Annotated in this window: 38 protein-coding genes and 1 pseudogene (1 of these 39 running past the window's edge); 19 read left to right on the top strand and 20 right to left on the bottom strand. The window is 68.9% G+C overall.

The genetic code is table 11. From position 1 onward, the window contains the following. Positions 1-366: 366 nt before the first annotated feature. Positions 367-921, top strand: coding sequence for an ImmA/IrrE family metallo-endopeptidase (locus I6A60_RS08930; protein WP_203012679.1), 555 nt, complete (start codon positions 367-369; stop codon positions 919-921). A gap of 686 nt (positions 922-1,607) precedes the next feature. After that, on the top strand, positions 1,608-2,471 hold the full coding sequence (locus tag I6A60_RS08925) for a hypothetical protein (RefSeq protein ID WP_203012672.1): 864 nt from the start codon (positions 1,608-1,610) through the stop codon (positions 2,469-2,471). On the opposite strand, the gene I6A60_RS08920 is transcribed toward I6A60_RS08925, so the two are convergent. The 3 genes from I6A60_RS08920 to I6A60_RS08910 all read right to left on the bottom strand — a co-directional run bounded on the left by I6A60_RS08920 (position 2,438) and on the right by I6A60_RS08910 (position 5,136). Beyond that, positions 2,438-2,869 (bottom strand): nuclear transport factor 2 family protein, encoded by a 432-nt coding sequence (locus tag I6A60_RS08920; protein ID WP_238435055.1) that lies wholly within the window; start codon positions 2,867-2,869, stop codon positions 2,438-2,440. The two genes, I6A60_RS08925 and I6A60_RS08920, sit on opposite strands and share 34 nt — an antisense overlap. Continuing rightward, complete coding sequence (locus I6A60_RS08915) at positions 2,866-3,723, bottom strand: SDR family NAD(P)-dependent oxidoreductase (protein ID WP_203012670.1); 858 nt, start codon at positions 3,721-3,723, stop codon at positions 2,866-2,868. The genes I6A60_RS08920 and I6A60_RS08915 overlap by 4 nt, the downstream gene beginning before the upstream one ends. A gap of 810 nt (positions 3,724-4,533) precedes the next feature. Then, the gene (locus tag I6A60_RS08910) at positions 4,534-5,136 is read right to left on the bottom strand and encodes a TetR/AcrR family transcriptional regulator (RefSeq protein WP_307873594.1); all 603 of its coding nucleotides are present in this window, start codon (positions 5,134-5,136) and stop codon (positions 4,534-4,536) included. 611 nt (positions 5,137-5,747) lie between these two features. On the opposite strand from I6A60_RS08910, the gene I6A60_RS08905 reads away from it, so the two are divergent. The 4 genes from I6A60_RS08905 to I6A60_RS08890 all read left to right on the top strand — a co-directional run bounded on the left by I6A60_RS08905 (position 5,748) and on the right by I6A60_RS08890 (position 10,250). Then, positions 5,748-6,314: a carboxymuconolactone decarboxylase family protein gene (locus I6A60_RS08905; protein ID WP_203012660.1), complete on the top strand. Its 567-nt coding sequence runs from the start codon at positions 5,748-5,750 to the stop codon at positions 6,312-6,314. A gap of 366 nt (positions 6,315-6,680) precedes the next feature. Beyond that, complete coding sequence (locus I6A60_RS08900) at positions 6,681-7,925, top strand: ABC transporter substrate-binding protein (RefSeq protein ID WP_307873593.1); 1,245 nt, start codon at positions 6,681-6,683, stop codon at positions 7,923-7,925. Between the two features lie 253 nt (positions 7,926-8,178). Next, the gene (locus tag I6A60_RS08895) at positions 8,179-9,114 is read left to right on the top strand and encodes an LLM class flavin-dependent oxidoreductase (protein WP_374113501.1); all 936 of its coding nucleotides are present in this window, start codon (positions 8,179-8,181) and stop codon (positions 9,112-9,114) included. Positions 9,115-9,272: 158 nt separating this feature from the next. After that, positions 9,273-10,250, top strand: coding sequence for an alpha/beta hydrolase (locus I6A60_RS08890; RefSeq protein WP_203012659.1), 978 nt, complete (start codon positions 9,273-9,275; stop codon positions 10,248-10,250). Between the two features lie 134 nt (positions 10,251-10,384). Here I6A60_RS08890 and I6A60_RS08885 read toward each other — a convergent pair whose 3' ends face one another. Next, positions 10,385-11,455 (bottom strand): ABC transporter substrate-binding protein, encoded by a 1,071-nt coding sequence (locus tag I6A60_RS08885; protein ID WP_307873592.1) that lies wholly within the window; start codon positions 11,453-11,455, stop codon positions 10,385-10,387. 1 nt (position 11,456) lies between these two features. Between I6A60_RS08885 and I6A60_RS43405 the strand changes: the two genes are divergently transcribed. Then, complete coding sequence (locus I6A60_RS43405; RefSeq protein WP_307873591.1) at positions 11,457-11,627, top strand: hypothetical protein; 171 nt, start codon at positions 11,457-11,459, stop codon at positions 11,625-11,627. Positions 11,628-11,882: 255 nt separating this feature from the next. Here I6A60_RS43405 and I6A60_RS08880 read toward each other — a convergent pair whose 3' ends face one another. From I6A60_RS08880 to I6A60_RS08870, 3 genes are all read right to left on the bottom strand, one after another. Then, the gene (locus tag I6A60_RS08880; protein WP_203012657.1) at positions 11,883-12,311 is read right to left on the bottom strand and encodes a cupin domain-containing protein; all 429 of its coding nucleotides are present in this window, start codon (positions 12,309-12,311) and stop codon (positions 11,883-11,885) included. A 13-nt stretch (positions 12,312-12,324) separates the two neighbouring features. Next, a complete protein-coding gene (locus tag I6A60_RS08875; RefSeq protein ID WP_203012655.1) occupies positions 12,325-13,500 on the bottom strand; it encodes an amidohydrolase family protein in 1,176 nt (391 codons plus the stop codon). Positions 13,501-13,597: 97 nt separating this feature from the next. Beyond that, complete coding sequence (locus tag I6A60_RS08870) at positions 13,598-14,194, bottom strand: TetR/AcrR family transcriptional regulator (RefSeq protein WP_203012654.1); 597 nt, start codon at positions 14,192-14,194, stop codon at positions 13,598-13,600. A gap of 286 nt (positions 14,195-14,480) precedes the next feature. Here I6A60_RS08870 and I6A60_RS08865 point away from each other — a divergent pair, with 286 nt between their 5' ends. The 4 genes from I6A60_RS08865 to I6A60_RS08850 all read left to right on the top strand — a co-directional run bounded on the left by I6A60_RS08865 (position 14,481) and on the right by I6A60_RS08850 (position 18,611). Further along, complete coding sequence (locus I6A60_RS08865; protein ID WP_203012652.1) at positions 14,481-15,560, top strand: dihydrodipicolinate reductase; 1,080 nt, start codon at positions 14,481-14,483, stop codon at positions 15,558-15,560. Between the two features lie 50 nt (positions 15,561-15,610). Next, complete coding sequence (locus tag I6A60_RS08860) at positions 15,611-16,903, top strand: cytochrome P450 (RefSeq protein WP_238435054.1); 1,293 nt, start codon at positions 15,611-15,613, stop codon at positions 16,901-16,903. After that, positions 16,900-17,652, top strand: a complete 753-nt coding sequence (locus tag I6A60_RS08855) for an SDR family NAD(P)-dependent oxidoreductase (protein ID WP_203012648.1) — start codon at positions 16,900-16,902, stop codon at positions 17,650-17,652. The genes I6A60_RS08860 and I6A60_RS08855 overlap by 4 nt, the downstream gene beginning before the upstream one ends. A 173-nt stretch (positions 17,653-17,825) precedes the next feature. Continuing rightward, a complete protein-coding gene (locus tag I6A60_RS08850) occupies positions 17,826-18,611 on the top strand; it encodes an SDR family oxidoreductase (protein WP_203012646.1) in 786 nt (261 codons plus the stop codon). Between the two features lie 12 nt (positions 18,612-18,623). Here I6A60_RS08850 and I6A60_RS08845 read toward each other — a convergent pair whose 3' ends face one another. From I6A60_RS08845 to I6A60_RS08830, 4 genes are all read right to left on the bottom strand, one after another. Beyond that, a complete protein-coding gene (locus I6A60_RS08845) occupies positions 18,624-19,487 on the bottom strand; it encodes a sugar phosphate isomerase/epimerase (protein WP_203012642.1) in 864 nt (287 codons plus the stop codon). After that, positions 19,488-20,297: an NAD(P)-dependent oxidoreductase gene (locus I6A60_RS08840; RefSeq protein ID WP_203012640.1), complete on the bottom strand. Its 810-nt coding sequence runs from the start codon at positions 20,295-20,297 to the stop codon at positions 19,488-19,490. 72 nt (positions 20,298-20,369) lie between these two features. Next, entirely contained in the window at positions 20,370-21,425 is a 1,056-nt protein-coding gene (locus tag I6A60_RS08835) for a zinc-binding dehydrogenase (RefSeq protein WP_203012639.1), read from the bottom strand. Between the two features lie 404 nt (positions 21,426-21,829). Then, positions 21,830-22,012: a hypothetical protein gene (locus I6A60_RS08830; protein WP_203012638.1), complete on the bottom strand. Its 183-nt coding sequence runs from the start codon at positions 22,010-22,012 to the stop codon at positions 21,830-21,832. 373 nt (positions 22,013-22,385) lie between these two features. Between I6A60_RS08830 and I6A60_RS08825 the strand changes: the two genes are divergently transcribed. The 3 genes from I6A60_RS08825 (at position 22,386) to I6A60_RS08815 (ending at position 26,330) form a co-directional block, all read left to right on the top strand. Next, positions 22,386-23,465 carry a DUF1152 domain-containing protein gene (locus tag I6A60_RS08825; RefSeq protein ID WP_203012637.1) on the top strand — a complete coding sequence of 360 codons (1,080 nt, stop codon included), beginning with the start codon at positions 22,386-22,388 and terminating at the stop codon, positions 23,463-23,465. A 442-nt stretch (positions 23,466-23,907) separates the two neighbouring features. Continuing rightward, complete coding sequence (locus tag I6A60_RS08820; RefSeq protein ID WP_238435053.1) at positions 23,908-25,209, top strand: cytochrome P450; 1,302 nt, start codon at positions 23,908-23,910, stop codon at positions 25,207-25,209. A gap of 377 nt (positions 25,210-25,586) precedes the next feature. Further along, positions 25,587-26,330: a hypothetical protein gene (locus I6A60_RS08815; RefSeq protein ID WP_203012636.1), complete on the top strand. Its 744-nt coding sequence runs from the start codon at positions 25,587-25,589 to the stop codon at positions 26,328-26,330. A gap of 149 nt (positions 26,331-26,479) precedes the next feature. Here the strand turns inward: I6A60_RS08815 and I6A60_RS08810 are convergent, their stop codons facing one another. Then, positions 26,480-27,196 (bottom strand): hypothetical protein, encoded by a 717-nt coding sequence (locus I6A60_RS08810; protein ID WP_238435052.1) that lies wholly within the window; start codon positions 27,194-27,196, stop codon positions 26,480-26,482. Positions 27,197-27,589: 393 nt separating this feature from the next. On the opposite strand from I6A60_RS08810, the gene I6A60_RS08805 reads away from it, so the two are divergent. Continuing rightward, on the top strand, positions 27,590-28,036 hold the full coding sequence (locus tag I6A60_RS08805) for a thioesterase family protein (protein ID WP_203012635.1): 447 nt from the start codon (positions 27,590-27,592) through the stop codon (positions 28,034-28,036). Between the two features lie 39 nt (positions 28,037-28,075). On the opposite strand, the gene I6A60_RS08800 is transcribed toward I6A60_RS08805, so the two are convergent. The 3 genes from I6A60_RS08800 to I6A60_RS08790 form a co-directional block, all read right to left on the bottom strand. Continuing rightward, entirely contained in the window at positions 28,076-32,863 is a 4,788-nt protein-coding gene (locus I6A60_RS08800; protein ID WP_203012629.1) for a TIR domain-containing protein, read from the bottom strand. A gap of 121 nt (positions 32,864-32,984) precedes the next feature. Next, positions 32,985-33,674: a histidine phosphatase family protein gene (locus I6A60_RS08795; RefSeq protein WP_203012622.1), complete on the bottom strand. Its 690-nt coding sequence runs from the start codon at positions 33,672-33,674 to the stop codon at positions 32,985-32,987. Between the two features lie 53 nt (positions 33,675-33,727). Further along, a complete protein-coding gene (locus tag I6A60_RS08790) occupies positions 33,728-34,774 on the bottom strand; it encodes a dihydrodipicolinate reductase (RefSeq protein WP_203012620.1) in 1,047 nt (348 codons plus the stop codon). 288 nt (positions 34,775-35,062) lie between these two features. Here I6A60_RS08790 and I6A60_RS08785 point away from each other — a divergent pair, with 288 nt between their 5' ends. Further along, a complete protein-coding gene (locus I6A60_RS08785) occupies positions 35,063-35,392 on the top strand; it encodes a GNAT family N-acetyltransferase (RefSeq protein ID WP_203012618.1) in 330 nt (109 codons plus the stop codon). A 55-nt stretch (positions 35,393-35,447) separates the two neighbouring features. Here the strand turns inward: I6A60_RS08785 and I6A60_RS08780 are convergent, their stop codons facing one another. The 5 genes from I6A60_RS08780 to I6A60_RS08760 form a co-directional block, all read right to left on the bottom strand. Continuing rightward, complete coding sequence (locus I6A60_RS08780; RefSeq protein ID WP_203012617.1) at positions 35,448-36,869, bottom strand: sulfotransferase; 1,422 nt, start codon at positions 36,867-36,869, stop codon at positions 35,448-35,450. A 5-nt stretch (positions 36,870-36,874) separates the two neighbouring features. After that, positions 36,875-37,909: a zinc-binding dehydrogenase gene (locus I6A60_RS08775; protein WP_203012616.1), complete on the bottom strand. Its 1,035-nt coding sequence runs from the start codon at positions 37,907-37,909 to the stop codon at positions 36,875-36,877. Positions 37,910-37,944: 35 nt separating this feature from the next. After that, entirely contained in the window at positions 37,945-38,556 is a 612-nt protein-coding gene (locus I6A60_RS08770) for a TetR/AcrR family transcriptional regulator (RefSeq protein ID WP_203012614.1), read from the bottom strand. A 75-nt stretch (positions 38,557-38,631) separates the two neighbouring features. Continuing rightward, positions 38,632-39,546: a hypothetical protein gene (locus I6A60_RS08765; RefSeq protein WP_238435050.1), complete on the bottom strand. Its 915-nt coding sequence runs from the start codon at positions 39,544-39,546 to the stop codon at positions 38,632-38,634. 303 nt (positions 39,547-39,849) lie between these two features. Next, complete coding sequence (locus I6A60_RS08760) at positions 39,850-40,665, bottom strand: siderophore-interacting protein (RefSeq protein WP_203012611.1); 816 nt, start codon at positions 40,663-40,665, stop codon at positions 39,850-39,852. 249 nt (positions 40,666-40,914) lie between these two features. Here I6A60_RS08760 and I6A60_RS08755 point away from each other — a divergent pair, with 249 nt between their 5' ends. The 3 genes and pseudogenes from I6A60_RS08755 to I6A60_RS08750 all read left to right on the top strand — a co-directional run. Then, a complete protein-coding gene (locus I6A60_RS08755) occupies positions 40,915-43,053 on the top strand; it encodes an NAD-binding protein (RefSeq protein ID WP_203012610.1) in 2,139 nt (712 codons plus the stop codon). 16 nt (positions 43,054-43,069) lie between these two features. Next, positions 43,070-43,204, top strand: a pseudogene (locus I6A60_RS43950) (DUF4389 domain-containing protein); the annotation flags it as partial. Positions 43,205-43,512: 308 nt separating this feature from the next. Further along, positions 43,513-47,728, top strand: partial view of an FtsK/SpoIIIE domain-containing protein gene (locus I6A60_RS08750; protein ID WP_307873589.1) — the 5' portion only. The gene runs 308 nt beyond the window's last position; only the first 4,216 of its 4,524 coding nucleotides appear in the window; its start codon is at positions 43,513-43,515; the stop codon falls past the right edge of the window.

Here is a 47,728-nt window from a genome sequence, read left to right as displayed (position 1 = left end):
TAGATCACGCCACCACGCCGGCAAGATCAGGAACGGACCACAACCGGTACACACCACCAAGATTCAGGACAGGCACTGAGATCACGGAAGCGCGCCGACGACGTGTTCGAGAATCTTCTGGATCTTCCTCGCTGGTGTACACCGTTCCCTGCCTCTCTAGCCAAGATACCCGCGCCTTTCCGGCCAGGCAGCGGACCAGATCGCCGAGATTGTCGAGGAAATGTACCACCGACTTGTCGAAGAAAGGCCATTAATCTCGATCCATCTCCGTTCAGCCAAGACCTTCACGCCGGCCGCAGGCGCACTTCTCGCCGAGATTCTCGGTGACATGCAGTCAGCGATACTCGACGCCCCGGAAGACGACTGATGCGCCGCGGATTCAAAACAGAAGCCGAAAAGATATCGCAAGAAATCCGCACCGCAATGGGGAAACGACCGACGGATCCACTCGACGCCCTGGACCTCGCAAAGCACCTCGGCGCATGGGTGCGCCGAGCCGACGAACTCACCACCCTGTCGAAACTCAGAGCTCTCGAAGAGCTACAACCCGGAGCCTTCTCCGCCTGTACGTTCACCCTCGAAGATCGCCACGTCATCGTCTACAGCCCACTGGCTCTACCAGGGAGAACACAGAGCGACGTCGCCCATGAAACATCGCACATCATTCTTAGACGCGCACCAAAAGAAGTGCGATCGGTCGGCAAGATAGCCTTCTTCACCTGCGACCCAGACGAAGAACAAGAGGCAAACTGGCTCGCCGGATGCCTCCTACTCCCACGGCCACTACTACTCAGCGCGCTCCGACGCGGAATAGACGCCGCAGGTATCGCTGCCGCATACGGCGTCAGCGAACAGATGGCGCACTTCCGGATTCGTACGACGGGTGTCGAGCGACAGCTGTCCGCAATAAGGCGAGCTTGAAACAAGTGAGAACCGGGTCCGCCAGATATGTCGGACCGCGGCGGTCGTACTAGCGGTTGCTCCTGCGCATCAGTAATGGCAGTGCCGGGACGGTGGCGAGCGCGGCGAAGCCCAGAGCGTACGGACCGGGTCGGCGAACGCCGTGGCCCCGTCGACGAAGTGCGCGGGCACTGGGCTGCGGCGAACCGGGCGAGCCGGCCTGCTCGGTGCTGGCAGTCGGCCCGGCCGCTAGGTGGCCGGAGACCCGGTTGTCGGGAACAGCCAATCGCCTCACCGACGCCCTCGGGCCGAGTCGCGACCCGGTCCAGCGGCCAGGACTGCTCCGCTCGCCTCCGCGCCCCGACCACGACCCGCGGCACGATCGAGAAGCACGCGCCCTCGACGCGCCGCATTCCTGGACGCCGACCGACGGATCCAGCTGGTGTCCGGCGAGATCCTGGATCTCTCCCGCGCCAACCTCGGACGACCGGACGGTCTGGCGCTATGGGAGCGCCTGAGCGTCGGCGACGGCGAGACCGACCGGCGGGTGTCGTCTCGTGACAGTCCGTCGGCCCGCTGCCTGGTCCCGCTCTGCGAGGACACGGGAACCGGGCTCGTCCTGGTCAACCCGAAGTCCGGGCGTCGCTACGCCCGCCACTTCAAGGGCGAAGGGGTTCCGGGGCGCGGACGGCGCCTGCAAGCACCAGGTGGTCGACGGCGACCAGACGCCGATCATCGAGTGGCTCTGTAAGCGATACGCCCACGCCGGCTATGCCGTCGACACCGAGCACCCGTTCACCATCAGAGGCGAGGGCTGGCAGCAGAAGCGCAAGTCGAACGACTTCGTCGTACCAGGCAAAGCCGTCCAACCGATCGCGGGCGAGGTCCAGCGGGCCCGGACGTACCACCTGCAGCGCGCGAAGGACGCCCGCCGGGCCGGCTATGCGAGCCTGTGGACCCCCGTCCACGGGGAGAGTCTCAACGGCGTCGCCCAGCTGCGCTTCACGAGTACCTTCGCGGAGGCCGCCTCCAGGCGGGATCCAGGTAGCGTGGCCATGGCCGGGTTTGCCGATCTCGAATGGATCGACCGCAAGGTCACCCCGAACCTACGCCAGATCCCGATGGGCGAGATCGCCGAGAAGCTCCTCGCCGGCGAGTTCGTCGAGTTCCGGGTGTCCGCCAAACAGGTACTGCTAGTGCCGCCTGACCATGCGGCGCGGTTCATCGAGCATGAGGAGCGCGGCCCTGACCCCCAGGGCAACCCCGGTCTGGTCGGTCGCCGCGCGATTCCTTGCGGCAGCACCGCGACCATCGGGCTCGGACTCTTCTATGGGACTGCCCAGGCTCCGCCGATCGGATGGACTTTCGCCGTCGCCGTCGCCGTCGCCGTCGCCGTCGCCGTCGCGTCGCCCGCCGGCCCACGCGTCAGCGGTTGCGGAACGGACTGTGTCACTCGATCGATCTCGCGTTCGATGGTCCTGGAGGGCGGAGTGTTCGGTGAGGAGGCGGACGCGGTCCTTGTCTGTCGATCATTCTGTTATTCCCGGGCGTCTCCGATTACTTTGAGGTGAACCATGGTGAAGACGCGTCTGGAGATCTTCCACCCGTCGGTGGTGTTCACTAGTTCGTCGTCGTAGTACCCGACGACCTGGGTTCCGGTCTGGTTGTCCGCGGCCAGGACGATGGCGTCGACGTAGCTGCGAGCGGCGGCGCCGTCGCTGTGCGGGGAGACGACCGTGTTGGTGATGCGGTGCATCGTGTAACCACATCCGGCGTGTGCCTGATCCATCCATTCAGTGATGGCACCCGCGCCGTGCATGACGCCGACAGTGCCATAGTCGGCCTCGCAGTCGAGGGTGAAGCAGGTGCGAAACAGCGCCCAGTCCCGCCGATCGATGCCGGTTGCGTATCGCAACAGCACCTCGGCGATGCCCTGACGGGCGTCGTGGTCGATCATCGGCGGCCTCATGCCGACACCTGTGCATCGGGTCGAGCGGCCATCGCGCCGCCGCTTTGCTGGATCATCGCCATGACCGCTTCGTTGCGGGTCAGGGCCCGTAGCAGCTTTGAGCTTTCGCGCAGATGGTCTCCCACAAGCCAGGTGGGGCCGTTCGACAGATTCGCGATCGCTTCGCGGACGACTTCGGCCCCCGTTGAGACACCCTCGATCGGGATCGGGTCCCTGGGGTCCGCCAGGGCGCCTCGACGGGTCAGGAGCCGGCGCAGTGCCGGGGTGTCGGTGACCCCCAGCACCAGGCTCAGGACGTCGACTCCGCTGTCGTGGAGCTCCGCCCACAGTGCTTCGGCCATCACCATGTCGAAGGCTTTCGAGGCACCGTAGGCGACCATGTTCGGGGCTCCGGCGAGTCCGGCGGCCGATGAGACCAGCACGATCGCGCCCCTTCCCCGGATTGCCATCGGGCCCGCGAACTGGTGGCACATCTGCATCGGCACGAGACAGTTGCGATGCACCAGCGCCAGCGGGATCTCGACCGGGTTGGCGAGGAACGACGCGTAGTTCGGGTCCGCACCGGCGCAGTACATCATCATGCCGATCTCGACGCCGGCGGTCGCATCGAGGATCTTCGTCATCGCGTCCGTTCCGGCGAGATCCACGGTGACGGCCCGGGTCTCCACGCCGGTTTCGGCGCGCACCGCGGCGGCGAGCGTGTCAAGCTCGTCCTGCCGGCGAGCGAGGAGCACGACGTTGAGTCCGCGCTGGGCCATGGCCCGTGCGTACTCGGCACCCACTCCTTCCGACGCCCCCGCCACGAGCGCCCACGGCCCGTAGCGCTCGACAAAGGTGAGGTCGTCAAGGCTCACGATGGAACGCTCCGATCATTGAGTCCCTCCGGAGAGGGACGGCTCCTGTCTCACGGAGCGGGCACGCCCAGGATCTGCCCCGTGGTTTGGCCAGCCTGGTCCGAGTTGAGGAAAGCGCACGCCGCGGTGATGTCCTCCGGTCGGTCGACCCGGCGGCCGGGGTCAGGGCCGGGCGATGCGGTCCCTCGATCGCGCCGCCCAGCAACCCACGGGCCTCGGCCTTGCGCAGCGCCGAGGTGTTGGCGAAGCCCGGGAAACGCGCTGGCCGTAGTGCCGGCGGGGCCAAGTTCCAAGACCAGCGTCACGCCTGAATGCGGCCTCAGCACCTTCGTCTCGACCAGGAGAATTCCTTCCGCGTCGCGTGGCCTACGGACGCGTCCACGGCGAGGGCGGTGGAGACCGCGGCGACGAGTTCCGTCCTCGACACCCGCCCGCACCCTCCTACCAACCGACGGTAGGTAACTTAGGGTCGGACTCGAACCGGTGTCAACGAAACGCCACGGGCTACCTCGCTCGCCGGCGATGCGGCGATGCGGCGATGCGGCGATCGATCGTCTCCGAGCAGACTGCCGTCGCCTCGCCGGCGGGGACCCGTGGTGCGGGGGAGGACGTTCCTCACGCGCCATGGGTGTCGCCGGCCGCTCGGGGCACCGTGTCACGATGCCTCGCGGTGATCACCGACATCGATGTCACACATCATGGGGTCGCAGAGAATCCGGGTCGCCCGAGACTGGGCCGCAGGTTGTTCCTGAGATTAGCGACGCTGAGCGACCCTCAGTACGGTGCCGGTCGAACGACGCCCGACAGGCCTCAGCCGGTGTTGAGGCCGTTCATGACGAGGTCGTAGAAGTGCTGGGCGATCTCGGCGGTGGTGCGTTCTCCCGCAGGTCGGAACCACTGGTAGGTCCAACTGCACATGCCCAGGATCGCGAGGGCTGTCAGGTTCACGTCGTTGGTCGCGAACACGCCGTCGGCGATCCCCTGGTTGAGAACGTCGATGATCATTTCGCGATAGTTGTCGCGCTGATCGATGATCTTAGTTCGGACGGGTTCGGGCAGCTCCTGGAAGTGGTCGAACACCTGCCGCATGTGGATGCCGTGGGACTCCGCGAGCGACACCAGATCGGCCATCATCGCCAACAGGAGATCTCGTGAGCCGAGGATGTGGGCGTCCAGGCGCTGCCGATGGGCTTCGAAGATCGGCTCGATCGTTTCCAAATGCATTTGCGCGAGGAGATCGTCCTTGCTGGCGAAGTAGTAATAGAGCGACGCCTTGCGGATTCCGACCCGCTGGGCGACGGCCTCCATAGAGGTGCCTTGATAGGCATTGGCCTCGAACAGGTCGGCCGCAACCTGCATGATCTGCGCCCTGCGATCTGCTCCCGGCCGCCGGTTACGCGCCTGATGGTCCACCGCGAGTGATCTCCGTTCAGTCCTGCCGGGAGCGCTCATTCTATGGCAGGTGGTCGAGCCATCCCGGGTCCAGAGGCGCCGACGGTCCGGATCTCGCGGTGAACGCCGGCAACGGGGCGTCGAGCGGGGACGTGTCCATCGTCCGTCGAGCGGGGCACTGCGCGGGCAGTCGGCCTCCACGACGCGTCCGGCGCCGTCTGCGACGGGCGTCCGAGCCCTGGCAGTGGCGGGATTGACACCGTCGTGGCGACTATCCTAGGTTACCTGCCGACGGAAGGTAGATAGGCGATCGACTGATCGCGGGAGGTGGCCCGGCCCTCCGATCCACGTCAGCGACGACAGGCCGAGCAGGCGAGAGGATCGTCCGGTGGCCTGTGTCCGCTGTCAGGACCGCCGTAACGGGTGATCAAGCCGAGTACGCCGCCCTCACGTGGTCGCCGTGGCGCCTCGACCGCCCGAGGGCGAGGAGCGATGACCGTCGCGGTGAGCTGGCCCCCGCTCGGCACGGGACGCGTCCCGGATGGCATCTACCGCAAGGCCCGCCTTCCCCCACGAGCACGAGGAGACCAGATGGCATTACGCCCGCGCACTCCTGCACACGACGATCCGAGATGAGCCGCGTCGACCCCATTCCACCGCGTGCGTGGCCGAAAGAGATGCGCGGCGCGCTCGCCGCCCTGATGCCGCCGGCACCGCGTCACCCGCCGCCGAGCCCGGAGGGCAGACCGATACCGCTGAACATGCTGGGCACGTTCGCGCATCATCCAGGGTTGGCGCGGGCGTTCTTCACGTTCAACGGCCACATGCTGCTGGCGACGACCCTGTCGCAGCGACAGCGCGAGATCCTCATTCTCCGGGTCGCGAAGCTGCGCCAGTCCGCCTACGCATGGGCCGAGCATCTCGGCATGGGTCGGGAGGCCGGCCTGAGCGACGAAGAGATCGGGCAAATCGCCTGGGGGCCTAACGCGCCGCACTGGGATCCCCTCGAAGCGGCGCTGTTGCGCGCCACCGACGAGCTCGTGGCCGACGGCGAGATCAGCCACGACACGTGGACGATCCTGAGCGCCACCCTCGACACGCAGCAGCTCATGGACGTCATCTTCACCGTGGGCGCCTACGAGATCCTCTCCTGGATGTTCCGCTCACTAGATCTGGATCTTGACGGCGACCTTCAGTGAACCTGACGGCGGACGGGGCCGAGCAGGCTCACCCATCGCCGGAGCTCAGAGCAGGAACGGGTCTCGCCCGCGGCGTGCCCGACCCGGAGGAGCGGAGATCGGCGTAGCGATCGAGTATCGCTGTCTCGGTCGCAGGGAAATTTCGGAGGGTGGAAGGCTGTCCAAACGGCGCGGATTCGTAGACGGCGCGTCGGCGCTAGGTCATCCACATGCCGTACTGCCGGACCAGTAATCCTTCTGCGTACGTCGAAGCGTCGCCCCTGCGGGGCCGATATCCGATGGCCCGAACCCGGATCCAAATCCAGTCGGCCCTGAAACGGCCAACTATCGGTGATCAATAACCAACTATGCAAGGTGAGGTCAAGCGTGATCTATTCTCGGAAGAGAATGCTTGCCCTGGTGGCAGCAGTTCTCATCATCGCGACCGGTTGCCGGTCGACGGCGTCGACCGGCAAGGCGAACGGGGGCGCCACCAGCGGCACCAGAACCTACACGATCGGAGTTTTAACCGACAGCACCGGCCCCGCCGCATCGGGGAACAAGACCAGCGTTGACGGCGTCAAGGCTGGGACCGTACTCGCGTCCCGCGACGGCTACACGATCAAATACGTTGTGGGTGACACGATGACCTCACCCGCGACGGCCCTCTCCGCGGCCCAGAAGCTTGTCACACAGGACCATGTGTTCGCCGTGATCGCTTACTCCGCGCTCACGTTCGCCGCGTCGAGTTACCTCACTGCCCATGGCGTCCCGGTGGTGGGTGGCGCCATCGACGGACCCGAGTGGATCACGTCGAAGAACATGTTCTCGGTCTTCGGTGCGCTCCATACGACGAACGTCGCCACCACGATGGGGAAGTTCTTCAAAATGCAGGGAGTGACCAGCCTCGCCTCCCTCGGATATTCGATCTCCCCTTCTTCGTCGGAGTCGGCCAAGGCGTCAGCCGAGTCGGCGCGGGCGGCCGGTGTCACCCCCGGCTACCTCAACGCCAGCTTCCCCTTCGGGAGCACCAACGTCGAGCCAGAGACGTTGGCGATGAAAAGCGCCGGGATCGACGGGTTCGTCGGATCGACAGATCCGAACACGGCTTTCGCATTGATCACTAGTCTTCGCCAGAACGGTGTCAACCTGAAAGTGGCGCTGCTACCTACCGGCTACGGCGGTGACCTTCTTCAGGCAGGACCGGGGGCGCTGAACGCCGCGCAGAACGTCTATTTCTCCCTCGGATACGAGCCGGTGGAGATGAACACAGCCGCCACCAAGCAGTTCGCGAGTGACCTCAAGGCCGCGGGCGTGGCGGGAGAACCGACAGTCGCCCAGTACAACGGATATGTATCCGTCGGCCTGCTCCTGCGGGGCCTCAAGAACGCTGGTCCCCAGCCCACCCAGGCCTCCCTGATCACCGCGTTCTCCAACATTCACGACTTCACTGCGCTGGGCCTATTCGGGAGCCACAAGCTCGACATCAACGACCGCGACAACATTGTGCTCGGGGCAGACAACTGCGTGTGGGTCACGAAGCTGGAGGGTTCCTCGTTCAAGCTCGTGCCCGGAGCCGACCCGGTCTGCGGCACCGTGATCCCAGGCAAGACGGTCTCACCCTCGTCCTGAGAGGCCCGTCCTCACCGCACTGGACCGGCGGATCAACCGCGTGAGCGCGGTCGGCCCGCCGGTCATGCGCACGGCGCGTCGAGGCGAGAACGCGGTCGCCTCGCCCCGCTCCCCGTGTCCGAATGGGCATTTGTCCTGAGGGCTAATACCCCCAGCTCTGTGGGCGAAAGGAATCTGAAGACTGATGAGCCCCTCGGGCCTGTTTTTTGGACTTCGCTTCGACTTCCGAAATCCTCGCATCGCCGGTACCACGATGGCCGATCGATACACGGCCGCCCTCGACATGGCCGCGTGGGCCGACCGGCTCGGATGCGTCAACATCGCGGTCTCCGAGCACCACGGTTCGCCGGACGGCTACCTACCCAGCCCGGTACCGATGCTCGCGGCGATGGCGGCCCGCACGACGAACGTCCGCTTCCTCATCGCCGCGCTCATCGCCCCGTTCCACGACCCGCTGCGCCTGGCCGAAGACCTGGTCGTCCTGGACAACCTGAGCCGGGGACGTGTCGATCTCATCGTCGCCGGCGGCTACGTCCACGAAGAGTTCGCCATGTTTGGCATCCCGATGAACGAGCGGGCGAAGCGCGTCACCGAGACGGTCACCACCCTGAAAGCGGCGTTCGCCGGCAAGCCGTTCGACTACCGCGGCCGCACCGTGCACGTCACACCGGCGCCAGCTCGTCCGGGAGGCCCGTCGATCTCACTCGGCGGCAGCAGCGAACCCGCCGCACGGCGCGCCGCCCGCATCGCCGACGGGTTCATCCCCTCGGTGCCCGAGGTTTGGGAGTTCTACCGCGACGAGGTCCGCACCCTCGGCCGGCCCGATCCCGGCCCGAGCCCGGTCAGCGAGACCCGGGTCGTGGCACTCGCCGAGGACCCGGAGAAGGGCTGGGAGCAGATGGCGCCGTACTTCCTGCACGAGACGAACGCCTACGGCGCCTGGCAAGCCCAGGACCATGTCGCCTCGCCCTACCGCCCCGTCGACGACATCGACCACCTACGGGCAGCCGGACAGTACCGGGTCCTCACCCCCGACCAGCTCGTGGCCGAACAACAAGCGGCGCCGTTTCCCTTCGCTCAGCTCCATCCGCTGTGCGGTGGAATGCCCGTCGCGCTCGCGTGGTCAAGCCTGCGCCTCTTCGAGCACGAGGTACTCCCCGCGTTCGACATGAACGAATCCGCTGGGTGACCGTACGTACGGGGACGTCAGCTCCGGTCCGCCCCGACCTTCTTTATAGGACGGGCCCTTCTATAACTCCTGAGCTGCCGCTACAGTCCCGTGGCGGGGACGTGTCCGATGTCCACGACATGAGCTATCCGCCGAGTCACGACGAGGAGGTTCCCCGCATGACCGGCACGGACATCCGGCTGTCGCTCCATGTGCCAGCGCGTGACATCCCGGTTCCCGGGTCAGTGAGCGCCCAGGCCCAGGCCGTACTGGCGATGGGCCCCATGGACCTACCCGGGTACCCGCCGCTGGAGGACATCGCGGCGTGGCGAGCCATGATCGCGGCGAGGGACGCGGCGATCCGGCCGCACCTGGCCGCCCGGGCATCCCGCATCGTCGCCGAAGTGGAGGACATCAACGTCGACGGCGTGGGTGTCTTCGTCATCACGCCGCGCGGCGCTCCGGACGACGGCCGCGTCTTTCTCGACCTCCACGGCGGCGGTCTGATCATGGGTGGCGGCGACTGCTGCCGGGCCATGGGCATCTCCACGGCGGACCGCGTCCACGCGCGGACCTGGGCTGTCGACTACCGGATGCCGCCGGACTATCCCTACCCGACGCCCCTCGATGACTGCGTCGTCGCCTACCGCGGCCTGCTGCGGGATCATCGCCCCGAGGACATCGTCGTAGGCGGCGGTTCCGCCGGAGCCAACCTTGCGGCCGCGCTTGTCCTGCGAGCCCGCGACGAAGGCCTCCCTCTGCCCGCTGGCGTCGTCCTGCTCACACCAGAACTCGACCTCACCGAGTCAGGTGATTCCTTCCAGACCAATCTTGGCGTCGACACCGTCCTGACGGAGAGTCTGATGCCGGCCAATCTGCTCTACGCCGCCGGTCACGATCTTTCGGACCCGTACCTGTCCCCGTTGTTCGGTGACTTCTCAACGGGCTTCCCTCCCACGCTGCTCGCGACCGGCACGCGGGACCTGTTCCTGTCCAACACCGTTCGCATGCACCGGGCGCTGCGAGCGGCGGGGGTCTCCGCTGAGTTGCACGTCCTGGAAGCGGCGCCGCACGGAGGGTTCTTCGCAAGCGCCCCCGAGGACCGTGAACTCGAACGCGAGGTCCGCCGGTTCATCGACGCCCAGTGGACGTACTGAGCAGGTACGCCTTACCGGACACCCGGCTCCTATCAACGAATCAAGACTCACGATGCGGGGATAGCCCTCGCCCTCCGGCCTGCCTGTCCGGCGGACTGCGGCCGGGACTGGCAAAACCCTGTCTGGACTGGGTGTCAGCTGGTGCTGCCGTCGGCGCAGACGCGGTTGCGGACGACTATGAAGTCGCCTCCGCCGGGTGCTACTTGGACGAAGGCGTTACAGGCGAGTGGTTTGCCGGTGTAGTCGCGCAGGTCGACGGGTGCGATGAGTCCGCCGGCGTCGTAGGACGACTCGCTGCGCAGCGCTTTGATGAAGGCTTCGCGGGTGGGGCAGGGGCCGGCCAGATCAAGGCCGCGTAGGAACAGGTCGGTGCTGATGTAGGTGAACATGGCGAACTGCTGGTCGGTGGCTCCCGCCTCGGGGGCGTAGCTGGCCATCGCGTTCTGGTAGCGGGCGATGGCTGGTCCGCCTGCTTCGAACGGGCGGAAGAGGACGGGTATGGACACTCCGGCGAGCGCGGGGCCGTCGGATGCCAGCAGGCTGCGGTCGTAGCCAGTGAGTGCGACGCTGACCGCGAGGTGCGCGCCCGCGGCGCGGGTCGCCTGTACGACCTCGGCGAAGTCGTTCGGCGCGATGATGCCCAGGAGCGCGTCGGCACCGAATTCGGTGATCTTGCTGGCGAGCTGTGTGGGGCTGCCGGTGCTGGAGACGTAGGGGAACGCCTCGACGGCGCTGACGCCCGCGGCCCGTAGGCCTTGCTCGTAGGCTGTCGTGGTCGCGGTGGTCGCCGCTGAGGGGCTTGCGGTGATGATGGCGACCTTCGTGCCGTGGGCGGACCGGATGTACTGGCCGAGGACCTGCTGCGACGCGGAGTAGATGGCGGAGAACATGTTCTTGCGTCCAGCCCAGGCGGGTTCGACGGCGATTCCTGTTACGGGGACGTTCTGTCTGGTCAGGTTGTCCATCGCGGCCGCGAGGGAGTCGCTTGCTGTCACCAGGCCGAAGACCTTCTCGTTTTGAACGAGGTCCTCGGTCACGAGCGCGGCGACGCCGGTGGATCCTTGGTCGTCTCGCCACTGGTAGGTGATCTTTCGGCCGTGTACGCCGCCCTGTTCGTTCGCGAGGCCGATTCTGGCGTCGAGACCGGCGCGGGCTGCGGAGAGCGCGGCGGCCGATATTCCTGAGTTGGGGTAGACGAACCCCAACGTGACCTGGCTTGGCGTGACTCCGGGTGAGTCGCAGGACGCGTTCGCCGCGCTTCCGCTGGAAGATGGTGCGCAACTCGTGGCGACGGCGATGAGAATCGTCATCGCCCAGCCTAAGGGTATCCGTGGTCTGCGTAAGCGCATGTACTTCCCCCATATGGAAATGGCGTGACGGAAGACTCGGTCCGGGCAGACCTTGCCTCTCCGGTCCGGGCTCCGCGGTTCCGCGAACAACCCGCGTGACGAATCTTCGAGTCGCCGGCCGTGCCGGCGAAGGTCTCGGGTCGGATTCGAAATTGCCTGGAAAGGCCGGTGCCGGCGTGTCGCAGCGACTACGCCGGCCCCGGCTGAATCGACCTCGGTGCCGCCGAATGGAGCTACGATGAAGCGGCCGCTCTCTATCGGTGGTCCGCCTGGTGAGGCGTTATCAGTCCAGCGGAGCCGTGGCAATGACGACCACGCTCATCCGGCAGGCGGAATCCCCCGTCTGCCATCCGTGGTCGACTCCGTTGATGACCGCCGCGTCACCGGGGCCGAGCCGATGCGGCCCATCATCGAGGATCAGGTCGACGCTCCCCTCAAGGATGACGTTGAAGTCGAGGCTGTCGGTGTTGTGAACCCCGGTTGTGGTCTGCGCGGGGAACTTGATGAAGTTCCAGCCGGCGGTGCCGGGGATCGCCTCGACATTGATGTGGTGGCCCTGCCCCCGCGGCCGTGGGGGAGGTGGAGACGACGACGTCTTGGCCGCCTGCACGACGATGATCCCGTTTCCTTCGAAGGGCACTTCGCTCGGCGTTCGGTCCTCGACGACGCAGGATCGGCCGTCGTCGCTCACGCCCGTGATGAGCAGTCGCACGTAGATCCTCGAATCAGAGGTTGTAGACGTGGGCAGCGTTGCCGTGCAGGACCTTCCGCACGAGATCTGTTGGTAGATCGCTCAGGTTCCTGCTGATCGTCTCTCGTGGCCCCGTGGCAACGGAGTCCGGCGCCGGCGCGAGACAGGTGGAGTGTGGGAAGTCGGTCTCGAACATGAAATTGTCCGGGTACAGCTCCGCCGGTCCGCCCACATGAGGGTCGAACCAGAACGTGGCGTAGATCTGTCGCCGAAAGTACTCCGACGGCAGGAGCATGTCCGGGTAGTCGAGGTGGGTGGCGAGAGTGCTCCACTGCCAGTCGAGCGAATCGAGCAGGAACGGGATGTAGCCGATCCCACTTTCCACCGAGACGAACTTCAGGGTTGGGTAGCGCTCGCAGAGGCGACCGAGGATCAGCTCTGAGATGCAGTTGGCGTTCGCCAGCATGGACTGGGCGGAGACCTTGGCCAGGTCCAGCGTGCTGAACGATTCCGCGTTGGCCACGAGCCCCTGGTCCTCGGAGAAGGACTCGTTGAAGGCCGTGTGGAAGTTGACGGACACGCCCATCTCTTCGCACCGCCTCAGGAGCGGCTCCCAGTGATCCGAGCGCAGTGGCGGTAGACCAGCCTTCTCGAACTGCCAGCCGAAGTTGAGGCCCCGGTGACCGAGGGCGTGGCAACGCTCGAGTTCCGCGATGCTCGCGTCGAGATCCCACCACGGAAGGTTGGTGAGCGCGATGAGCCGATCCGGAGCCGCGGAGCAGAACTCGCTCAAGAAGTCGTTGAACGCCTGGACGATCTGAAGCCGGAGTTCTGGCTCCAACGTCAGCAGCCGGGCCGTGTGGAACGCGATCATGTTCGGGTACAGCACCTGCGAGTGGATACCGTTCTCATCCATCCAGGCGAGGCGCTCGGCGGCCTTCCAGGCGCCGGGATGCGCGTCCTCGTAGTAGAGCGGCGTGTCGGGGTAGGGCGCGTTCCACCCCGCCTGCGCCTGACCGCCGACGGCGGTGCCGACCCGGGTGTCGCCGATGAACCAGGTGTCCCTGTCGTTGATCCTCACGATGTGTGGCGCCTCGTCGCCCCACTTCTTCGACATCCGGGACGTCCAGAGATCCGGTGGCTCAAGCACGTGCGCATCGACGTCGCAGATCTTGAGTTGATCGACAAAGGCGTCGCTGGTCAAGGTCACGTCGCAGCTCCTCGGGAGAGTTCCACGCATGCGGTGGTTGACGCCGAAGAGTGCCGGAAATGTCAGCCACTGTCAAACAGTGGACTCGGGTCCGCCGTCAGCGCGTCCCCGGCCGGTCGACGGGGACGAACGGAGCCCGGTCGAGGCCCGCGTACAGCGACCTCAGCCGCTCCATCCCGTCGTCGACGAGCGCGGTGATGTAGCTGGCCATGCCCAGTGCGACGACCGCACGCAGCGCCGCCCGGAACACCCCGACCGTCGCGTACGCCGCCAGTCGCACCTCGAAGTCCTCGGAGGACCGCCCGGCACGCTGGGCGAGCGCCAACGTCAGGTCATGCTCCACCGCCAGGAGCACCTCCAGTACCGCGGTGGAGGCCTCACGCTCGTTGAGGACGCGCAGAACGCTGTCACGCCCGTCTTCGATGCTCGCTCGCAGGTGGTCGGTGAACGCGCGCATGGCCGCGCGCGCCACCTCCAGCAACTCGGGCGCCTCCGACGTGGCGAGCACGTCCTTCAGGAGCTTGCGCCGGAGCCGCCACTCGTCGACGAGCGCGTCGGACTTGGCCGGGAAGTAGCGGAAGAAGGTGCGCTCAGTGACGCCGGCGTCCTCGGCGATCGCCGCCGCGGTGGTCGCGACGTAGCCGTGTGTTCGGAAGCGGTGGTGCGCGGCGATGAGCAGTCGCTGACGGGTCATCTCGCTCTTGCGCCCCCCGACCTCCACGCGTGATTCGCCGTCCACCGGGTGCCTCGTCTCCTCTTCGACCTCGAAATATCATCGTATGACACTCGGAACACTCTCAGTTGCCAACCTGCGGCGGGCCGGCGGGCAGAGATCTTCCCGTACTGCCAGGCATGATGGTCTCCAAAGTCTAGCTGGCCAGTAATCATGGACGTCGGTGAGTTTTGACTGCTACTGTCATTTTTAACATCAACTAGCCGCACGCCCGGGTGGGCTGCGGCGACCGGGCGAGAGGACCTCGATGGCCAAGGGCGCGTCGAACGGCGGTCAGCACTCGGGCAAGACGTACCGCGTCGTCCAGTGGGCGGCGGGGCGGATGGGGCAGAAGGCCATCCGCGGAATCGTCGAGCACCCGTACCTGGAGCTCGTGGGGCTCTACGTCCACTCGGAGAGCAAGGTGGGTCAGGACGCCGGTGTCCTGGCGGGGATCGACCCGATCGGCATCCGTGCTACTCACGACATCGAGGACGTCGTGGCGCTGCAGCCGGACTGTGTGCTGTATATGCAGGAGGGCTTCGACCTCGACGACCTGACCCGACTGCTCAGCTCCGGGATCAACGTCATCACCACGCGCAACGAGTTCTTCTATGCCTCGGCGATGGATCCGGCCATCCGGGCCTTAATCGAGGAGGCGTGCCAGCGCGGCCGGACCTCGATCCACGCCACGGGCAGCAGCCCGGGCTACAGCACCACCACGATGCCGCTGACGCTCCTGTATCCCATGCGGCGCTTCGACGAGCTCACCATCGACGAGTACGCCGACATCCCGGCCTCGGTGGGGCCCGAAATGATCAAGTTGATGGGGTTTGGCTCGCCGGTCGCCACCACCGAGCTTTCCCCTGCGCGGATGGGAACCGCCTTCGTGGGCTACCAGCAGTCACTCGCCGCTCTCGCCGACGCGATCGGACTGCCGCTCGACGGCTTCGAGGTGCGATCGCAGGTCGCCCGCGCCACCAAGCCTTACACGCTCTCGGACGGCTACGTCATCGAGGCGGGCACCATGGCCGCCCAGCGGAACACCGTCGCGGGCATGCGCGACGGCAAACCGCTCCTGACCTTCCGGTCGCACTGGTTCTGCACCCAGGATCTCGACCAGGACTGGAACGTGGGCGGCGAGGGCTGGCTGTTCACGACCAAGGGCGACGCGCCCATGCAGGTGCGAGTCACCTACGGGACGACCGACGAGGGGTACTCCCAGCACCTGGCGGGTTACACAGCGACCCCGGCCGTGAACACGATCCCCTACCTCGTCGCTGCCGAACCCGGCATCCGCACGATCTTCGATCTGCCGCCCATCGTCCCTTTCCTCGGGCCGGCGTAGGGCGGCGGTCCGCTCGACAGGCCGAGGCCGCCGCGTCTCGCGACTGAACGATGCTTGCTGAATCGGAGACTGGCGTGGACGACATCGACGCAGCGGACTTCTTTACCAGTCAGGAGCTGGTGGTAGACCCTTACCCGTACTACGACGCGCTGCGGGCGCGGTGCCCCGTGTCGCGGGAGCCGCACCAGGGCGTGGTGATGGTCACCGGCTTCGACGAAGCCCTCGCGATCTATCGCGACAGCGACCGATTCTCCTCATGCACAGCAGTGACCGGTCCGTTCCCCGGCTTCCCGGTTCCACTTGAGGGTGACGACATCTCCGAGCTCATCGAGGCGCACCGGGACGGGCTTCCCTACAGCGACCAGCTACCGACCTTCGACCCGCCCAAGCACACCCAGCACCGCGCCCTGCTCATGCGCCTGCTGTCGCCCGGTCGGCTGAAGCAGAACGAGGAGGCCATGTGGGGGCTGGCCGACCGGTACCTCGACGAGTTCCTGGACGACTCCCGGTGCGAGTTCATCGCTGACTTCGCCGGGCCATTCTCCATGGTGGTCATCGCTGACCTGCTCGGCGTACCCGAGGAGGACCACGACCTGTTCCGACGCGGCACCGGCCAGGTCAAGGGCGGGTTTGGCAACACCGATGGTGCGCAGCTGGCCCACACCCCGCTGAAGTTCCTGTACGAGGCCTTCACCGCCTACGTCGAGGATCGTCGTCGGTCCCCGCGCGAAGACGTCCTGACTCGGCTGGCGAGGGCCACGTACAAGGACGGCACGACACCCGAGGTCATCGACGTGGTGCGCCTGGCCGCCAACCTGTTCGCGGCAGGGCAGGAGACGACAGTGCGCATGCTGGCTGCCGCCGTCCAGGTCCTCGCCGAGGACGCGGAGCTTCAGCAACAGCTACGGCACCGGCGGGACCTGATCCCCGGGTTCATCGAGGAGATCCTGCGGTTCGAAAGTCCGATCAAGGGCGACTTTCGGCTCAGCAAAGTACCTGTCACTGTGGGTGATGTAAACCTGCCGGCCGGGACCACCCTGATGGTCCTCAACGGTGCCGCGAACCGTGACCCGCGCAAGTTCGATCATCCCAACGAACTGCTCCCTGACCGGGACAACGCCCGCGAGCACCTTGCCTTCGGTCACGGAGCCCACTACTGCCCCGGCGCACCGCTGGCCCGCGCCGAGGGCCGGATTACCCTTGAGCGCCTGCTGGATCGCACGACCGACATTCGGATATCCGACGCTGAGCACGGGCCCCCGGGGGCCCGGCGCTTCCGATACCACCCGACCTACATCCTGCGCGGCCTGCAGAAGCTGCACATCGAATTCACTCCGGCATGACGCCGACCGGAGACCTCGCGGACAAGGTCGCGATCGTGACCGGTGCCGCCAACGGGATCGGCCTCGCGATCGCGACGCGGTTCGTCGCGGAAGGCGCCAAGGTCGTCATAGCCGACATCGACGACCGCGGTCAGGCCGTCGCCGCGGAGCTCGGTGAGCGCGCCGCCTTCTGCAGGACCGACGTCTCCGAGCCCGCGCAGGCGCACGCACTCGTCGACTTCACGGTCCGGACTTTCGGCGACCTTCACGTGCTGTGCAACAACGCCGGTGTGTCCGGCGGGCTGCGGCGCTTCCTCGACGACGACCTGCGTGACTTCGAGCGTGTAGTGGCCGTCGACCTCTACGGGGTCATGGCCTGCAGCCGCAGCGCCGCTCGGCACATGGTCGATCATGGCGGCGGCGTGATCGTCAACATTGCCTCAGGCGCCGGGGTCACCCCCGGAATCGGGATGCTGCCTTACCGGGCAGCCAAGGCCGGCGTCATCCAGTTCACCCGGTGCCTGGCGGTCGAAGTCGGCGAGCACGGCATCAGGGCCAACTGCATAGCCCCCGCCAACATCTCCACAGACATCAACGCCGCCTTCGACAAGACCACCGTGACCCGCCTGCAGCCGCTGCCCCACCAGGGCAAGACCCGCGACGTCGCCGAGGCCGCGCTGTACCTCGCCAGCGACCGCGCCGCCCACGTCACCGGCCTGGTCCTCGCGGTCGACGGTGGCATGGCCGTCGGCACACCACCCCGTCGCTGACAGACCCGGACACGGTCGGATGAGCGTCCGGGCTTTGCCTGTGTTGAGCCGGCCCGACGATGGCAACCGCAGTTTGGTGGCCCGGTCAGATGGCCTGAGCGAGCTCACCGCCGTTGCGCATAGGGAAAACGCCACCTCCGAATCATCGGGTCGGCTGATCGGAGAATCCGCTCGTGGCCGTTGATCACGTCGCCTTCTGGCAACGCTATGGTCCATGGGCGCTCGTGGCCGGCGCTTCGGAAGGGGTGAGCGCAGCGTATGCGAGGGCCATGGCGGAACGCGGGCTCAACGTGGTGCTGCTCGACCATCGGCAGAACGCCCTGGACCATCTAGCCGCCAGCATCCGGGCGGCCACCGGCGTCCAGACCCGTGCGATGGCTTTGGACCTCTCCGGACCGTACGCAATGGCGAAAATCCTCGACGCGACCGGTGGCCTTGATGTCGGGATGCTGATGTACTACGCGGGCGCCGGCCTGGCCTACCAGCCATTCCTCGACAACCCGCTGGATGTCCCGCTGACGATGGTGCACCGCAACTGTGTGGTGCCGATGCAACTGTGCCATCACTTCGCTGGGCACATGGCAGCCCGAGGGAGCGGAGGCATCGTCCTCGTATCTTCGGTCGCCGTACCTGCCGGAGCCGCGGAGACGGTCGCCTACGGCGCATCAAGGGCGTTTGGCTTGGTGATGATCGAGGCGCTCTGGGCAGAGTTGTGCGACACGGATGTGGACGTCCTGAGCGTGGATCTGGGAGCCACCGACACTGCCGCTCTGCGCCGGCTGCCGGGCCGCCGCGGAGGCGTGGCCAACCCCGACGACCTTCACCCGACCCCCGGCGCCGCGACGCCCGCCGAGATCGCCAGGCAGGCGATCACGAACCTCGCGAATGGCCCGACGTGGCCGGTGAGCGAGAACCTGCGCGAGCCTCCCGCCAGCTCTGGGCGATGTTGCCTGCCATAGCTGTTGTCACCGTTAGCCCTTGGGTACCCGGTCAGCGTCCATGGCGGCTAGCAGGTTGCGTGCTGCCTGGACGCAGCGGCGGGCGCGTTGTTCGGTCGGCTCGCCGGCCTGGGCCGCGGAGAGCATGGGGACTTCGAGTCCGATGACGATGTCCGTGGGGAGTGCGGCGAGGATGTCGCGGAGTGGGAGTTCGCCTTCGCCTGGAACCATCCGGTCGATCGTGTCCTCGCGGTAGACGGTGCCGCGCTGGTGGGTCGTGTGGTCGCTGAGCTGTGCGTAGGCGATCAGCGCAGGATCGAGGGCGGCGAGGTCTTCCGGGGTGTGTCCGGCGCGGGCCAGGTGCATGGTGTCGATGAGGAGCCGGAAGTCGGGGCGGGCGACGTGGCGGATGGCCGCCAGAGCGCCGTCGAGATCGCTGATGGTCAACGAGGGTGCGAATTCGATCGTCGTCTGTATCCCGCGTTCGCTGGCCAGCTCGGCGAGGGTGGCGAACTCGTCGTGGCTGCGGTCGAGGTCCGGGTCCATGGTCACGGTGTTGACCATCGCGACGCCGAGCTCGGCCATCACGTCCAGATCGGCGGCGTGGCCGCGCATGTCGCTGCCGGGACGGACGACGAACCCTTCGCCGAGGGAGATCGACACGTCGCGTTCCCGCATCGCCGCGATCGTCCGCCGGCGTAGCGCGGTGTCGTCGCGCAGCGAGAATGGCTCATAGCCGTGTGGGTTGACCGGGTTGCCGGTCAGTACCGCGGCTATGTACCTGCAGCCGAGATCAGCGGCGAGATGCACGAACTCGACCGGCGGTAGTCCGAAGACGGTCTGGTGCTCCAGGCCCAGCCGGCCCGCGGCGGTCGGCACGGTCGTATCCGTCGACATTCAGCGTGCCCGCATGGCGGCGACGAAACGCTGCGCCACCTCGACGAGGTCTTTGCCGGGTGCGTTGCCGAGTACGTCGGCCATCAGCGTCACATCCTTGGTGAGCGTCAGGTTCGCCGGTGACTCGGCGAGACCGGCGAGGGACGGGGCGCGCAGGCGCACCCCGGAGGCTATGCAGGCCGAACTGCTGGTCGCCAGCACCGCCGCGAGGCCCGCGGGGTCGACCCCGAGCGCCTCGCCGGCCATCATCGCGTCGTCCGCGAGCGCGATCTGCGCGGCGAACATCGTGTTGTTGATGAGCTTCGCGTGCGACCCTGCCCCGACGTCGCCGAGGCGCACGACATGGTTGGACAGTGCCGCGAGCAGTTCGGTGACGTCCGCGAGTGTCTCCGCGTCCCCGCCGATCATGATTGTCAGCTCGCCTGTCAGAGCCCGAGGCTGCCCCCCGCTCACCGGCGCGTCCAGGACGCGCAGGCCGTGCGTCGCCGCCCGCTCGGCGATCGCGCGGATCTGTGCCGGTGCCACCGTGCTGTGGACGAGCACGACCGCTCCGGGTCGCAGGGTGCCGGCCAGGCCGTCCGGCCCGAACAGGACCTCTTCCACACCTGCCGCATCGAAGACGCAGATACCGACCGCGTCGAGCGACGCACCCATCTGCGCCGGGGTGGCCGCGATGGTGACGCCGGTGCCCGCGAACGGTTCGAGCGAAGCCGCCCGCCGGGCGTAGAGGGTGAGGTCGTGACCCTGCGCCGCGAGGCGCTGCGCCATCGGCAGTCCCATGCTGCCCAGCCCGATGAACCCGATCTTCATTGATCCTCCAGACAGCGTGCGGTCCGACCGTGTCGCCGCTCGTTCCTCAGCGCCGCGGCTTGCGGACGCGGTTCAGGGAACGACGACGATGCGGACCGGTCCGTTGGCGTCACGGGAGGCGTCCAACGCGTCGCCGACCTCGTCGAGACCGACGGTCCGACCCAGCAACGGGGTGACGTCGAGGCTGCCCGAGCAGACCGCCTCAAATGCCTCGTCCCAGTGCTGCATCGACGGGCCGCCGCCGAACTGGATGCTGATGCCCTTCCGCTTGGCGGTGAGGGTGTGCAGGTGGTCGCCCTCCGGCGGGCCACCGACGGAGAAGATCCGGGTACCGCGCTCACAGCCCTTGATGATCGAATCGAGGACTCCGGGAATGCCAACGCACTCGAACACCACACAGCCCGGCAGACCAGCCACCGCCATCAGTTCCTTCATCGCCTCGGGCGGCCCATAGGCCACGTCACGCCAGGCCTGGTAGGGAGAGATCTCTGCGGGGTCGATGACCACGTCCGCGCCCATCGCCAGCGCGGTCGCCCGCCGCGAGGCGACGAAGTCCACGGCAAGGATCGGGCCGACCCCCAGCCGCTTCAGCTGCGCGATCGCGGACAACGCGATCGCCCCGCAGCCGATGACCAGGGGCACCTCCTTCGCGCTCACCTGCGCGCGGGAGGCGGCCGACCAGCCGACCGAGATCGCATCGGCGATGCACACGATCTCGCTCGGAAGCTCGGAGACCGCGACGCGGGTGATGGCCTCGTCGAGCAGGAGATACTCACCGAAGCCGCCGGGCGTCTGCGGGTTCTGCCCGATGATCTTCCGCCCGCTGGTCGTGGACAGCACCGGCAGTGAGCTCACCCGGGTGCCGACGGGGATGCGCCGCTCGGTGCCGGGGCCGTAGTCGACGACCTCGGCGCAGTACTCGTGGCCCATGACGATGTCCACCTCGCGGTCGTAGGTCGACATCCCGCTGTCGTCCTCGACGCCCGCCGCCAGGTGATCCATGAAGTGGACGTCCGACGCGCAGATCCCGCACGCGAGTGACCGGACCAGCAGCTGGCCCGGCCCCGGAACCGGGTCGTCGATGACCCGCGCCTGCACGACCCCCTCCCGCAGCACAGCGGCTCTCATCGGCTCTCCTCACCGTCGCACCCAGCACGTTCCCGTCACGGCACTCTAGACGCGCCAAGCCAGTTACAGAAGACCTCGTCCTAGAATTTTCCAGGAGAGACCGTCCTGAAAGTCGAGAGGGGTGGTGTCCGTCGGAGGAGCCCGTCCGGTGGCCCTGCGGCCCCGAGGCGTTGCAGCGGACTGCCGCGAACGACGTGGTCAGAGGTCGTTGCTGGTCATGCTCGGTGTTGGTTGAGGAGGAGGTCGTCGGTGATGTCCTGGTCGTCCCGGCGTGGCATGGGTGTAGTGGTGCATGGTGGTGGCGGGGGCGCGGTCGCTGAGGCGGGCTCGGGCTTTGAGGATCTTGCCGGTGCTGACGAGGTAGGTGGCGACCCCGTGGCGCAGGCGGTGTAGCGCGGGTTGTGTCAGCGCAGTGGGGACACAGGTATCGTCCGCAGTGACGTTCCGGCGACCGGCCGGGAGAGGTGGACGGCGGCGTCTGTGCCTGTCGTGGTGTGGTAGGCGCGGATGACGGTGTCGGTAAACCGTTCGGCTACGTCGGCGTTGACGAGTGCGAGGACGCAGCCGGCGAAGCCTCCGCCGGTCATCCGGGCGCCGTAGCAGCCAGGGGCGGTTCGACAGGCTTCGGTCCGCGGCGGAGCTACTCGATCTCACCCAATGTGCAGTCCCGCGTGCAAGTGGTCGCCGCGAAATCGGCGATCACCGCAATCGAGCTAGTTAGCGGGCGGTGCAGCTCTTCGCGCCAGGGAGCCTGCCCGGTTTCTGCACCTACAGATGTCGACGTCAGGTAAACGCGCTTTCGCCGGAGGGCCTGGCCAGGGGTCCGGGTGCGGGTTCGATCGGGCTAAAGTATGGTAGGTTCAAAGTCGACATCGAGTCGTTTATTGTCCGCCGCCGCGATGACGTCTGGGTGGTTGTTTCCAAGCGCTCTCCGGTAGCGTCTGATCGTGTCACTACGTAGTGGCCACCGGCGGCGGCGGCGACGCCCTGGGGGCCGTGATGGTCGGCCGGGCGTCTCACCCCGATGTTGATGTCGCGATTCTCACCTATGCCTGGGAGCGTCTACGCGTCGACCCGTTGCCTGGCCCGCGGAGTGCTGCGGACTTCAGCGGCCTTCAGCCGTTCGGCAGCCTGAATGCCCGCATCCTGTCGTCCACGGCTGTGAACCTGCCTAGCGGTTCGACCCTCCCTCGGCTCGCGGGATCGATCGAGACGCCTCTCCTGCTTCTTGACCCCGCCCAGGGAGCAATCGGGATCCGCGCACAGGTGAGGGAGATCATCGAATTCGCCGACGTCGACAAGGTGTCGCTCGTCGACGTCGGCGGAGACGCGGTCGCGCGAGGGGACGAGCCCGAGCTCATGAGCCCTCTCGCCGACATGCTGGTCATCGCCGCCTGCACGAGGCTCGGCGTCCCCGCGGAGTTGGTCGTAGCCGGGCCGGGCTTGGACGGCGAACTCGCCGCCTCCGCCGTCCTAAATAGGCTTCGCGGCCTCGGCGGACGACGCGCAGCGCCCCTCGGCCCTCACGACGTCGAGGCTGTGAGCAAGATCCTCGAATGGCACCCAACGGAGGCCACCGCGCTCCTAGCCGCTGCCGCACAAGGCCACCGCGGATCCGTCGAGTTGCGCGGTGAAGGGGCGACAGTAGAACTGACGGATGAGAGCGCGGACGTCTACGTTGCCGATCTCCGTCCAATTTACGAGGGAAGCCTCCTAGCCCTGCTTCTCACCGACACTCGCTCTTTGGCCGAGGTCGAGGATAAGATTCGAGCCGCTCGGGGAACATCCGAGATCGACTACGGACGGCGTAGGCTTGAAAGCCTGTCTCTAGGAGATGTGCGACCGGGTCGTGCCGAGCTTACGGCGAGAGTGGTCGCGTACATCGACGATGCTCGACGGCGAGGCATTGACTTTCTCACGTGCCGACGGCTCGCGGAAGCGATCAAGGCGCCCGGGATCGAGGCGCCGGAACTGAGGGAATACCTGCTGTCGGTTCAGTCTGGCCAGGATGCCTTTCCGTTGTGGTCGACACGGCGGTGAGTAAACTCGGATAGCCCGGCGGCGGAGTTGCTTGAGCGGGCTGTGCGGATCGTCGCCGAGGTGCGGGAGCGCTATCCGTCGAGTGGGCGGCGTGCGTCTGCGGCGCCAGTTGGCCGAAGGGGCGCCCGGACCGCCCCTTGAACGCCCGGTAGACCACGACAGCGTCCGCGACCCCGGCGACGACCGCCGCGGCCGGTCCGACCAGGTCGCCTCGGGCCAGGACCGGCGCTGACCGCTGGGCGGAAGGGGCGGCCCCCATGCCCGTCGACGGGGCGATCGCCGTCATTGCCGGTCGCAGTGAGAGGGTGTAAGCCTTTGCGGCACTCGGCCCGCTGGCTTGTCGATGGACGGGATGTGGCAGAGACGGCCAGCGTCGGCTGGCGGAGCGACCCATCCTGTCCGCGCGTCTGCCTCACCTGATCCGTTGGACGAAACTGGAGACATGCCCGAAGGGGCCGAGATAGCGATGACCCACCTGTCCAGCACGCAGCCCGCGGCGCCTTACAGCGAGCCGCGCCGCAGCAGGGTGCTTGCCGCGCGCTACCCGGCGCATACCGGCGCCTTTCGACTCTACGGCCCCGGTGTCAGCCAGAGTCTCGTTGCGCTGTACCGGCAGTTGCGCACCGAGCGCGGGGGCGTAGCACCAGTCCTGCTCGAGAGCGACGTTCCGGCCTGGCTGGTGCTCGGGTACCGGGAGGCGCATTTCGTCGCCAGCCACGGCGAGCTCTTCGACCGAGACTCCGCCCGCTGGAATGCCTGGGACCTGGTCCCACCGGAATGGCCGCTGCTGCCAGCCGTCGGCAAGGCCGACTCGGTGATGTGGGTGAGCGGCGCCGAGCACGCCCGTCGCTCCGGTGCCATCCACGACGTGCTCACGGAGGTCAACCTGTTCGACCTGCGGTCGCAGTGTGCGCGGATCGCGGACGAGTTGGTCGACCGGTTCGCCGATACCGGCGAGGCTGAGCTGATGTACCAGTACGCCCATGTACTGCCCGCGCGGGCGATTGCCGGGATTCTGGGTATCCCGGCGCACGAGACGGCAGCGGTCGTGCTCGACCTCGTGCGGATCCTCGATCAGGGCCCGGACGCACTTGACGCGCACGGCCGGATCAGCGCGCTGCTAGGTCGGCTCGTCGCGCAGCGGCGCTCGGCACCCGGGCGCGATGTGATCTCCCGGCTGGTCGCCCATCCGGCGGCGCTGACGGACGAGGAGGCGATTCAGGACATCTTCGTGCTGGTTGGCGCCGGGCAGCAGCCGACCGCGTACTGGATCGGGAACACGTTGCGGTTGTTGCTCTCCGATGATCGGTTCGCGACGACGCTCGCCGGTGGACGGCGCAGTGTCGGCCAGGCGATGGCCGAGGTGCTCTGGGAGGACCCGCCGGTCGCGAACTTCACTGGCCGCTGGGCCGTACGGTCCGCTTCGCTTGGCGCGCAGCGCATCCAGGCCGGCGACATGCTCGTTCTCGGCGTCGCCGCAGCCAACGCCGACCCGACGATCCGCCCCGACGCCTGTGCGGGCACCGCCGGCAACCAAGCCCACCTGGCGTTCGGCCTCGGCGAGCATCGATGCCCCATGCCCGCCGAGGATCTCGCCGAGGCGATCGCCGAGACGGCCGTCGAGGTTCTCCTCGACCGTCTCCCTGACATCACGTTGGCCATCCCGACTCGCGACCTCGTCTGGACGCCCGCTGTGTGGGTTCGCGGCCTCACCGCCCTGCCTACCACCTTCACCGCCGTCTGACCGCCGGGTTCACGCCGTGCCCGACTCCTCAGAATGACGGCTGGTAGGGGCAGGTGTTCTGGTATGCCTCGCCGGCCAGGTAGCGGGACCACTCCTCCCACAGCCGCACTGTGCCTGTGCGGTCTCATCCACGAGCACCGGGTTCCGCCCCCGGCCGTCTGGCTACGGCAGTCGGCTCCCAGGCGCCTGAGCGTGTCGTCTCGGGGCCGAGGTCAAAGGGTCTGCGGGCCTGCCGCCCAAGTCGACCGCAAGGGCGCAAAATGCCTTGCACGGATACTGACTTTTCGGGCATTCTGTGCCGCGCCGGGGAAGAAAGAAGACACCGGGAGAACCGGCGGCGTCGCCCCGGAATGGTGCGGTCGGGAGGTGCTCACGCGATGCGGAACCACGGCGAGAAGGTCAAGGACATGGCCGAGTCGGTGCTGCCGTCGACCGCGCGCACGTACGCGCGGGAGCAGCGGCGGCGGGTTCACCGGCGTCAGCGCACCCGTCAGCGGGATCTGCTCGTCATCGCCCGCCGCACGGCCTTTGACGGTGCCCTCACGTCAGAACTGGCTGACGTCGCGGAAACCGATTTCGAGGCGGATTTCGAGGAGCGCCGCCGGGCTCAGGACATCGCTCAGCTCGTCTGGGCTCGCCGGGCCGCCGACAAGACCGGGCCGCTGACCCGGTGGGCTGGCGCCCAGGTGGACCGGGACGCCAGCCTGCGGGAGGCGCCGCCGTCCGAGCAGGTGGCGCATTTCGCGAGGCTCGTTCCCGACAACCTGATCGGTCGGCACGCGCTCCAGCACATCGAGTCCGATCTGGAATACCGGGCGCGTCAAGCGGAGTGGCTACGAAGGAAGGCGGCCCGAGCGGAAGCCAAGGTCGACGCGCTCCGGAACCAGGTTGTTCGCGACGCCGGAACGATCCTCAGGGTCGGTAGGCACCGTGAGGTCAACGCGGCGCTGCGGGCGGGTTACCGTGCCCGGGCGACGGCGGCGACAGACGGAACGATCGTCTTTCCTCGCCCGGCCCGTTTTCTGCACGGCGGCCACGACGTCACCGAGTTCGCTCAGGTCGTCGTCGGCCACGCCTGGATCGTTCAGGTCGTGCACGCCACGGCGAACCGCGCGGCCTGAGCGACCGCGAGTCCCGGCGGCCGATTTCCACAGCGACTCCGAGTGGAAATCGGCCGTCGGGGCGTCGCCGTCGGCCTGGTCGCCCTGCTCGTCGACGGGCCACGCGGCCGCCTCGCCCGGCCACGACCGAGCCTTGACAGCCCGGACGGTCAAGCGGCGAACGCGTCAGCGGTGACATCACGGTCGAGGACGGCGGCCTGGTGGCCGTAGGTGTCCGACCCGTCGACTCGAATCATGACGCAGAACCGGTCGATCGCCCCGACGACCCTCGACACCTCGCGGAAATTCTGCCTGAGAAAGTGAATCGCGGCTCGGTTGGCGATCGCGGTCTGGCCGCAGATGAGAATGACGGGTCTGCTCGCACCGGTCGGGGCGAACTTCGCGACGAGGGCATACTCCCGTCGGCCCTGGTCGAGCGCGAACAGCTGCTCCCCGACAGTAAGGACCGCCGAATCTGCCCTCGTGGCATGAAACGGATGAACGGTCACGCCCGGCAGCTGGGCGGCCACGTGGCCAGCGGTGCGGGAATTCGACTCCGGGCCTCCTATGCAGAACTCGGTCCGGTTCCCGTTGCTTTCACGGAATCCGGTGGAAGACTGGACGGAGACCGAACAGGCGGCCTCGCTGGCCAGGACCGCCACCTCGATCATCGCGTGCACATCGTGATGACTGGTACTTCCCGGCGCGTCCCACTTGTTGTTCAGGATGACAAGACAGGTGCCGCCACGCTCCAGTCCGAAGAACAGCGCCTTCCGTCGCAGCACGCGGGCACCGTTCGCGCGCTGCCAAGCCCACACGGACCCGCCGCTGATGAGACTCGTGAGGAGACCGATCACGATGTTCAGGACCGCCGCCGACACCGTCATTACCTCCAGGTGACCAGGCCGCCGATACGAGCACATCCTCCCAGAGCCTGGAGGCTAGCCGGCGGGCTGTTCGGCCGGGTGGCCTCGGATCCGACGGCCTCGCGGGTGGTCGACCGCCTGGCGCTCGACGCGGAGGCGGCGTGCGCCGCGATGGACCGGGCCAGGGCGGCGGCGTGACGAGTTGCGCAGCCCTGGCCACGGTAAGCGGGTGGTTCAGGGGTTGAAAAGAGCGTGGCTTTTCCAGCGAGAAGGTCCTAGCCTCGCGTTCATGTAGGAGGCCGCTGGCCGGCACCCCAGTTCTGCACCCAATGGACCTTTGTTGGGTTCTCGACACACGGCCGTGCGTCGGGCAGCCTCCGGGAACGCGGACGCGCTCCGGAGAAAGGGAGTCGGATGTCTGGGAAACCGATCGTCTACACGACTAAGCACCGGGTCAAGTTCTCGGAACTCGACCCGTACAACCATGTGAATACGGGGCAATACGCGACGTACTACGTCGACCACCGTATGGAAGGTCTTCGGGTCTACGCCGGCTGGGATCTGAAGACCCTGGCCACGCTGCCCTTCATGACCTGGGTCCGGCGCATCGAGATCGACTTCCTTCGGCCGGTGTGGGGCGATCAGGAGATCAACATCACGTCCTTCGTCCGCGAGTTCCGCGGCCCCGACGCGTTCGTCGAGTGCGAAATGGTTGACTTCATGGGTACGTCCCTCTCTCGGGCTGTCATGACCGTTGCCCACGTCGACAAGGCGGCCAACCGCGCGACTGACTGGCCGACCGATCTCATGAAGAAGTTCTTCGAGCCCAACGCCGACTCCACTCGCCCTGCCATCGCCTGACCAGACACCATGGCTCGGGCTCAAATCGAGCCCGCTGGATCAACTGTTCCGGCGCCGCCGTGGCGTGGATCGGCTCTTCGTGCCGTCGGGTGTGTTCGTGACCGGGCGCGGCAGCGGAGAATCGGGCGCGAGGCGCCGGATCGATGGGTCGAGATGGTCGAGTTCGCCCGCCGAGAATCTCAGCTTCCCCAGCGTCCACCACAGTTCCTGGCCCGCGTCGCCGGACAGTTTGTAACTCCCGTCCGGCAGAAGGACGGCCCAGGCGCCGTCGGCGAGGCCAGTGAGCGTGGCGACGCGGGTGCCCGAGCCGACGTCCCAGAGAATGGCGGTTCCGTCCCGGCTGCCCGTGGCGACGGTGCCGCCGTCGGGGCTGAAGGCGACCGACTCCACCATCCCGGTGGGATGGGCGAGCTGGTGGGCCTGCTCGCCGGTGGCGGTGTGCCAGAGCTGGATGCCGGGACCCCCGTCCGCGATCGCCAGCGTGTCGCCGTCAGGCGAGAGGGCCATCCTGTTCACGGCCCGTGATTTCCCGGCAAGCCGGCGGATGCGCTTCGCGGTCGTTGCGCTCCAGAGCCACACGACGCCGTCGTCCTCGTCGGCGGTGGCGAAGGTGTCGCCGCGGGAGGCGAAGGCCACCTTCCGTACCTCGCCGGTGCTCTCGGCCAGCAGATTCGCCCGCGTGCCGGTCGCCACGTCCGCTGCCTGCAGATAGCGCGAGCCTCTGAGCACGAACCGACCGTCGGAGGTGAACACCAGCGGATCCGGTGTGTCGACGGCGGTGAAGGAGATGCTGCGGATCACACTGCCCGTGTCGGCGTTCCAGAGATTTACCTGGCCGATGTTCGTCTTGGCGGCAATCGTGTTCCCGTCCGGGGCGACGGCCACAGAGGTCACCCAACCGACTCCGCCGTCGAAATCGCGAATCCTCCTACCCGTCGCCGCATTCCACAGGATGACGGCGTCGTCGTGGTCACCGGACACGAGAGTGGCGCCGTCGGGGCCGAAAGCCAGGGTGGTCACTGCGCCGAGGCGTCCGGAAAGCTGTCGGACCTGTCTGCCCGTGGCGGTGTCCCAGAGACGGATTGTGCGATCCCCGCCCGCGGTGGCAAGTGTTCTGCCGTCGGGGGCGAACGCGACCGCGTTGACCACGCCTCCAGGGCCGGTCAGTTGTCGGACCTTCCGTCCCGTTGCCGGGTTCCACAGGATGGTGGTGCCGTCGACGTCGCCCGTGGCGAGCGTGCCGCCGTCGGGTGTGAAGGCCGCAGCGCCCACCCGGTTGGTGTGACCGGTGAGCCTGCGCAGTCGCCGTCCGGTGCCGCTGTCCCACAGCCGAACGGAACGATCGTTGCTGACGGCGGCGAGTACGCCTCCGTCAGGGGAGAACGCCACCGCGTTCACCGTTCCCGCGCCGAGCAGCCGGCCGACGGTGACTGTTCGGATCCGCCTGCCGTCGGCGACCCGCCACAGCGCCACGGTGTTGGTGCCCGTGACCGCGAGAACGCTGCCGTTCGGGCTGAACGTCATCGCGTCGACCGAACCAGGCAGGTCCACGAACTGGCGGACCTGCCTGCCGGTGGCGGTGTCCCAGAGCTGTATGGCCTCGTTGTCGCGGGCACCCGCCAGCATCCGCCCGTCGGGCGTAAAGGCGATCGCGGAGAACCGGACGCCGGTCGACTGGTGAGCCTGTTCGCCGGTGACCGCGTTCCAGAGGCGGAACGTGTAGTCCTGGTCCCGGGGCCAGCTAGCGGTCCTGGGGTAGGTGACGGTGGCGAGGACGGCACGATCGGGGCTGAGGGCCCACCTCGACAGCAGACCGGCGTAGCCGGCGAGCTTTCGTACCCGTTCGCCGCCGCGTGCGTCCCAGCGGCGAATGACGCCCGCACCGAGGTCGACGGCGAGCAACGAGCCGTCGGGGGTGAACGCCGGGTGGCCGGCCATCACCTGGACTGGCCGCAGGTCGGCGGTCGCTATCACCGTGTCCGTGGCCCTGTCGATGGCGAGCATCGTGCCGTCCGGTGACCACTCCAGCGCCTCGACCCGGCTCCACTGCGATTCGGCGGGCGGTAGTCGCCAGACACGTACCGGGTCGCGACCGGTCATCGCGGCGGGCACAAGCTCGGCTGCCGCGCGGGCCTGCTCGTCCAGGTCCGGAGCGAGCAGCGCCGCGTCCCGCCAGCGGCTACCGGTCAGGCGGGTCCGGTGCAGGCGGGGCCGCACGAGGTACGCGCTGGTCAGATCCGCGTCGGTCAGATCCGCGTCGGTCAGATCGACGTCGCTGAGCCGGACACCAGACAGGTTGGCCCCGCGCAGGTTCGCGCCGCGCAGCACGCGGCCGGACAGGTCGACGCCGCGCAGGTCCTGGCCGGCCAGGTCGACAGGTAGTTCGCGCAGTCCCAGGCGACTGGCGACGGCGAGTGCGTTCGCGCGTGCCGTGCCGCCGCGTTCGGGGCGCGCGCCGACGATCGCCGCGGCGCCGGGCGACGCACGCTGTGGCTCCGCCTGGATGCCCGACGGGAGGCCCGCGGCGGCGGCCCGCCCTTCCGGGGCGAACCGCTCACCCAGAATGGCGCGGGCCCAGCGTTCCAGAGCCGTCCGATTCGCGGCGCCGATGAGGAAGTCGACGATCAGCGTCGACATCTCGCGCTCACGCAGCGCCGGGCTGTCACCCGTCGCGGTGATCTGGTCGGCGGCGGTGACGGCGACCAGGTACTCCAGGACGGACGAGTGGACGAAGCGGAACCGGTCGGCCTCGTCGCGGATGAGCAGGCTGCCGGAGCCGATCGTGAAGACGGCCTGGGCCGGGTCGAGCGTCGTAGGGCCCAGCTCAGGAAACGTCTGGTCGACGACGGTCGCGAGGCTGGCAAGGTCGAGGCCATCGGCGCGGCTGGTCCAGAGGCGCAACGCGACCGCTCGCGCGGCGATCGCGAGCTGGCTGGTCGAGAGGGTGGGCATGGAACCGCGGGTGGGGCGTCGTCGGCCTGTCTCCAGCGTGAGCCAGCGGTCGACGAGCAGCCGGTACAGGTCTGCCTGGGTCATCTGCCCGCCGGTTGCCCGAGCCGCGAGCAGGTCCACTTCCGCCAGGTCGGCGATGAAGGCGAGCATCCGCGGCGTGCTGGAGAGCCCGCGCAGGTCGGCGACGCCGGCCAGCAGGTCGAGGCGGCGCCGCGCGGCGCCGCCCGGGGCCGTCTCGCCGGCGTGAGCGTAGTGACGGGTGAGGAACTCCAGGATCTGGTCCTCGTCGAAGCCGGTCAGGCGGATCGTGCGGGCGGCGGGGAAGAGCTGGACCTGCGCGCCGAGGGCGGTGAGCCACGGCTGCCCCGGCCGGACGGGCGGGCCGCTTCGCCGTTGGTCCTCCGCCCGCAGCGCGGCACGCCACTGCTCGTCGGAGGCGAAATGCTGGGTGCGGCTGGTGACGATCACCTTCGCCCGGCCCGACACCGCCGAGAAGATCATGTTGAGGTGCTCGACGGCGCCGTCGTAGGTCAGCCGGATCGCCAGTTCGTCGAAGCCGTCGAAGATCAGCAGGATCTGGCCCCGGTCGAGCATGCGGCGCACCGCCCGAGCCGAGACGCTGTCCTCGCCGGACTCCTGCAGGTGCACAGCCAGCACCGTGTCGAGGTTGTGGCTCTTCTCGTAGGTTTGCAGGCTGATCAGCATCGGTGTCAGCTGGGGCAGCAGTAGCGGGACCCGCCGGGCAAGCTCGCGGGTCAAGAACGTCTTGCCGTGCCCGAAGTCGGCGAGGACGAGGACGAGGCGTGCGTCCCGGGTGTCGAGCCAGTCCACTACCGCGCCGAACACGTCGGCGTGTGCCGGGCTGCCTGGTGGCTCGTCGAACCGCACGTACCGCTGGGGCACATAGAGCTCCGGCGGGTAGACCTGGTCGGCCGCGAGCAGGGCGGCCTGCCGGGCGCGGTACTCGGCCGGGTCCCAGCCCCGCTCGACCGCGCGCAGACTGGCCACCTCGACGCCGCGTCGTCGGGCCCGAACCCGCAGCTGGCCGTCGGTGATCACCCCGTCGTAAACCAGCTCGGACTCGGCGAGTTCGTCGGTCTCCAGCCGAGGAGCGTGGACCTCGGCGAGGAACCGGGCGAGCACCGCCTCGTCCAGGTCTCCGGCGTGGACGCCGACCGTCCAGCGTCGAGGCTCGCCGTCGACCCTGGCCAGGATCTCCAGATAGCGCAGGCCGTCCGGGCTGACGGCCCGGGTCACCGCGGCATCCGGAAAGCGTTCCAGGTAAGCCTCGGTCACCCGGTTGAGCAGCTCGACCAGCTTGTCGGGCAGTTGCGGCCCGGGAAAGGACGGTCCTGCCCCGGCCGGGGCGTCGGCGGTGCCCGGGAACATCGGCTCGGTGCGGGGGCGGGCCGTACCGTTGATCGCCGCCTCGACGCCGGCGGCCAAGGTCTCGGCTGCTTCCTGCTCGTCGAGCCCGGCCAGATCGATCGCGACCAGGCCGCCGAGGACGCCCGGCAAGGTGGACGGTCGAACCTTGACCGGTATGAGGCGCCGCCCCGATCCGTCCGGGTCGGAGCGGAACGCCGCCTCCCAGGTCGCGACCGCGCCTCGCGCCGCCAGCGCCTCCGGGGACACGACGACGAGGGTGCGCTGGGCGACCTGAATCGCGTGATCGAACCAGCTGACCCGCGAACTGCCCGGCACAGCGTCCCAGGCCTCGACCAGCGGCCAGAGTCCGGCCGCCGCGAGCTGCCAGGCGATCCACTCCGCCCACAGCCGATCGGCGCCGACCGTCTCGACGTAGTTGACAAGGAAATCGGGCTGCCGGCCGTCGTCGCCGGCCAACGCGCGGTCCACATCGCCTTCGCGCGTCACAGCCCCCAGCTTTCCACCAACATCACCGGTGCGGAGCCAGAACCGCGCTCTCGACCAGCCGCCGAAGGCGAACGCTGACGTCTCGAACAGAACACCGCTGCGCTGACGCGCAGTACCCCGGTTACCCGGCCTCGCGGCTTTCCGCGACGGCCTCGCGGACCGGGGCGCCGGTGACATCGTGCGCGGCCACATCGGAAAGTGAGGCCGCGCCCATCGGCTCGGAGTGCCACCGCGCTAGGTTCCAGCCGGTCGACAGGTCGCCCTCGAGGGTGACCATTCCGGTGTTCGCGAGCCAGAGATCCTCGACGGAGCCGACGCCGCCGGCCCGAATGCCGACCCAGGCCCGGATCGCGGCGCCGTGACTGACGACCAGAACGGCGTCCTGGTCGGCGTGCGCTGCGGCGACGTTCGCGATGGCGGCGTCATACCGGTCCGCGAACACACGGCCGGTCTCGCCGCCGGGCATCGCGCGGTTCAGGTCGCCGTGGATCCAGCTGCTGACAACGTCGAGGTAGGTGGCGATGGCCTCCTGGTCGCCCCGCAGCTCGAGGTCGCCCGCGACGATCTCCTCGACGCCCTCTTCCACCCCGACCGTCAGCCCACGGGCTTCGGCGACGGGAGCCGCGGTGAGCTGACTGCGAACGAGAACCGAGGCGTAGATCGCCGAGATCTGCTGACCGTCGAAGGCCGCCGGCAGGGCCTGTGCCTGCGCGTGCCCGAGCGGGGTCAGCCCGGCCCCTGGACGCGCGGTGTCCAGGGCGCCGGCGACGTTGTAGCGAGTCTGGCCGTGGCGGAGCAGCATGAGTCGCATCGCAGCCGAGTTTAGCGTCGGCCATCGGTCAGCTGTTCGATGACGACTGGCGATCAGATCCGGACGCGGCCGCGGGGGAGTGGGAGCGGGATGTCGGTGTAGGTGACGATCCCCGGGGCCGCGGCAACGACGGCAGGTATCGCGTTCAGCGCGGGAAGCGCCGTCATCACCATTCCCAGCACCATGAAGTCCCCGAGGGTCTTCCACTCGAAGTCGGCGGGCGGTGCGATGTCGATCTGCGTGCGGATCGTCGGGCGGCCCTGGACCTCGATGACGTACCCCGTGTTGATCTCCCAGTCGGGGTCGAGGGTCTGGCCCTTGCGCCAGCGCACCCGCAGGTCGACGACCGTGCGCCCACCGATCCGCCCCTGCCAGCTGATCGCGATGCCGGCGACGTGGTCGGCGGCGATCTGCCACGACCCTAGATCGACGTCCTGGGTCGTCCGCGCGTACTCGGCCTCGCAGACCACCTCGTCGAACTCGACGCCGAGCGCGTCGCCGAGCAGCCGCACCGCGTCCTCGAAGACGGCCGTCGCGGAGGCCGTCATCCGCGGCAGCTCCGGATCGTCCATCGGCCGCCCGAACCCGACCGGCAGCTCGGTGGCCGGCGAGTCGTAGCCGGAGATGTCCGCCGTCTCCGTGACCACGACCTTGTCCACCCGGTCGCAGCAGCTGGCCGACACGATCGCGACCAGGTCCGCGAAGCCCGGGTTGATACCACTTCCAAAGATCGAGGACTGCCCCCGCGCGCACGCCTCGGCGATGCGGCGACGCCCGTCCCCAAGCGAGTGACCGGTGATGAAGGCCGCCGTGCTGACGATGTTGGCGCCCGACTCCAGGATGCGGACGATCTCGTCGACGTCAGGCCACATCGGGTTGTAGACCACGCAGTCGGGCTTCAGGCCGAGCAGGGCGTCGACATCCCCGGTCGCCAGCACCCCCGTCGGCGCGATGCCGGATAACTCGCCGGCATCCCGCCCTGCCTTGTCCGGCGACCACGCGAAGCACCCGACGAGCTCCAGGTCGGGATGAGCCACGATCGCCTCGACCGACTGCCGTCCGACATTGCCCGTCGTCCACTGCACGACCCGGAACGTCATCGCCCACCTCCGTCTTCAGGGGCCGGCACCCGGCCCCACCCAGGTCGAACGGTCGCCGTCCGGCCCTGACCCCACCTTAAGATTTAGATGTATTGACGTCGAGCGAATCGTCCGGCCCTCGCGGGCGCGCGCCATGGCTGCCCGTGGGACGGGCTGGAGCCGGCCTCGACCAGGGCTTGATTCATCTAGATAATTCAGGTTGATCTGCCCGTGATCGACCGGGCGCCGGGAGCGGGCCTGTACAAAGGAGCGTGGGGTTGCGGCACCCGTCACCGAGGAGCGACAGCGATGTCTGGTAAGCGCACGTTGACCGATGTGACCGCGCGGCACCGGTTCGAGCTGGACATCGATGGTGTTCTGGCCGGGTTCGTCACCTACACCGCGCACGCGGGGATCATCGCGTTCAACCACACGGAGACGCTTCCGGCGTTCGCCGGTCAGGGCGTCGGGGGCGACCTCGCCCGGGGTGTGCTCGACGAGGCCCGGGCCCGGCAGCTGAAGGTCTGGCCGCGCTGCCCCTTCATCAGCGCCTGGATCGGCAAGCACCCCGACTACGCGGATCTTGTCGACCCGGAGTGGAGCGCCGAGCACGAACCGGCCGATGGGCTGCAGGGCTGACGCCACCGGCATCGGTCCCGTGGGCGGTGCCAGCCGGCGTCCAGCTCCGCATCGGTCAGGTTTCGGTGGGGACGGCGTACCGGGTCGTGTAGTCGGCGAACTCGGTGGTGAGCTGCGGGTAGGTCCAGCCAAAGTCGGTCGGGGTGTAACGGTGGCGGCCATGGGCGTCCTGGGGGACCTGGGCGAGCCAGGCCCGCATCCGGCGGGCATGCAGCTCGTGGACGGTCAGGCCGGAGCGTTCGTAGAGACTGGCGACGGCGCCGACCGGGTCGGCCATGAGCTGGTCGTAGCGAACGTGGACGCACCAGCCAGGCGGGTTGTCGGTGTCGAACGCCATCGCGGCGCTGATGGCCCGGCGAGCCTTTCCCTTCCACTCCTCGGCTGTCGGACGCGGATCGGTGCGACTGGTCAGCGGGCGCTGAGCGGCGTTGTTGAGGCTGGCCAGCGAGGTGACGACGGGGGCCGGGTCGCGATGGGTCCAGATCACCCGGGCATCCGGGTACGCCGCGAGCAACGTCGGCAGGCACCACAGGTGGTTCGGTGACTTGAGCACCCAGTGGCCGGTCGGCTGCGCGGACTGGAAGGCCTGCAGGGCCAGCTTGTGCTGGGCGTAGGCCGGGGTCATGTCCGTCGTCTCCAGCCACCGGCCGTAGGACGGGACATGTGCCTGCGTCTCGATCCCCAGGGTGCGCAGGTCGTACATGAACAGCGCGATGCACTCCTCTGCGACGGTCGCGCCGAACGGGTGCATCGCGCCCAGCGCGGGGTTGAGCCTGAGTAGCTGCCCGAGCTCTCGGGCGCTTTGCGCGATACGCGGGTCCTCGGCGGCGGTCTCCAACGTCGGCGGCGGAATGGGATGGGCCGCCTCCCATTGCCGCAGTGGGCGGGAAAGGGGGTCGAGTCCGAGCAGGATCGACAGCAGGCTGGTACCCGTGCGGGGCAGGCCGACGATGATCCACGGACTTTCGATCTGTTCGGAGCGGATTTCCGGGTGCGCCGTGGTCCAGGCGTGCAGGGCGATTCGGTTGACCAGGGCGTTCGCCAGCATCCGGGTAACGAGTAGACGGCCGAAGGTGGTCAGGTCGGCCTCTGCTGCGGCCGCCGCCAGGTAACGCTCAAGCGGTTCGCGATAGCTGGCCGAGCCGAGGTCATCGGCCCCGAACTGCGCGCGGGCCCGGGCCTGGGCCGCGGCGACGACCTTCTCGGGCGACAGCGCCGGCCGGTCGAGCCGAAGCCGGCGAAGTCCAGCGCCGACCGCGTTGAGCAGGCGAAGCGGCGGGTTGCGCAGTTCGGCGTCTCGCCAGGTGTACTCCCTGACCGGCGCGGCTTTCGCAGGGTCGCCGGCCGGGTTGGCTAACGGACCTGGGTCGGCCGCGGCTTCCGCCGTCTCGGCCTCGACAGCCGGGGAGACGCCGGGGACGGCCGGGTTGGTGGCCGCGGGTGTCGGGGCGACGGCGTTCGTCGGTTCGGTAGCCATCGCCGTCAGGCGCCGAGCTCTACGACGGTGCGGCCGATGGAGCGGCGCGCCTGGTGGTCGCCGAGCGCCGCGGGCGCCTCCTCGATCGTGACGCGACGGCCGACGAACGGCCGGATCGAACCGGCGGCCAGCAGGTCGAGGAGCTGGCCGTGCACCTCGTCCGCCGTCTCGCGGCCGAACGGGTTGAGACCGAACCGACGCATTCCCGGGTCGATCTGGTCGACCCACGCGAGCATCACCCCGACGATCGAGAAATTGCCGATGCAGGCCAGGCGCAGCGGTCGGCCGGCCATGCCGTTCTCCGGGTCGTCGGCAAAGCCAACCGGGACGTAGCGGCCGTCGCGGGCGATGCACGTCCAGGACTTGCCGACGAACGCGCCGCCGGACAGGTCGTAGATGACGTCCGCCCCGACGTCGTCGGTGTTCTTGAGGACTGCTTCGGCGAAGTCGTCCTTCGTGTGGTCGATGACGACCTCGGCGCCTAGCTGTTCGCAGACCTCGGCCTTCGCCGGACTTGAGACGGTGACGAACACCCGGGCCCCGATCGCCTGCCCGAGCTGGATGGCGGCGGTCCCCAGCCCGCTGGCCCCGGCATGGATCAGCAACGTCTCGGCGGGGGTCAGCTGGGCCCGATGCAGCAGTGCGAGGGCGCCGGTATGAAACGGCAACAGGAAGGCGGTCGCTTCCGCGTCGTCGAGCCCCGGCGGCGCCTCGAAGACCGATACCGCCGGCGCGATCGCGTACTCGGCGAGGCCACCCAGGGCGTTCTTCGTGATCGCGACGACGCGTCGGCCGACCCACGCGTCGGCGCCCTCCCCGGCCGCGTCGACCACCCCGCACACGTCCATTCCGAGCGTGAACGGCGGTGGCGTCGCAACTGTGACCAGATTGCCGCGGCAGCGGTCGATGTCGTTGAAGTTGAGCGAACCCGCCCCGACCCGGATGCGTACCTCGCCGGGCCCGGGCACCGGTAACTCGACCGTCGCCACGGCGAGAACGTCTGTCGGGTCGCCATGCTCCCGCACCTGCAGTGCCTTCATCTGGGTTTTCCCTCCCCGGTCCGTGGCAGACGGACTCAGATCTCTTCGGGCGTCGCCCTGCCGAGAAGCGCGGTGACGGCCGGTACCAGCAGCCGGTTGAGCTGACGGCGGATCGTGGCCTCATCCAGGTCACCCGGGCCGGGGACGGCCGCGTAGGAGATGATCAGCCGCAGGATCCAGTCCACGAGGTCGCCGAGCTCAGGTTCGGCCAGTCCTGTGACGGTCACGTCGATGAGCGGGCGGATCGCGTCCTCGCTGATCCGGCGCAGCGACGTCGCGCGTATCGCTCGTCGTGCCGACCAGGCCGCGTCACCGGTCGAAAACAGCGCCGCGTGGACCGGCCGGCGCTGAACCTCTTGAATCGCGAAAACCATGCCCTCGACGAGCCGTAACGACGGGTCGGTCACCGACGCGAGCAGGTCGGCGGCGTCGGCCGACATCTGCTCGGACTCCCGAGCCAGGACGGCATGGAAGATCTCCACGGTCCCGCCGTAGCGCCGGTAGAGCGTGGCCCGCGAGATCCCGGCGCCGCGGGCGATGTCGGCGGCGGTCGTCCGGCTGACCCCGAGCCGGACGAAGCACTCGGCCGCCGATGAGAGCACCGCGTTCCTGGCGGCCGTGTCCGTCACGATCACCGCCCGCGCCATGAGACGGATCATGTAACACGTTTCAGTTTGACTCAACCCTGCCGTTGGCCCCGGGAGCCGGCCCGGACCGGGCGGTCACGACGCCGGGAACGCGCCGGCGTCGATCGGGCTGGTGGGGGCGGAGTTCGACAGATCGCTGGTGTGCAGGGTCAGCGTCCAGACGCTGTACTCGATCGTCGTGCTGGTCGACGAGGTCGTGTATTCCACGGGATTGTCGAACTTGTCGAACGCGCAGTCCCGGGTGAACCGGCGGTTGCCGTCGTCCCAGTCGGTGCCGGTCGTGTAGTAGGCGTCGTACGTCCCGTTTGGGATGCCGGTGACGGTCGCCGAGCCGCCTGCCTGCACGTACAGGGCGCGGATGAGGTCGCCACCGGACATCACCTTGACCACCGAGTCGGCGGTGCCCTGGTTCTCGACGGTCAGATGGCCGTAGCCACTCGATCGGCCGCCGGGAAGCGGTCCGGTTCCCGGCCGGCGGGCCGGGTCCGCCGTGGCGGCCGGCAGGAACGTGCCGAACGTGTACGGATGGCCGGGGTCGGCGGTGGTGAGGGCCAGGAAGGCCAACCGGAACTCCTGGGCACCGTCGACGTTGGACGCCCGGGGCAGACCGGTGCCGCCGGTGCAGACCGAGGCGTCCTTGGTGTCCGTGGCGATGGTCGCCAGGTCGTTGGACAGGTCGCGCATCGCGGTGATCACCTGGCCGGTCGAGGCGACCTCGGGCCTCGGCGGGCGCAGGTTGCCGAGAACTCCGGCCTGGGCGTCCAGGTTGAGCTGTACCGCGCCGAGCGCGTTGGCCAGGTCGGTGGGAGTCTGCGCGGCGCCGATTGCGTCGAATCCAGGCTTAAGTGCCGCGTCGACCGCCGAAAGCGCCTGCTGAAACTCCTCGCGGGACATCGCCGTCGGCGGCGGCAGCGAGCGGCGCACCGTGGGCGACGGCGAGACCGACGGCGTCAGCGTTGGCGCGCCGCCTCCGCCCGTGCAGCCGCTCATCGCCAGCGTCAGGGCGCCGACGCCCGCGATCAGACATAACGGTCTCGATCGGCGCAGTCTGACGGCACCGTCGGAGCGCTCGGAAGGTGACAGGGACAGGTGGCGCCCTCTTGACACGACAGCCTCACATGTCGAGTCACACAAACCTTTGGCGGAATCGCCCGATATCCGGAGCATATGCGCCACCGCTCGCCGAATGGAGGGCCTTCGGCGAACACTTCTCTTGGGCGCCAAAGCACCTGCTCGCCGCCAAAGCCGAATCCGCTGCGCAGGGCTGGACGAAGATCGGGAGGCCCCGGGAGGTCAGTCCTCGCCGTAGTCGTGGTCCGGGTGGTCGGCCGCGCCGAGACGCCAGTAGCCCCTGGAGGTCAGGGCGGTGCGGGGCCACTGCCGCTCGGTCAGGAAGTACGACCGCAGCTGGCGTACGGCGCCCGACTCGCAGGCAACCCAGACCTGCGTGCCGGCAGGCAGGGTCGTGGACCTCGCCGCCGCTGCGAGCTCGGCTCCCCAGGCGTCGGCGACGCGTCGATGGTGCCAGGTGACCGTGGCACCGGCCGGAGCGGGCAGCGGCAGCTCGTCCTGCGCGCCGGCCACCTCCAGGTGGACCTCGGCGGTCGCGGTGTCACGAAGTGCCTCGAGCAGGGTCGCCACGGCGGGGATCGCGCTCTCGTCAGCGCCGATCCACCAGTGCGGCACGGTCTCGTCGAGGGCGAACCGGCCGCCGGGACCAGCGATGGCCACCTGGTCGCCGACCGCCGCCCGCTGCGCCCAGGTCGACGCCGGGCCCTCCCCGTGCAGCACGAACTGGACCTCAAGGGTGTTGGTCGCCGGGTCGTAGCGGCGTGGCGTGTAGGTGCGCATCGTCGGGCGTTTCCCGGCCGGCATGACCAGACCGTCGGGACCAGCCTGCGGAAGCGCGAGGGCGCCGGTCTCGTCGGGAAGAAAGACCTTGATGTGGGCGGTCGGCGGCGGCGTGGGGAAGCCCACGAGTCCCGCCCCGCTGAACTGGATGGCCGTCAGGCGCGGGGTCAGTCGTTCGACTCCCACGACCTCGACCTGGCGTGGCGGCGGGCGATGCCCTCGGCGGCCGGCGGTGCCCCGAACGGATGGTGTCGTCATGGTTGCTCCTCGGACCTCGATGACCGTTACGAGCATATCTCGATATATCGAGAGCGGACCCGGGTTGGGGCGATCGAGGTTCGGTGGGGCTCTCGTCGCGTCCGAGGGGATAGGTCCGTCTATCGCCGGCAACGGCGCGGGGCCCCCGATCCTCGCCCCGAGCGGGCCGTTCCAACGGGGAAACGGACCCGTTCCACCGTGGACAGACAGTCGTGGTTCGCTCTCCTCAGCGAAGGAGGCAGGAACGGCGTGGCGAAGGTGTCGGGGCACGTCATCGTCTGCGGGCTGAGCGCTCTGGGTTCGCGGGTGGCTGAGCAGCTGGTGGCGTCTGGGGTCGCTGTGGTGGTCGTGGACGACCGCGACCCGACGGGCTCACGCCGGCGGCTGGAACGCAGCGGCGTCCGAGTGGTCCCCGAGAGCGCGCACAGCCCGGAGGCGCTGCGCGAGGCGGACATCGACACGGCTCTGGCCGTCGCCGCCTGCGGAGACCTGGATCTGGACAATCTGCAGACCGCGATCGCCGCCGCCGAGGTCGCGCCGAACAGGCGCCTGGTCGTGAGCATCGACAACGCCCAGCTCGGCGACCAGCTCGCCGCCGCGATCCCGGCCGCGACGGTCATCAACATGGCGGACCGGGTCGGGCCGAGCTTTGTCGAGGCCTGTATCCGGTCCGATGTGGTCCATGCCTTCACCTTGTTCGCGGATCCGGCGACCAACCACGACCAAGAAGCTCCGGAGGTCTTCGCGGTCGTCGACGCGGTCGTCGACGAAGCGGACGCGTTCCGGGCCCGCTACGGCGACCTCACCCCGATCGCGTTGCGCCGGCCGGCCGACCGGGACCCGGTCCTCTGCCCACCGCGAGACATCCCGCTGGCACCGGGGGACCAGCTGACGATGCTGGGCCGTCTCGCCGAGTTCGACGCCCGCGGACTGACGGTCGCGGGCATGCACGATGCCCGCACCTTCGCCGAGATCGCCGCCGTCGCGCGTAAACGGCAGGAACGGTCCGGGTCCAACCCCATCCTGCGGAGTGAGGCGGGCCAGGGACCCCTCGGCCGGGCCCGGGCGCTACTCGCGACCATCCGCGGCGAGTTCGACGGCCCGTTCCGCTGGGCGCTCGGCGCCGTGCTCACGCTCGTCGTCCTGAGCACCGTCGTGCTGAGACTGACCTACGCCGCCAACGACCCGGACGCCCCGGCCGACTTCGACGCCTTCGACGCGCTTTATCTGACGGTCGAGACGATGACGACGGTCGGCTACGGCGACTTCAACTTTGGCGACGCGAGCCATTGGCTACAGGCCTTCGGCATCCTTCTGATGCTGTTCGGCGCCCTCTCGGTCGCCGTCATCTACGCGTTCATCACCAACGTCATCATCAGTCGGAAGCTGGAGAAGGCGCTCGGTCGCGGCCGGGCCGGCACCGTGCGCGGCCATGTGGTGCTGTGCGGGCTTGGCAAGATCGGCACGGCGACGATGGAAGGGCTACTGCGTGCCGGCCGGGCCGTGGTGGTGATCGAGCGGGATGAGCACAACCGGTTCCTGCCGGTCGCGCGTGAGCGTGGCGTGCCGGTGGTGATCGGTGACGCGACGGTGCGGACCACCCTGCTGCAGGCCGGTCTCGGCCGTGCGACCGCGATCGCGGCTCTGACCAGCGACGGCGTCGCCAACCTGGAGACCGTGCTGTCCGCGCGCGATGCCTATGAGGAGCTAGCCCAGGCGCGCGACGAGCGGATTGCGGCCCGCCACGCCGCCAGCAAGGCGGGCGGCCGGTCCTACCAGCGGCATGCCCGCGTCGCGGCCGGCCCGACCCCGGATGCCGGGCCCGACGAGCCCGCGTTGCGGGTGGTGCTGCGCGTCGCCGACTCGTCGATGACCTCGGAGGTGGAGCGTCGCTTCGACATCCACACCGTGCGCAGTGCCGCGGCGCTCGCGTCGCCCTACTTCGTCGGCGCGGCGCTCGGTTACGACGTCATCAGCACCTTCTACGTCGAACGCACCCCGTTCCTGGTCGCTCGCATGGTCGTGCGGCCCGGTGCCGCCCTGGTCGGCCCGACCCTCGCCGAGCTGGCCACCGGGGCCCGCATCCTGGCCGTCACCGCGGCGGCCTCCGCGGCCGCCTCGCCGGCCGCGGCGGAGCCGCACAGGGCCGGGTCCAACGGGAAGACTCCCGTTCCGGCGGTGAACGGCGCGGGACCGGTCCGTCCCAACCTGCGGCCCAGCCGCCACACCCGGTTGCGGGCCGGCGACGAGCTGCTCGCGGTCGGCCCGGTGACCGAGATCGTCGACATGATCCGTCGTAACCAGCGCCCGGCCGACGCGCGCCGTTCGGAGTCGCTCTCGCCCGCGGGCGCCAATGGCGCGGCCGAGCCGGAAGAACGCGACGGCTGACGGTGGGGACCGCGCCCGGGTCATCGCCTACGCGGCCCTGATGACCGACGTCTGCCCGCCCTTCCGGCTCGACCAGGGCGGGCCCGACCCCTCGGCCGCATCGACACCCCCGGCACCGAGCTGGCCGACCGCCTCTGCCGACGACTCATAACCGCTGGGGCATAAAGAGAACGGAAGCTCTCGGCTCGGCCGTCGACCCGCCTCGGGCCGGCGGCCGGCCGCATGCGGAGCGGTTCAACCCCGCCCGGAGCGGGACGATTTCCGGCTAGTCTGACAGCGCACAGAAGATCACCAGTTCGGCGTCGTGCGCGGGTCTGGTTTTGGGTCGCATCACTGGGTCACATCACTGGTCACGGCAGCGGGTCACGGCGACATGGGGTCGCGACGCCGGCGGGTCACCGCGGCGGCAGGTCATGGTGCGGCACGGGTCTCGGAGGCGAGCCTGGTGTGATCATCAGGGTGACGGTGCGACACGCGTCCACGGGCGCGAGCCGTGACGTCGAGATCACCGCGGAGCCCGCCACCACCCTCGCGTCCGTTCTGGCCGCGCTGCCGCTGCCCGCCGCCGGCCGTCCCTGCTATGTCGGCGAGCAGCTTCTCGACCCGACGGCCACCGTGGGGGAGAGCCCGCTGCTCCAGGGCGCGACCGTCAGCATCGGCGCGCCCGGCCCGCTCCAGCGCGCGCTGGAGCCGGGGGCTGTCGGCGCGCTGCGGGTCCTCGACGGGCCCGACACGGGACTCGTCGCCTGGCTCCCGCCTGGTCGGCGGACGGCGGCCCGCACCGGCGACGCCGACCTCGTGCTGCACTGCGAGCAGGCCTCCCGCGAGCACGTCGAGATCGAGATCGATGTTCTGGGCCGAGCGGAGGCCGTCGACGTCGGCTCCTTCAACGGCACCTTCCTCGATGGCGAACGGCTGACCGAACCGGCCGCGCTGTCGGCCGGCTCGCTGCTCCAGGTCGGTTCCGACCGGCTCGAATGGGTTCCGCTGCCGGCCGCCGGCCTGACCACGAAGCCGGGTGGTGACGGCCGGCTCGACTTCGACCGGACGTTCATCTCCCCACCGGCCGTCCACCCAGCCGAGATCGTGCTGCCGGCTCCGCCGACCCGGCCACCCACCTCCCGGCTGGGAACCTGGCTCTCAGCGCTGCTTCCGGTGGCGATGGGCCTGGTGCTCGCCGTGGTCACGCACCGCACGCTTGTCCTGCTCATGTGCCTGCTAGGCCCGCTGGGCGTGATCGGTACCCAGGTGAGCGACCGTCGCCAACGCCGGCTGGACCGCGGGCGTTATGAAGAAGCCACAGCCGGCGTGGCCCGCGATCTCGGCGCAAGGATCGCCGACGAGGAGCGGACCCGTCGGGCGCGGGCACCAGACCTCGTCGAGGTGACACTGGCGGCGACCGGCGCCAGCCGGCACCTGTGGCCCCGTAACGCGGACTCACCAGATGGACTGTCCCTGCGGCTCGGCGTCGGCACCGCCGCGCCATCGTTCGTGATCCGCGGCGAGCGGTGGGCCGGCTTCCAGGAGCCTGAGCTACGCGGGATTCCGCTGACGGTCGACCTGCGCGCCGTCGGAGTCCTCGGCATCGTCGGGTCGGCGGCCACCGCGGGATCGCTGGCCCGCTGGCTGCTGATCCAGCTCGGTACGCTGCGCAGCCCCGACGACCTGCGCCTCGTGCTCATCACCTCGACCGACGACGCCGACCTTTCCTGGGCGACCTGGCTGCCGCACACCTACGACAGCGAAGCCGGCGATCTCCCCTGTTGGGTCGGGAACACGGCGTCCACGCGGGCCGACCGCGTCCGCGAGCTGCGCGAGCTGATCTCGATCCGGCTGGCCGAACGGCGCGGGAACACCAATGTCCGCCACGAGGTGGACGTGGTCGTCCTGCTGGACGGCGCGCTCGCCCTGCGCAACCTGCCCGGGATGAAGGCGGTCCTTCGCGACGGTCCCGAGGCGGGCGTCTACGTTCTCGCGGTCGACCGGACCGCGCCGAACGAATGCCGCGGCACCTGCGTCGTAGACGACCACCTTGCCCTGGAGCTCACACGCGGGCGGGGCGAGCCGCCGTTACACGGTGTCGCCGAGGGGCTCGACACCGAGCTGGCCGAGGAGCTCGCCCGCGCGATCGCGCCGATGCGGGACCGGCTGAGCCTCGGCGGCACAACGGCAAGCATTCCCAGGCAGGTCCGGCTCCTCGACCTGGTCGGCATCCAACGGCCGAGCGCCGGCGCCGTCGCCGAGCTGTGGGCCGCCGCGCCGGGACCGACCACCCGCGTCGTTCTCGGCGCCGACGCCGACGGGCCCGTCACCATCGACCTTGCCGGCCAGGGACCGCACACCATGCTCGGCGGCGCGACCGGCGCGGGCAAGAGCATCCTGCTGCAGACGCTGGTGACGTCCCTGCTGCTGGCGAACACGCCGGACGAGCTGAACCTGGTGCTCATCGACTTCAAGGGCGGCAGCGCGTTCCTGCCCTTCGAGAACTGCCCCCATGTGGTCGCGCTGCTGCGCTCGACCGGGGAGACGCCGGCCGACGTGTTCGACCAGGCGGCCGCCCGGCGCGTGCTCGCCTCGGTCCGAGCCGAGGTCCACCGGCGGGAACGGCTCCTCGCGCGGCACGGCGGCGAGATCGACGAGTACTGGCGTGCCCGACGTAGTGGCCGCCCGACGGCGCCGTTGCCGCGGCTTGTGCTGGTGTTCGACGAGTTCGCCCGGGTGCTGGAGACCTCGCCAGACTTTCTGCGTGAGTTGGTCAACGTCGCTGGCAAGGGGCGATCGCTGGGCATGCACCTGGTACTGGCGACCCAGTCGCTGCAGGGAAAGCTCTCCGCCGAGCTGAAGAACAACATCGACCTGCGGATCACCCTGCGGCAGAACGAGCCGGCTGACAGCGTCGAGGTCCTCGGTGTTCCCGATGCGGCGGCCATCCCGGGCCGCCTGCGCGGACGCGGCATGATCCTCTTCACCAAGGACGAGACCCGCGCGCCGCGGCCGTTCCAGTCTGGCTACCTCGGCGACCCGCCCCCCGCCGACGGCGCGCCCCCTGCCCGGGTCCGCGTGGTCGACTGGGGCGCGCTCGGCCTGCCGCGGCCAGAGGAGAAGGTCGACCACGGGGGCGCCGCCACCGACCAGACGCTGACTATCCGCGCCATCGAGGAGGCGGCGGCCCGGGCGGACCTACCGGCACCGTTCCGGCCGCTGCTGCCACCGTTGCCCGCTGACCTGACCATCGCCGACCTGGCCGCCGCCGCGACGACACCGGCCGGCGCTACGGAGATCCCCGTCGGCCTGGCCGACGAGCCGGCCGTTCAGGCACAACCGCCGCTGGTCTTCGACCTTGCCGGCACCGACCGGCTCCTGGCCGCGGGCGGACCGCAAAGCGGCCGCACCACGCTCGCCGCCGCGCTCATCACCGGTATGGCCGCACGGTTTCGGCCCGACGAGGCGCATGTCTACGTCATCGAACGACAACCGGCTGGCCTCGACGCCTACGGGGCGCTGCCACACTGCGGCGCCGTCGTCTCCACCGCGGAACCTGACCGCATCCGCCGACTGGCCGCCTGGCTGCTCGAAGAGGTCACCACTCGGCTGTCCACCCGCGCGGGGCCGGCCGGCCATGGCGGCACCGGGGGCGGGCCCACGGCCGCTGGGCCAGGCGGGGGCGGGCGGCGGCCGTGGATCGTGCTGATCGTCGACGGCTGGGAGTACTTCGAGAACCGGGCCGACCCGAATTTCGTAGAGACGACCCCGTTGCAGGAACTACGCGAGGTGATCGCGGCCGGACCACCGGTCGGAGTTCACGTCATCCTGCTCGGCGGCCAGGATCTCGCCGGCGGCCGAACGGCGGCCTTGTTCACCCGCCGGCTTCTGCTGCCGTTTGGCAAAGAGGAACTGCGCCGACTGCACTACCCGACCGGCACCGCGAGCCCGCCCGACCTCCCCGGCCGGGCCGTCGACGCCGCGACCGGTACCCACCTCCAACTGGCCCGTTCCCACCTCTCGGCGGCCCGCCTGACCGAGTACGTCACCCAGCTCAGGCTCGGGCCTGCCGTTGACGACGCCCGCGGCCCGGACCGCAGGCCGGAGCCTGACCGGGCCGGCTTCGCTCGACAACTCGGGATGGCCAGCGGTTCCGAGAGCAGCCCGGCCGTCAACGCGGATGGCGTCCGTCCACCGGCCGACTTCGCGTCGGCGACCCACCGGCGGGCATTCGTGCCGCCGACCGCGGTCGCTCCGTTGGCATTCGGACTGCCGCGCCAATTTCCGTCGATGCCGACCCGAGTGCGATCCGACGAGCTTCCGGCGCTACATCCCGCACCCTCCCCGACCTGGCTCCCGCTCGGCATCGGGGGAAAGGACGTGGCGACCGTCGGTCTCGACCTGTTCGGTCCGGGACCGCACGCCCTGCTCGTCTCCGGCCCGCCCGGCTCGGGCCGCACGACCGCGGCCGCGACCATCGTCCAGGGCCTTCGCCGTCTCGGCGTCGGCGCTCTGGTCGTCGCGCCGCCAAGATCGCCGCTCCCTGCCCTTCTCGGCAACGATGACCCGGGTATCCGCCTCGTCCGCGCCGGCGACGTCAAGGACACTCAACTCCGCGAAGCCGCCGAGACCTTCGGCGACAGCCGTTTCGCCGTGATCGTGGACGACTGCGACCACCTCACCATCGAGCCGA

Source organism: Frankia sp. AgB1.9, assembly GCF_016786355.1.
Classification (GTDB): Bacteria; Actinomycetota; Actinomycetes; order Frankiales; family Frankiaceae; genus Pseudofrankia.
The sequence above is the reverse complement of the archived record's forward strand: the minus strand, read 5'-3'. Positions and strand labels throughout refer to the sequence as shown.

What these genes read in the sequence shown, in the direction of transcription:
- I6A60_RS08930 (WP_203012679.1), top strand. Translation starts at nt 367, where the DNA reads ATGCGCCGCGGATTCAAAACAGAAGCCGAAAAGATATCGCAAGAAATC.
- I6A60_RS08920 (WP_238435055.1), bottom strand. Translation starts at nt 2,869, where the DNA reads ATGAGGCCGCCGATGATCGACCACGACGCCCGTCAGGGCATCGCCGAG.
- I6A60_RS08905 (WP_203012660.1), top strand. Translation starts at nt 5,748, where the DNA reads ATGAGCCGCGTCGACCCCATTCCACCGCGTGCGTGGCCGAAAGAGATG.
- I6A60_RS08895 (WP_374113501.1), top strand. Translation starts at nt 8,179, where the DNA reads ATGGCCGATCGATACACGGCCGCCCTCGACATGGCCGCGTGGGCCGAC.
- I6A60_RS08890 (WP_203012659.1), top strand. Translation starts at nt 9,273, where the DNA reads ATGACCGGCACGGACATCCGGCTGTCGCTCCATGTGCCAGCGCGTGAC.
- I6A60_RS08870 (WP_203012654.1), bottom strand. Translation starts at nt 14,194, where the DNA reads ATGACCCGTCAGCGACTGCTCATCGCCGCGCACCACCGCTTCCGAACA.
- I6A60_RS08865 (WP_203012652.1), top strand. Translation starts at nt 14,481, where the DNA reads ATGGCCAAGGGCGCGTCGAACGGCGGTCAGCACTCGGGCAAGACGTAC.
- I6A60_RS08860 (WP_238435054.1), top strand. Translation starts at nt 15,611, where the DNA reads ATGCTTGCTGAATCGGAGACTGGCGTGGACGACATCGACGCAGCGGAC.
- I6A60_RS08855 (WP_203012648.1), top strand. Translation starts at nt 16,900, where the DNA reads ATGACGCCGACCGGAGACCTCGCGGACAAGGTCGCGATCGTGACCGGT.
- I6A60_RS08845 (WP_203012642.1), bottom strand. Translation starts at nt 19,487, where the DNA reads ATGTCGACGGATACGACCGTGCCGACCGCCGCGGGCCGGCTGGGCCTG.
- I6A60_RS08840 (WP_203012640.1), bottom strand. Translation starts at nt 20,297, where the DNA reads ATGAAGATCGGGTTCATCGGGCTGGGCAGCATGGGACTGCCGATGGCG.
- I6A60_RS08835 (WP_203012639.1), bottom strand. Translation starts at nt 21,425, where the DNA reads ATGAGAGCCGCTGTGCTGCGGGAGGGGGTCGTGCAGGCGCGGGTCATC.
- I6A60_RS08830 (WP_203012638.1), bottom strand. Translation starts at nt 22,012, where the DNA reads ATGACCGGCGGAGGCTTCGCCGGCTGCGTCCTCGCACTCGTCAACGCC.
- I6A60_RS08820 (WP_238435053.1), top strand. Translation starts at nt 23,908, where the DNA reads ATGCCCGAAGGGGCCGAGATAGCGATGACCCACCTGTCCAGCACGCAG.
- I6A60_RS08815 (WP_203012636.1), top strand. Translation starts at nt 25,587, where the DNA reads ATGCGGAACCACGGCGAGAAGGTCAAGGACATGGCCGAGTCGGTGCTG.
- I6A60_RS08810 (WP_238435052.1), bottom strand. Translation starts at nt 27,196, where the DNA reads ATGACGGTGTCGGCGGCGGTCCTGAACATCGTGATCGGTCTCCTCACG.
- I6A60_RS08805 (WP_203012635.1), top strand. Translation starts at nt 27,590, where the DNA reads ATGTCTGGGAAACCGATCGTCTACACGACTAAGCACCGGGTCAAGTTC.
- I6A60_RS08795 (WP_203012622.1), bottom strand. Translation starts at nt 33,674, where the DNA reads ATGCGACTCATGCTGCTCCGCCACGGCCAGACTCGCTACAACGTCGCC.
- I6A60_RS08790 (WP_203012620.1), bottom strand. Translation starts at nt 34,774, where the DNA reads ATGACGTTCCGGGTCGTGCAGTGGACGACGGGCAATGTCGGACGGCAG.
- I6A60_RS08785 (WP_203012618.1), top strand. Translation starts at nt 35,063, where the DNA reads ATGTCTGGTAAGCGCACGTTGACCGATGTGACCGCGCGGCACCGGTTC.
- I6A60_RS08780 (WP_203012617.1), bottom strand. Translation starts at nt 36,869, where the DNA reads ATGGCTACCGAACCGACGAACGCCGTCGCCCCGACACCCGCGGCCACC.
- I6A60_RS08775 (WP_203012616.1), bottom strand. Translation starts at nt 37,909, where the DNA reads ATGAAGGCACTGCAGGTGCGGGAGCATGGCGACCCGACAGACGTTCTC.
- I6A60_RS08770 (WP_203012614.1), bottom strand. Translation starts at nt 38,556, where the DNA reads ATGGCGCGGGCGGTGATCGTGACGGACACGGCCGCCAGGAACGCGGTG.
- I6A60_RS08765 (WP_238435050.1), bottom strand. Translation starts at nt 39,546, where the DNA reads ATGAGCGGCTGCACGGGCGGAGGCGGCGCGCCAACGCTGACGCCGTCG.
- I6A60_RS08760 (WP_203012611.1), bottom strand. Translation starts at nt 40,665, where the DNA reads ATGACGACACCATCCGTTCGGGGCACCGCCGGCCGCCGAGGGCATCGC.